Source organism: Polaromonas sp. AER18D-145 (assembly GCF_002379095.1).
Lineage (GTDB): Bacteria > Pseudomonadota > Gammaproteobacteria > Burkholderiales > Burkholderiaceae_C > Polaromonas.
Map to the genome: position 1 here is coordinate 1 of NZ_NBZV01000039.1, position 44973 is coordinate 44973.

Below are 44973 nucleotides of genomic sequence, written 5' to 3' on the forward strand. Positions count from 1 at the left end.
CTGCGCAAGTTCCGCCAGAAAAAATAAGCGGGGGCAATTCCGCTTATTTTTTCTGGCGGAACTTGCGCAGGGCCGCAATCTGCGCGGCCATCACGGCCAGCTCGGACTGGGCCATCGCGATATCAATATCGGTCTTGGCGTTTTTCAGCGCTTCCTCTGCAGAGGCCTTGGCGGCGGAGGCCTTGGCTTCGTCGAGGTCCTTGCCGCGGATGGCGGTGTCGGACAGCACCGTGACACAGTGGGGCTGCACTTCGAGCAGGCCGCCGGCCACGAAAACAAACTCTTCCGAACCATCGGCCTTTTCAATACGCACAGCACCGGGCTTGATCCGGGTGATCAGCGGCGTGTGGCGTGGGTAGATACCCAGCTCGCCCGCCTCGCCCGGCAAAGCCACGAATTTGGCCTCGCCGGAAAAGATGGACTCTTCCGCGCTGACAACATCGACATGGATGGTGTGTGAGGTGTCCATCGCTTAGACCTTCTTGGCCTTCTCGAACGCCTCGTCAATCGTGCCGACCATGTAGAAAGCCTGTTCCGGCAGGTGATCACACTCGCCGGCCACGATCATCTTGAAGCCGCGAATGGTTTCAGCCAGGGACACGTACTTGCCGGGCGAACCGGTGAACACTTCAGCCACGTGGAAAGGCTGCGACAGGAAACGCTGGATCTTGCGAGCACGGGCCACGGCCAGCTTGTCTTCCGGGGCCAGTTCGTCCATGCCCAGAATCGCGATGATGTCGCGCAATTCCTTGTAGCGCTGCAGCGTGCCCTGCACGGCACGGGCCGTGGCGTAGTGGTCTTCACCAACGACGTTGGGGTCGAGCTGGCGGCTGGTCGAATCGAGTGGGTCCACCGCAGGGTAGATACCCAGCGAAGCGATGTCACGCGAAAGCACCACGGTGGAGTCCAGGTGGGCAAAGGTGGTCGCTGGCGACGGATCGGTCAAGTCATCGGCTGGCACGTAAACGGCCTGGATGGAAGTGATGGAGCCGACCTTGGTGGAGGTAATACGCTCCTGCAGGCGGCCCATTTCCTCAGCCAGCGTCGGCTGGTAACCCACGGCGGAAGGCATGCGGCCCAGCAGCGCGGACACTTCGGTACCGGCCAGCGTGTAGCGGTAGATGTTGTCCACGAAGAACAGCACGTCGCGGCCTTCGTCACGGAAGGACTCGGCAATCGTCAGGCCGGTCAGCGCCACGCGCAGACGGTTGCCTGGGGGCTCGTTCATCTGGCCGTACACCATCGCGACCTTGGACTCGCCGAGGTTCTCGAGATTCACGACGCCGGAGTCGGCCATCTCGTGGTAGAAGTCATTGCCTTCGCGGGTACGTTCACCCACACCGGCAAACACGGACAGACCCGAGTGCGCCTTGGCGATGTTGTTGATCAGTTCCATCATGTTCACGGTCTTGCCGACGCCGGCGCCGCCGAACAGGCCGACCTTGCCGCCCTTGGCAAACGGACACACCAGGTCGATCACCTTGATGCCGGTTTCCAGCAGTTCCTGCGAAGGGCTCAGCTCGTCGTAGGCCGGGGCCTTGCGGTGAATCGGGGCAGTGAGTTCCTGGCTGACGGGGCCACGCTCGTCAATTGGCGCACCGAGCACGTCCATGATGCGGCCCAGTGTGGCCTTGCCCACGGGAACGGTGATCTGGGCGCCGGTGTTGTACACCACGTTGCCGCGGCGCAGGCCGTCCGAGGTACCCAGCGCAATGGTGCGCACGATGCCATCACCGAGCTGCTGCTGGACTTCCAGCGTCAGCGCGGAGCCTTCCATCTTGAGCGCGTCATAGATCTTGGGCATCTGGTCGCGCGCAAATTCCACGTCCACCACAGCGCCAATACACTGAACAATCTTGCCTTGAGCCTGAGCCATGATTGAGTCCTTTTCCGTTCTTTAAATCTTGAATCGCGGTTTAAACCGCTGCGGCACCGGCGACGATTTCCGAAAGTTCTTTCGTGATCGCCGCTTGACGCGTTTTGTTGTAAACCAATTTGAGTTCGCCAATCACGCTGCCGGCGTTGTCCGTGGCGGCCTTCATGGCCACCATGCGGGCCGACTGCTCGGATGCCATGTTTTCGGCGACCGCCTGGTAAACCAGCGCCTCGACGTAACGGACCAGCAGGTCGTCAATGACCGTCTGTGCATCAGGCTCATAGATGTAGTCCCAGCCGTGCTGATCCTTGTCAGCCTGCAGCCGGTCTGCCGTCAGCGGCAGCAACTGCTCGACCACGGGCTCCTGGCGCATGGTGTTGATGAAGCGTGTGTAGCAAAGGTAAACCGCATTGATCTTGCCCTCGCTGTACGCGTCCAGCAGCACCTTGACCGGCCCGATCAGCTTGTCCAGATGGGGTTTGTCGCCCAGCTGCGTCGCATGCGACACCACCTGCGCGCCGATCCGGTTCAGAAAGCCCAGGCCCTTGTTGCCGATGGCCACCGACTGGATGCCCTGACCCGCGGCCTGCATTTCCTTGAGCTTGACCGTGACCTGCCGCAGCAGGTTGGTGTTCAAGCCGCCGCACAGGCCCTTGTCGGTCGTGACCACGATGAAGCCGCCGGCCTTGGCATCGTTGGCCTGCATGAAGGCGTGGGTGTACTCGGGATTGGCCTGGGCCAGATTGGCCGTGATGTTGCGAATCTTGTCACTGTAAGGTCGGGCAGAGCGCATCCGTTCCTGCGCCTTGCGCATTTTGGAGGCCGCCACCATTTCCATGGCTTTGGTGATCTTGCGGGTGTTTTCCACCGACTTGATCTTGCCGCGTATCTCTTTTCCTGCCGCCATATTGTTTCCTAAATGGTTTCTAAGCTCTGGGCTTGGATGTCTTCAGGTCCGAATCAGGCAAACGACTTCTTGAACGCAGCCACGGCCGTGGTCATCTCCGCCTCGGCGTCCTTGTCCATCGCCTTGGCCGCTTCGAGCTTGGCCATCAGTGCAGCGTGCTTGTCCTTGAGGTAGCTGTGCAGGCCGGCTTCAAACGCCAGAACCTTCTTGACCTCGACATCGTCCATGAAGCCCTTGTTCACTGCGAACAGTGTCGAGGCCATGTTGGAGATGGTCAAAGGCGAGTACTGCGCCTGCTTGAGCAGTTCCGTCACGCGGGCACCGCGGTCCAGCTGCTTGCGGGTGGCTTCGTCCAGGTCGGAAGCGAACTGCGCAAACGCAGCCAGCTCACGGTACTGGGCCAGATCGGTACGGATACCGCCGGACAGGTTCTTGATCAGCTTGGTCTGGGCAGCACCACCGACGCGCGACACCGAGATACCGGCGTTGATGGCGGGGCGGATACCGGCGTTGAACAGGCTGGTTTCCAGGAAGATCTGGCCGTCGGTGATCGAGATCACGTTGGTCGGCACGAAGGCAGACACGTCGCCGGCTTGCGTCTCGATGATCGGCAGGGCCGTCAGCGAACCGGTCTTGCCCTTGACTTCACCCTTGGTGAAGTCTTCGACGTATTTTTCGTTCACGCGGGCAGCGCGCTCGAGCAGACGGCTGTGGAGATAGAACACGTCGCCGGGATAGGCTTCGCGGCCTGGCGGACGGCGCAGCAGCAGCGAGACCTGGCGGTAAGCCACGGCCTGCTTGGACAGGTCGTCATACACAATCAGCGCGTCCTGGCCGCGGTCGCGGAAGTACTCGCCCATGGTGCAGCCGGAGTAGGCGCTGACGTACTGCATGGCCGCCGATTCGGAAGCGGAGGCCGCCACGACGATGGTGTAGTCCATCGCGCCGGCTTGCTCCAGCGAACGCACCACGTTCTTGATCGACGAGGCTTTCTGGCCAATCGCAACATAAACGCAGGAGACGCCCTGGCCCTTCTGGTTGATGATGGCGTCAATCGCCACAGCCGTTTTACCGGTCTGGCGGTCGCCGATGATCAGTTCGCGCTGGCCGCGGCCGACGGGCACCATGGAGTCAATGGACTTCAGGCCGGTCTGCAGGGGCTGGTCCACCGATTTGCGGGCAATCACGCCCGGTGCGACCTTTTCGATCACGTCGGTCATCTTGGCGTTGATCGGACCCTTGCCGTCGATGGGCTGGCCGAGGGCGTTGACCACGCGGCCAAGCAGCTCGGGACCGACCGGCACTTCCAGAATGCGACCCGTGCACTTGACGGTGTCGCCTTCGGCGATGTGTTCGTATTCACCCAGGATCACCGAGCCGACCGAGTCGCGCTCAAGGTTCAGCGCCAGGCCGTAGGTGGGCGTGCCGTCCGCCGTGGGAGGAAATTCCAGCATCTCGCCCTGCATCACATCGGACAGGCCATGGACGCGGACGATGCCGTCGGACACCGACACAACGGTACCCTGGTTACGGATGTCGGCACTGACAGTCAAGCCTTCGATACGGCTCTTGATCAGTTCAGAAATTTCTGCGGGATTGAGTTGCATGACTCTTTCCTTCTTTCTATGTTGTTGGCTAAAAACCTGGGTGCTGCGCCTTGGCGCCAGCTCAAGAAATCAGCGCCACTTTCATTTGCTCTAAACGGGCTTTCACCGAGGTGTCCAGCACCTCGTCACCCACCACGACACGCACGCCGCCGATCAGGGCCGGCTCCAGTTCAACCGTGAGGTTGAGCTTGCGGCCAAAGCGCTTCTCCAGCGTCGCAGCCAGATCGGCCAGTGCAGCACCCTCGAGCGCAAAGGCGCTGTACACGGTGGCATCGGACGAACCGCTCTTCGCATTTTTCAATGCACGGAACTGGCTGGCAATTTCCGGCAGAACGCTGATGCGGCCGTTGTCAATCACGGCACGCAGGAAGTTTTTCGCAGCTTCCGGCAGCGTCGCCTTGACAACACCGGCGATCACGTCGAACGTCTGCGATGCCGTCACGCTGGGGTTGCCGGCAAACTGCTGCAACTGGACATTGCTGGCTACGGCCGCCAGCTCATCGAGCCAGGTCGAGGTGCCGCCCAGGTCAGACCCGGAGGCCTTGAACAGGGCTTCAGCATAGGGACGGGCAATGGTGGCTAGTTCGGCCATGGTGACACCCCTCTCAAAGCTCGGTCTTCAAGCGGCCCAGCAAGTCAGCATGCACACCGGCATTGACTTCCTTGCGCAGAATCTGCTCGGCACCCTTGACAGCCAGTGCGGCGACCTGCTCACGCAGGGTCTCACGGGCCTTGACGGTTTGCTGCTCGGCCTCGACCTTGGCAGCGGCAATGATCTTGCTGCCTTCTTCCGCAGCCTTGGCCTTGGCCTCTTCGATCATGGACTGGGCGCGGCGCTCCGCTTCAGCCAGGCGCACGGCCGACTCATTGCGCGACTTGGCAAGCTCTTCTTCCACGCGCTTGTTGGCAACGGAGAGTTCGGACTTGGCCTTGTCGGCGGCAGCGAGGCCTTCAGCGATTTTTTGGGCACGCTCGTCCAGCGCTTTCGTAATGGGCGGCCACACAAACTTCATTGTGAACCACACCAGGATCGCGAAAACAATCGCCTGGACGAACAGGGTTGCATTAATACTCACGGCAACGCCTTTCTGTCGGGGTTGTGACGATTACTTCAGCACAAAGGGGTTGGCAAACGCGAACATCATCGCGATACCGACACCGATCAGGAAAGCGGCGTCGATCAGACCTGCGAGCAGGAACATCTTGGTTTGCAGTTCATTCATCAGCTCAGGCTGGCGAGCAGCAGCTTCGAGGTATTTGCTGCCCATGATGCCGATGCCGATACATGCGCCGACAGCGCCCAGGCCAATGATCAGGCCAGCGGCCAATGCGACGAGACCGAGAACGTTTTCCATTTAAAGCTCCTATGGATTTAAGTTAACTAACAAACAAAAGAAAGAAAAACCAGACTGACAAACTTAGTGATGATCGTGGGCCTGGCCCACATACACCAGGGTCAACATCATGAAGATGAAGGCCTGCAAGGTGATGATCAGGATGTGGAAGATGGCCCACACGGTGCCGGCCAGGACATGGCCGATCGGCAGCAGGATGCCCGGCAGCGACATGGCGGCAGCACCCCCCATCAGGGCGATCAGCATGAAGACCAGTTCGCCGGCATACATGTTGCCGAACAGTCGCATGCCGTGCGACACGGTCTTGGCAATGAACTCGATGATCTGGAACACGAAATTGAAAGGCCACAGGATGGGATGCCCGCCAAACGGCGCACTGACCATTTCATGGAGCCAGCCACCAAAACCCTTGATCTTGATGTTGTAGAAAATGCAGATCAGCAGCACGGAGACCGACAGGCCCAGGGTGACGGAGAGGTCGGCGGTCGGCACGACGCGCATGTAGGCATGGTGCGGATCATGGCCGGTCGCCGCAAACACCAGCTCCCAGATTTTGGGCAGCAGGTCAACGGGCAGCAAGTCCATGGCATTCATCAGGAAAATCCAGACAAACACGGTCAGCGCCATCGGCGCCACCAGCTTGCGGCTTTGCGCATTGTTGATGATGCCCTTGGCTTGGCTGTCGACCATCTCGACCAAGATCTCCACGGCAGCCTGGAAGCGGCCCGGCACGCCGGCGGTCGCGGCGCGCGCAGCCTTCCATAGGAAGAAGCTGCCAACCACGCCCAGCAGCAGCGCCCAAATGATGGAGTCGAGGTTGTACACCGAGAAGTCAATGACACCACTCATTGGCTTGTTTTGCCAATGGGTCAGGTGGTGACCAATGTATTCGCCGGCGGTAGGTCCGTTTGCAGAAGCCATCTAGCTACTCGTCTCGTTAAGTTGGGTGGATACCGGGGCGCTTGGGCTTGAACCAGAGCACACCCCAATACACTTTCATCGTCACTATCAGGCCCGCCAACATGGCAGGCCAGCTCAAATCTTCAATCAGCCGCGGCGCCGCGAACAACATCGCGATCGTCAGGCCTATCTTGACCATTTCCCATAAAAAGAACCCGAGCACCGCAGCGCCCGCATTCATGGAAGACACCTTGCTGGTCAGCCCGCGCACAAAAAGCGCCGCGGGGAGCACCACCGCCAGCGCGCCGTAGAACGCCGACCAGGCCACGTTTTGTCTTCCGGTCAAAGCCCAGGCAACACAGGCCACCAGGACTCCGGCCACCAGTTGCCCGGCCACCACCCACCAGGGCGACAGCGAAGGACTGGCTTCGCGCAGCTTCTGCGCTTCTTCGCGCGTCAGCGGCTTGAAATTTTCCTCACCCGCCTCAGTTACCTGAGTCGGAACCTTTGCCAACGGAAGAACCACCGAATCTGTCATTTTGACCATCACAAATTACGAGCAGGTTACAGGCCGGTTATTAGCAAAGCCCTTGATTATACGTAGAAACCCGCCCGCTCCGGAAAGTCCCTGCACCAAACTGTGGCGGGAGGCATGGCCGCGCGGTCCGCAGGGGGACGTTTTGCAGGCGACAATCCGTTTTCCGGCCGCTGCAGGTCCCTCCATAGACGGGACCTCTCCGCTCTTGCAGCACGCCTTTTTGAAAGCCCCTCGCATGCCTGCCTTGATGAAATTCCTCCATATCGCCGCCGCCATCGTGTGGCTCGGCGGCATCAGCTTCATGCTCTTTGCGCTGCGGCCTGCCGCCGCCGCGCAACTGGCGCCACCGCAGCGCCTGCCGTTGATCGCCCTGGTCTTGCAGAAGTTTTTTCTGCTGGTTTGGCCCGCCATTGCACTGCTGCTGCTCACCGGACTGGCCATGCTGCTGGCTGTCGGCATGAAAAACGCGCCGCTGGGTTGGCACCTGATGTTCGGCATCGGCCTGCTGATGTTCGCCCTGTTCGGCCATCTTTATTTTGGTCCCTACCGGCGTCTGAAACTGGCCGTGGCTGCCGCGGACTGGCCCGAAGGCGGGCGCCGTGTGGGCCAGATCGCCACCCTGGCCATGAGCAACCTGGTACTCGGCACCCTGGCCATTGCGGCCGTGATTTTCTGGGCCTGACGATGCGGGCAGCCAGCGTGATGCCGATGGACGAAACACACTGTCCTCGGGCCAGGGCGCGGCCATGAGCACACGAAAAAAAAGAAACCCGCCAACACCCTCGTGGACGGACCGCTTCACCAAAGGAATCAGCCGCGAGACGCTGGCGGCCCACTCTTGGCTCAAGCCGGTGGCGCATCACCTGAGCGAACCCGGGCTGTGGCATGTGCAGCACGAGGCCGTGGCCCGCGGCGTCGCCATCGGCATGTTCTGGGCATTTGCACTGCCTGTCGCCCAGATTCTGGTGGCCGCCGTCCACTGCATCTGGTGGCGCGGCAACATCCCGGTGGCCGCCGGCGTGACACTGATCACGAATCCATTCACCATCGGCTTCTGGCTCTGGCTGGCGTACAAGCTGGGCAGCCTGATCCTGGGGATCTCACCCGACGAGGTGGAAGCCGGCAGCGCGGCGCTGGAAGCAGCGTCAGCCAGTGCCGGCTTCAATGTCGTGGGCTGGCTGGAGCGCTTTGGCTGGCCGGCGGTGCTCGGCATGGCCATTTTTTCCGTCGCAGGCTCGGCCGGCGGTTATGTGCTGGTCAACCTCATCTGGCGCTTTCGCGTCTGGTTCAAGCGGCGTATCCAGCGCCATGGCCGTTAGTACTGCAACCCGAAAATATCGAAACATGAAAGCGCACCTTCGCACCCATGGCGGCGTTGCAATCCTTGCGAAGGCGCACAGCCTTCGCTGCGGCTTGCGCCTTGCCCTGGGCACGAAGTCATCACTTTCATTTTTGTTTCGCTACTTCCGTGCTGCAGTACCAGGGCGAAACACGGCCTGCGCGACAATCCTCTCCCCACCCCTTTTTTGAATGCCATGATGAGCACTTCCAGCCCCGCCTCGATCACGCCCCTGCCCGCCACGCCGTGCTACCTCAACGGCGAATTCACCGCCCTGCGGGACGCGAAGGTCAGCGTGATGGACCGCGGCTTCATCTTCGGTGACGGCGTCTACGAAGTGGTGCCGGTGTATGCCGGCCAGCCCTTCCGCTTTGCCCAGCACATGGCACGCCTTGACCGCAGCCTGGCGGAGGTGCGCATCACCAATCCGCTGTCCCACGCCCAATGGCGCGAGGTCACACGCAAGCTGGTCGCCGACTACGCGTTGCAGCTGCGCACCTCGCCGGAAAAAACCGACCAGCTGGTCTACATCCAGATCACCCGCGGCGTGGCGCTGCGCGACCATGTGATGCCGCCCGACCTGGCACCCACCGTGTTTGTCATGACCAACACCATGAAGCCGCCAACGCCCGAGCAGCGCGCGCACGGCGTGGCCTGCGTCACCGCCGACGACTTCCGCTGGAGCAAGGCCCACATCAAGAGCACCAGCTTGCTGGGCGCGGTGTTTGCCCGCCAAATCAGCGCCGACGAAGGGGCCGTGGAAACCGTGATGTTCCGGGACGGCTTCCTCAGCGAAGCGGCCGCCTGCAACGTCTGGGTCGTCCAGGGCGGCAAGGTACTGGGCCCGCCCAAGGACAACCTGGTGCTCGAAGGCATTCGTTACGGCCTGATCGAGGAGATCTGCCGCGATGCCGGCATCCCGTTTGAGCTGCGCCGGGTCAAGCGCGAGGAAGTTTTCGCCGCCGACGAGCTGCTGCTGTCGTCGGCGACCAAGGAGGTGCTGGCCGTCACTTCGCTCGACGGCAAAAGCATCGGCAGCGGCCAGCCCGGCCCGGTTTACGCGAAGCTGCACGCGGCCTACCAGCGCGCCAAACAGGCGCAGACGGAGCAACCATGAACACCCCGCCCCCCGAAACACCGCGCCAGGAATCACTGATCGAGTACCCCTCGCTGTTTCCCATCAAGGTCATGGGCGAAAAGGTCGACGGGCTGGTGCACGCCATCAGCGTGATTGCGCGCGAGTTCGACCCGGTGTTTGACGCGACCACCATCGAGCTGCGCGAAAGCAAGGGCGGCAAATACCTGGGCGTGACCATCACCATCATGGCCACCTCCAGGGAACAGCTCGACGAGCTGTACCGCACGCTGTCGACCCACCCCATGGTCAAGGTGGTGCTGTAAAGCACCACCTTGCAGAGGCCTGCCATGTCCTTTGATGTGCGCCCGCTCGGCCAGGTGGACTACCTGCCCACCTATGCGGCCATGCAGGCCTTCACCGCCAGCCGCCATGACACTTCAAGCCAAATCGGCCTCCAGCCCAATCAGGCCGTGCGCGACCAGCTATGGATTTGTGAGCATCCACCGGTGTACACGCAGGGGCTGGCCGGCAAGCCTGACCATGTGCTGGCCCCCGGCAACATTCCGGTGGTGCAAACCGACCGGGGTGGCCAGGTCACTTATCACGGCCCGGGCCAGGTGGTGGCCTACCCGCTGATTGACCTGAAACGCGCCGGCTATTTCGTCAAGGAGTATGTCTACCGCATCGAAGAGGCCGTCATCCGGACGCTGGGGCATTTCGGCGTGACCGGGCACCGCGTGACGGGCTCGCCCGGCATCTACGTCCGCCTGGACGACCCCTTCTCGCATGCGCGCCTGCAGCAGCCCTCACCCCGACCCTCTCCCGCTTGCGGGAGAGGGAGTGAACAGCCCCCTCTCCCGCAAGCGGGAGAGGGCGGGGGTGAGGGTGACCCTTTCCGCGGCCTGGGCAAGATCGCCGCGCTGGGCATCAAGGTTAGCCGGCACTGCACCTACCACGGCGTCGCGCTCAATGTGGCGATGGACCTCGAACCCTTCTCGCGCATCAACCCCTGTGGGTATGCGGGGTTGCAAACCACAGACCTTTCTACAATCGGGGTATCGGCCAGCTGGCAGGAGGCCGCGGACGTGCTGGGCCACAAGCTCGTCACCTACCTGACGCCCTGACCACATACCTCCAAAGAAGCACACCATGAGCACCCCAGAAGCTGTCAATCCTGTTGTTCGCGATATCCAGAGCCAGGAAGACTACAACCCGCTGGCCAAGCAGAAGGCGGCGGCCAAGCTGTCGCGCATTCCGGTCAAGGTGGTGCAGGGCGAGCTGCTCAAAAAACCCGAGTGGATTCGCGTCAAGGCGGGCAGCCCGAGCACGCGTTTTTACGAGATCAAGCAGATCCTGCGCGAGAACAAGCTCAACACGGTGTGCGAAGAGGCCAGCTGCCCCAACATCGGCGAATGTTTCGGCAAGGGCACGGCCACCTTCATGATCATGGGCGACAAGTGCACGCGCCGCTGCCCGTTCTGCGACGTCGGCCACGGCCGGCCCGACCCGCTGGACGTCAATGAGCCGGAGAACCTGGCCAAGACCATTGCCGCGCTCAAGCTCAAGTACGTGGTGATCACCAGCGTGGACCGCGACGACCTGCGCGACGGCGGCAGCCAGCATTTTGTGGACTGCATCACGCGCATCCGCGCGCTGTCGCCGCAGACCACCATCGAGATCCTGGTGCCCGATTTCCGCGGCCGCGACGACCGCGCACTGGAGATTTTGAAAGCCGCGCCGCCCGACGTGATGAACCACAACCTGGAAACCGCGCCGCGCCTGTACAAGGAAGCACGTCCCGGCTCGGACTACCAGTTCAGCCTGAACCTGCTGAAAAAGTTCAAGGCCCTGCACCCCGACGTGCCGACCAAAAGCGGCATCATGGTCGGCCTGGGCGAGACCGACGAAGAAATTTTGCAGGTCATGCGCGACATGCGCGCGCACAACATCGACATGCTGACCATCGGCCAGTACCTCGCGCCCTCGACCAGCCACCTGCCGGTGCGCCGTTATGTGCACCCCGACACCTTCAAGATGTTCGAGCAGGAAGCCTACAAGATGGGCTTCACCCACGCCGCCGTCGGCGCCATGGTGCGTTCGAGCTACCACGCCGACCAGCAGGCCGAACACGCACTGGCCATGGCATCCAAAAACTGAGGTCCGGCTTTTTCGGCTCTCTCGCTCTTTATTTGACAGCTATTGACGCCCAGTGAGCAGGGACCAGCGCCCTCTTTGATGCAGAACATCCCGATAAAAAAAGGCTTCTGGTTCGACCCGCACTCACTGGAGCGGCTGAGCGGCGCGGGCGCGTGGTCCCGCGGCCTGCTGCTCTACCGCAGCCAGCAAGTGCGGCAGCTGGCCATCGAGCCACGGAAGAATCACTGGCTGCTGCAGGGTGAAGTCCAGGGCAGCCAGCCCGCGCCCTATGAAGTCTCTGTCGACATGGCTCTGCGTCCTGATGGCCAGGTGGACGACTGGCGCAGCGACTGCAGCTGCCCGGTAGGCACCGACTGCAAACACGGCGTGGCTCTGACGATCAAGGCGGCCTACCAGGGCCTGCAACTGCTGGGTCCGGCGCTGGCCAGCGGCGCAGCGCCCGCTCCGTTCCGCCCCGAACAGGCAGAAGCCTTGCGCCAGGCGACCCTGGCCCGCGCCGAAGAAAAAGCCCGGCAGGAAGCCGAGGCCCAGCTGCTGCACTGGATGCAGGCGCTGGACCGCGCCAGCGGCCAGGCAACCAGGGCGGATGGACAGGCCCGACCCGAACAGTATCTGTACCTGCTGACGGTCGTCGGCGACGCCACGCCACGGTTGCAACTCGAAGCCGTGGTGTCCTATCCCAAAGTCAGCGGCGGCTGGGCCAAGCCCAAATCCATACGGACGCCGCCCCACCCGGGGCAGACTGTGTACGACTCGGCCAGCGAGGCGGACCGGCAGGTACTGCAGCTCATGCGCGCCATGCCGAACAGCGACAACTTTTACTCAGCCTACAGCGTCAGCCCGCGTGTAACCTTGGCCGGCCAGGCCGGCTTGATCGCGCTGCAGCAGGCGGCCAGCACCGGGCGGCTGTTCATGAACGACGGCCGCGGCGGCCCGGACGCCGCTATTCAATGGGGGCCAAGTCGCACGCTGGAATGGCACTGGCTGGAGCAACCCGGCCCGCAAGCCACCGGGTCCGGCTGGGCCTTGCGCGCCAGGCTGAGCCCTGTCGGTGCCACGCTGTGCCTGAACAGCCCGCCGCTTTACCTCGATGCCAGTCAAGGCCTGTGCGGCGCAGTCCATGCGCATGGCATTCCCGAGGCCCAGTTGGCGGTGCTGCTCAAAGCCCCGCCACTCAGGACCTCGGCCCTGCAGAAACACCAGGTCGATGTAGTGGGACACCTGGGCAGCTTGCCCACGTTGCCCCTGCCGCCCGTGCTGCAGGACTTCACGCCCCTTCGCGGCGTCACGCCCACAGCCCGCCTGCACCTGCGCCTCAACGCGGCGGAAGATGTCCGCTTCATGGGCCTGATCCAGGCCGAGCTGCGCTTTGACTACCAGGGCCATCGTGGCTGGTGGGCCGGCCAGGGCGCGGCCGTGCTGGTCGACGGACCCCAGGGGCGCGTGCTGCTGCAGCGCGACACCAAAGCCGAGCTGGACGCCATCACCCGCCTGTTTGACCTGGGGCTCCTTGCCACCGACGGCGGCATCTTCGGCATCCCCGGCGGCGGGCCCCAGCAGGACTGGCTGCACTGGGCAGACAACGGATTTGCGGTGCTGCGCGAGGCCGGCTTTGAAGTCACGCTGGACGACGCCCTGGCCCACTGGATCACCCATGCCGACAGCCTCAGCGTGCAGTTGCAGCCTCAGGGTGATGACGAACCCACATCGCCGTGGTTTGAACTATCGCTGGGCATGGAGATCGACGGCCATCGCCACAACATCCTGCCCTGGCTGCCCGATCTGATTGCCGCCGCAGCCGCCAGCCCGACCGACCCCGCCACCGGCCAGCCCGGCATGCCGCCCTTTGTGTACCTGCCGGCGCCCGGCGGCCAGGGCTTTGTCCGGCTGCCGACCGAAGCGCTCAAGCCCTGGATGGCCGCGCTGCTGGAGCTGGTGGGCGACCGCGAGCACAATTTTTCGGCCGACAGCCTCAAGCTCTCGCGCCTGGACGCGCTGCGCACCAGCGCTGCCTTGGGCGAAGGCGCGGTGTGGGAGGGTGCCGAAGCACTGCGCGCCACGGTGCGGCAGCTCAGCGGCCAAGTTCAGTTGCCCGAGGTGGCCGTGCCCGCCGGCCTGCAGGCCAGCCTGCGCCCGTACCAGCAGCAGGGCCTGAACTGGCTGCAGTTCCTGCGCCAGCATGGTCTGAGCGGCATCCTGGCCGACGACATGGGCCTGGGGAAAACACTGCAAACACTGGCCCATGTGCTGGTGGAAAAGGAAGCCGGCCGGCTCACCCGCCCCGCCCTGATCGTCGCGCCCGTGAGCCTGATGGGCAACTGGCGGCGCGAGGCCGGGCGCTTCACCCCCGGACTGCGCTGCTTGGTGCTGCACGGCAAGGAGCGCCACGACGCGGCCAGCGACATGGGCTCGCACGACCTGGTGATTGCGCCTTACTCCCTGCTGCAGCGCGACCGCGAACGCTGGCTGGAGCAGCCCTGGCATCTGGTGGTGCTGGATGAGGCGCAAAACATCAAGAATGCCAGCACCCATGCCGCGCAAGTGGTCAGCGCACTGCAGACCCGCCACCGCCTGTGCCTGTCGGGCACGCCCATGGAAAACCATCTGGGCGAGTTGTGGAGTCTGTTTCACTTCCTGATGCCCGGCTTTCTCGGTAGTCAGACGCGCTTCAAGGAACTGTTTCGCACACCCATCGAAAAGCAGGGTGACAGCGCGCGACTCGAGCAGTTGCGCCGCCGCATCACGCCCTTCATGCTGCGGCGCACGAAGCGCGAGGTGGCGACCGAGCTGCCCGACAAGATCGAGAGCGTCTCCAGCATCGAACTCTCGGGCAAGCAGGCCGACCTCTACGAAACCATACGCCTGAGCACCGAAAAAGCCGTGCGCGACGCGCTGGCCAGCAAGGGGCTGGCCAAGTCCCAGATCCAGATTCTGGACGCCCTGCTCAAGCTACGCCAGGTCTGCTGCGACCCGCGCCTGCTGTCGCTGGCTTCCGCCAAAAAGATCACTCAGTCGGCCAAGCTCGAACACCTGATGGAACTGCTGCCGGAGATGCTGGCCGAAGGCCGGCGCGTGCTGCTGTTTTCGAGCTTCACCAGCATGCTGACGCTGATCGAGGATGAGCTCAAGGCGCGCGGCATGGCGTGGGTGAAGCTCACCGGCCAGTCGCAAAAGCGCGAAGCGCTGATTGAACGCTTCACCTCCGGCGCAGTGCCGCTGTTTCTCATCAGCCTCAAGGCCGGTGGCGTCGGCCTGAACCTGCCGCAGGCCGACACCGTGATTCATTACGACCCGTGGTGGAACCCCGCGGTGGAAAACCAGGCCACCGACCGCGCCCACCGCATCGGGCAAAAGAGCCAGGTCTTTGTTTACAAGCTGGTGGCCCAGGGCACGATTGAAGAACGTATCCTGGCGCTGCAGGAGCGCAAGGCGACGCTGGCCGAAAGCATGTACAGCGGCTCGCAGGCGCGCAAGCAGCCGCTGTTTACCGAGAGCGATGTGGCGGAGCTGCTCAAGCCACTGGGCTGAACCCCATGCGCGCCCATCACCCACCATGAACCATCAACGCTGACGCCCATGCCCGCCAATCTGTATGCCCTGGGCGCCATCGCCCTGTGGGTCCTGCTCGCCTCGCTGGGCGTGTCGCTCCGGCACCTCCCGCCCTTCCTGCTGACCGGCCTTGCACTGCTGACGGGCAGCCTGCTGGCCCTGCCCTTTGTCTGGAAGGACAGGCGAGCCTGGGCCATTCCGCCGGCCACGCTGGCGCTGGGCGTGTACGGCCTGTTCGGCTACCACTTCCTGCTCTTCATCGCCCTGCGCCACGCGCCGCCGGTCGAAGCCAACCTGGTCAATTACCTGTGGCCGCTGTTCATGGTGGTGCTGGCGCCGCTGTTCCTGCGCGGCCTGAAGCTGCGCGCCGCACATGTGCTGGCCGCGCTGCTCGGTTTCGCCGGCGCCGCGGTCGCCATTCTGGGTGCCCGCACCGGCAGCGCTGGCGGCGGCTGGGCCTGGGGTTACCTGCCGGCGCTGGGCTCGGCCTTCATCTGGGCCAGTTATTCACTGCTGACCCAACGCGTGCCGGCGTTCCCGACTGCGGCCATCGGCCTGTTCGGCCTGGTCTCGGGACTTCTGTCGCTGCTGTGCCATTGGGCGCTGGAGCCGTCGGTGGCAGTGTCGGGCCGCGACGCAGCCTTGATCGCGGTGATGGGGCTGGGCCCGCTGGGCGCGGCGTTTTTTCTCTGGGACCGGGCACTCAAGCTCGGCGATGCGCGGCAAATCGGCATCCTGAGTTACCTCACGCCGCTGGGCTCCACCGCGCTGCTGATGCTGGTCAGCGGCCGCGCGCTGACCTGGAGCATTGGCCTGGCGGCGGCGATGATCATTGGCGCCGCCCTGCTCGGGACACGCACCAAATAGCAATACTGTTTGCTTAACCGTTCGGGCTGAGCCTGGCCTGTCCCGTCCTGAGCTGGTCGAAGGGTCGAAGCCTGTTTGCACCGTGACACCCCTTCGACAAGCTCAGGGCGAACGGGGTTGTAGCACTTCAATGAATCGAATTGAGAAAAATAGGGCTTGGACCCTTGTCCAACTTGCGTGAGCAGCTATTCTTTCAATAGCAACTGAACGCACAGACCAGGCGCGGCATTGTCCACCTGCAGCCGGCTGCCATGCGCCTGTGCCACCAGCTGGCACAAATACATGCCCAGCCCCACGCCGCCGGTGGCGCGCTGGCGCGCGCTGTCGGTGCGGTAGAAGGGTTCGGTCAAGCGCGCCAGCTGTTCGGCATCCACACCCGGGCCGAAGTCGCGCACCGCCAGCAGCAGGCCGGGGCGAGTTCCGGCCAGCAGGCGAACCTGACATGTTGAGGCAAAGGCGGCGTCCACGGGCGCAGCCTCTTTCTTCAAGAAAAAACAGGCCACAGCCCATACTCCACAAGCGCCAACAGCTATTATTTCAATAGCTAAATAGACTGCAACATGGACGCCGGGTCTTCACAGGCCAGCACCTGCGCAGCCCAGGGGGCGAGCTTGCTGGCGTCGGCACGCAGCACCTGCTGCTTGACCGCCAGGATCTGCGAGGGATGCATCGAAAAACTGCGCAGGCCCAGGCCCAGCAGCAGCCGTGTCATGCTGGTGTCGCCGGCCATCTCGCCGCAGACGCTGACGCCCTTGCCCTGCGCATTGCACTCGGCAATGGTGTCGGCAATCAGGCGCAGCACCGCCGGGTGGCAGGGGTCGTACAGGTGCGAGACGGCTTCGTCGGCGCGATCGATCGCCAGCGTGTACTGGATCAGGTCGTTGGTGCCTATCGAGAGGAAATCGAAGTACTTCAGGAACAGCTTGAGCGTCAGCGCGGCCGCCGGTATTTCAATCATGGCGCCCAGCTGCACCGGCCCATAGGCCACGCCCTTGTTGTCGAGTTCGGCGCGTGCATGGTCGATCAGCGACAGGGTCTGGCGGATTTCGCTGCCGTGGGCCAGCATCGGCACCAGCAGGTTGACCTGGCCGTGCACCGCCGCGCGCAGGATGGCGCGCAGCTGCGTCAAGAACATCGGCGGGTCGGCCAGGCTCCAGCGGATGGCGCGCAGGCCCAGCGCCGGGTTCAGCTGGCCGTCCTGCACCCGACCCGCGAGCTTGTCCAGCGGCTTGTCCGAGCCGATGTCCACCGTGCGAATCGTCACCGGCAGGCCCCGCATGCCTTCGATCGCCTTGCGGTAAGCCAGGTACTGCTCCTGCTCGCCGGGCAGGTTGCCGGGCCGGCCCATGAAGAGGAATTCGCTGCGGAACAGGCCCACGCCGACCGCGCCCACGGCCACCGCGCCGGCGGTGTCGTCGGGCATTTCGATGTTGGCGAGCAGCTCGACCTTCTGGCCGTCAATCGTCAGCGAGGGGGTGTGTTTGAGCCGGTTCAGGCGCTGGCGCTCGAGTTCGCCCTGGCGCTGCTTGAAGCCGTATTCGGCCAGGATGATGGGTGAGGGATCGACGATGAGCACGCCGGCGTCGCCGTCGATGATGACCCAGTCGTCCTGCTCGATCAGCTGGCTGGCACTGCGCGCGCCGACCACCGCCGGAATGTCCAGGCTGCGCGCCACAATCGCGGTGTGCGAGGTCTTGCCGCCCACGTCGGTCGCAAAACCGACAAACAGGCTTTGCTTGAACTGCAGCATGTCGGCCGGCGAGATGTCGTGCGCGATCAGCACCAGCGGCACGTCCATGGTGTCGTCCAGCAGCAGGTCCTGCTGGCGCGGCAGCCGCTTCGCAGCGGACTGCGCGGCCGGCAGCACCGGCGAGGCCACGCCCTTCATGAACCCGAGGATGCGTTCGACCACCTGCTCCAGGTCGGCCTTGCGCTCGCGCAGGTACTCGTCTTCCATCTCGTCGAACTGCCGCGCGATGATTTCGTACTGCGTGGTCAATGCCCATTCGGCGTTGTAGAGCCGGTCGACGATCCAGTGCTTGACGCCGCTGATCAGCTGTTCGTCCTGCAGCAGCATCAGGTGGACGTCGAGCAACGCGGAGAGTTCATGCGGCGCGTCCTTGGGCAGGTCGCGCTGCACCCGGGTGATTTCCTCGGACACCGCATCGCGCGCCACGCGCAGGCGCTGGATTTCTTCAACCGTCTTGGAAGCCTCGATGAAGTAGTGCGCCACGTCGGCCCGGCTCGACGCCACCAGCACGGCGCGGCCTATCGCCACCCCGCGCGAGACAGCCAGACCGTGAACGCTAAAGGTCATGGAACGCCCACTCCCCGCATGAAGGAATTTTCAAGCCAGTCCAAGCCGCGGAACCGGCTTTGCCGGACCGCAGGCGGGCGGCCCCCTCGGGGGGCAGGGAGCTACACGCAGTGAGCGACCGTGGGGGCATTTACTCCCCTTCGCCAAACTTGTCCGCGATGAGCGCCAGCAGCGCTGCCATGGCTTGCTGCTCCTCGGGTCCGTCGATTTCGATGTCGACGGTGCTGCCGATGCCGGCGGCCAGCATCATCACGCCCATGATGCTCTTGGCGTTGACGCGGCGCTCGCCCTTGGCGATCCAGATATCGCAGGGAAAGCTGCCGGCGAGCTTGGTCAGCTTGGCCGAAGCGCGGGCGTGCAGGCCCAGTTTATTGTTGATGGTCGTGCTGGTCTTGATCATGGTTTCTGCGTACCTGGTTCTGCGGTGCGGTGATGGCCACCTGCATCACGCCCTGCGTTCCGCCCATCACCGCCCGGGCCACCAGCGCGTCCAGCGGCTCGTGCCGGTAGGACACGGTGCGCAGCAGCATGGGCAGGTTGACGCCGGTGATCAGCTTGGAGTGCACCCCATCAACCAGCTTCTGCGCCACGTTGCAGGGCGTGGCGCCAAACACGTCGGCCAGCACCAGCGCGTGCGAGGTGCCCATCTGCTTGAACACAATGCGCGCCTGCGCCAGGGTCTCTTCGGGTGGCATGTTGGGTTGCACGTCCAGCGCGGCCACACTGGCCGGGTTGTCGGGAAAAACATGCAGAACACATTGCCGCAGGGCCGAAGCCAGCGGAGCGTGGGCGATGATGAGAATGCCGTTCATTGCGGTGAATTATCGGGGGTGGGGTCTGCTTTGGCGCCGTGGAAGAAGGCATACGATGCGAGACAACAACACAAAAACACGGCCAGCGCCGCCTGGAAGCTGGCCACGTCGGCCAGCCCCATGGCCTGGAAAACGTCAATCAGCAGGCCGATGCCCCACTGCATGACAAACACGCCGGCAAAAATCACCAGGTTGTAGGCGGTCAGCGCGCGCCCGGCCAGCACCTGCGGAAACGCCATGCCCACAGCCGGCTGGGCCAGCCCCAGCACGCTGGAGCTCATGCAAAACAGCGCCCAGCCGGCCCAGCCGGTGGCCGGGCCGGCCGCGATATTGACGACGAGCACCGTCAGGCTGACCGGCACGCCCCAGGTGATCAGGCGGTTAGCGCTCCAGCCATGCTGCGCGAGCCACGGGTTGACCAGCCCCCAGGCCCAGAAGGTGACCAGCATGCAGGCATTGATCCAGAACAGGCCGGTGGCCGCCTGCAGCGGCGTGTAGCCCGCCACCCGGACCATCCACGGCCCGGCCCACAGGGTCTGCATCGCGATCACGCCGCCATAGTGGAAAAAGGCCACCGGCGACATTTTCTGGAAATAACGGCTGCGCCAGACCTGGGCGTAACTGGCCTGCTGATGCGACACATGGGGAGACACCACCGCGGAAGCGACCTTCCATGACGGGACCACCCAGGCAATCGCCGCCATGGACAACACAATCAGCGCCGCCAGAATCCAGAACAGCGGGCGCCAGCCGGTCAGCGGCATCAGCCACTGCACCGGCAGGGTGGACGCCAGCATGCCGAGCGAGCCGGTCATCAACATCCAGGAGTTGGCGCGCAGCAGGGTGCCGGCGTCAAACCAGCGGCGGTAACCGGTCAGCGGCGCCATCAGGCAGGCGCTGACGCCCATCCCCAGCAGCACGCGGGCAATGAGCAAGGCAGTGAAACTGGTGGCCGCGGAAAACGCCAGGCAGGCCAGCACCGCCAGGCTCAGAAAGCCCAGGATCACGCGTTTGGGCCCATGCCGGTCCAGCCAGGTGCCCAGCGGCAGCTGGGTCACCGCAAAACCCAGAAAATAACCGCCGGCCAGCAGCCCCAGATCGCGCGCATGCAATGAAAACTCCTGCGTCAGCACCGGCGACAGCGTGGCCGTGATGGCCCGCACCAGCGTCGAACAGAAGTAGGCCGCGGCAAACGCCAGAAACACCACGATGGCGGCGCGCCGGCTCAGAAGGCCGGACGCGGCAGCGGCGGCCGGCAGGCGCCCGGCGTCCCGAACGGCGCCCATCAGCGGGGGGTTCCGGCGTCCAGCTTGAGGCTGGAAAAAAAGGTTTCGGCCGCCTCGGGGTCCATCTGGTCGGCGTAGATCACCGCCTGAAAAACCTGCCGCCCCTGTGAAAAATACGCCGCCTGGCTTTGCACCGCCCGGCCGTTGGCACGCTGGCCGCTGGCTCGCACCAGCACCGCCGGCGGCAGCGCGTCTGCGCCCGCCAGCGTCAGCGGGCTGGTTTGCCCGCCGCCGGCCGCCTTGAGGTTGACGAGCGTGGCGGTTTGCCAGCCGGCCAGCACGGCCGCCGCTTGCGCCGCGTCGTCCAGCGTGGCCACCGCGACGGCAAACGTGGCGTCGCCGGCATCGCAGCCCAGCATGGCCAGCTCGGTCGGCCGCCCGCCCAGCGGCACGCTGCGCTGGGCCTTGTCGGGTTTGCAGGGCAGCAGCAGGCTCAGCGCGGTGTTGTCCGGCCGCACTTCGCGCCAGTTGAACACCGGGTTGCACGCCGCGAGCAACAGCAGCAGACCGGCCGCCATCACACGGGTCATCAAAGGGGTCAACAAAGGAGTCAGGGAAGGGGAAACCGGCGCCATGGTCTTTTCTGGAAGGGAGCACTGACTTTACAGGGATTCGCAAAAACAACCTGTTTTGGGGCAATCCGGCGCCCCAGGCCGGCGACGCACCGATTTGGCGCCTCGGTGGCCCAGGCCCGCGATGCACCGCGCACCAAGCTGGGCACGATGTTTGCTCATCAACTGCCATGTTTGCAGAAACCGCCCCGCTGCCCGCACCCGTGCACCTGCCTGGCGCCGACCAACCGGTCTGGCGCGACAAGCTCTCGCAATTGCTGGAATCCACCGGCGAAGGCATTTTCGGCATCGACATGGACGGCTGTTGCACCTTCATCAACCGTGCCGGCGCCGAGCAGCTCGGTTTTGCCCCGGCCGAGGTGTTGGGCAAAAACATGCACGAGCTGGCGCACCACAGCCATGCCGACGGTGCGCACTACCCCGAGCACCTGTGCCCCATCTTCAACGCCTTTCGCATGGCGCTGCCCTGCCGCATCGACACCGAGCTGTTCTGGCGGCGCGACGGCAGCGCGTTTGCGGTTGAATACTCGTCCTACCCCATCGTCGATGGCGGCGTGGTGCAGGGCGCGGTGGTGACCTTTGTCGATATCTCGGCGCGCAAGCGGGCCGAGGAAGCCTTGCGCCACGCCAACGACGTGCTGGAGCAGCGCGTCAGTGAGCGCACACAGGCGCTGTCCGAGGCGCTGCAGCAATTGCGCGAACTCTCGGCCTACACCCACACCGTGCGCGAGGAGGAGCGCACCCGCATCGCGCGCGAGGTGCACGACGAGCTCGGCAGCCTGCTGGTGGCGCTGAAGATGGACGTGGGCTGGCTGGACAAGCGCCTCGATGACCTTGGATCGTCGACTTACGTCGCCGAGCAGCAGCAGCGCGAGCCGGTGGCGGCGCAGGCCATGCGCGACACCATGCGCCACAAGTGCCAGAACATGGGCCGGCTGATCGAGGCCGCGGTGGACAACGTGGGCCGCATCATCACCGACCTGCGCCCCAGCATCCTGGACCACCAGGGCCTGTGGGCCGCGCTGGACTGGCAGGCGCATGAGTTTGTGCAGTCGGCCGAGCTTTCGCTCGACTGGCAGATGGACGTGGAGCAAGCCGCGCCGCTGCCCGAACCCTCGGCCATGGCGATTTTTCGCATCTTCCAGGAGATGCTCAGCAACGTCGGCCGCCATGCGCAGGCCAGCCACCTCGCCATCACCATCCTGGCCACGGCCGGCGAGATCAGCATCCGCGTGCAGGACAACGGCAAGGGCGCAGCCGCAGCCGCCTTCGAGGCGGCCAATGCCTATGGCGTGATGGGCATGCGCGAACGCGCCAGGCACCTCGGCGGCAGCCTGGAAATTTCGAGCAAAATCGGGCTCGGGTCCTTGTTCCACCTGCGCATCAAGCTACTGAAACCATAGCAAATATGACCACCCTGAACATCCTGATCGGTGACGACCACCGCATCGTGCGCGAGGGCCTGAAACAGGTGCTGGCCGACGCACCCGAGATTGTCGTCGTCGCCGAAGCCGAGACCGGCCCCGACATCCTGTCCAAGGTCGAGGCGCTGGGCGGCCACGCCGGGCTGGCTGCGGTGCTGCTCGACATTGCGCTGCCGGGCCGCGACGGCATGGATGTGCTGCAGGCGCTCAAAAAAGCCTGGCCGCAGCTGCCGGTGCTGATGCTCAGCACCTACCCGGAAAAGCAGTACGCCGTACGCTGCATCAAGCTGGGCGCGGCCGGCTACCTGAACAAAAGCGCCAACCCCGACGACATGATTGCCGCGGTACGCAAGGTGGCGGCCGGCGGCCTGTATGTCTCGGCCGTCACCGCCGAGGCGCTGGCCAGCGCGGTCGGCGGCAGCGGCGGGCGCAGCGGCGCCGAAGCCCTGTCGCACCGCGAGCACCAGGTGTTCCGCCTGCTCACGGCCGGCAAGTCGGTCGGCGAGATCGGCACGCAGCTGGGCCTGGCCTCCAACACCGTCAGCACCTACCGCCTGCGCATCCTCGAAAAAACCGGCACCAAAAACGACGTGGAACTCGCGCTTTACGCCGAACGCCACGCCAAGGCACCGGCCAACTCCTGACAGCGCCTGACAGCTGAATTTCGCGCGGCCTTGTCCTACGGCCGCTTGGGTGGCCGCTGACGAACAAGCCGCCCCCAGCACTCCATGCTGGTTGCAGCCGGCGCCGCCGCCTGAATACCAGCACCCCAAGGAGAATTTCATGACCACAGTCACCGACGTGATGACCCGCAATGTGCGGACCCTCGCCCCCACCAGCACCGTCGCCGAGGCCGCCAAGGCCATGGACGAACTCGACGTGGGCGTGATTCCCGTGTGCGAGGGCGACAAGCTGCTCGGCATGGTGACCGACCGCGACATCGTGGTGCGCGCCGTGGCGCAAGGCCTGGACGGCAACACGCCGCTGGCCAAGGTGATGAGCACCGACGTACGCACCGCCCGCGAAACCGACGACCTGGACACGGTCCTCGCGGACATGGCCTCCAGCCAGATCCGCCGCCTGCCGGTGCTGGACGGGTCGGAGCGCCTGGTTGGCATCATTTCCATCGGCGATATCGCGGTCAAGGGCCAGGACGAGGAAGACGTCGGCCAGTCGCTGGCCGAGATCTCCTCACCGGCGTAAGCAACGGCAGCAGGGCGCCGGCCGGCGCCCTGCGCGAATTTGGTGCAGCGACGCAAACAGCGGTGCCAGCTCGACACTGCTGACGCTTTACAAAACCCCTCCAATGCCCTCGCGCTTGCCCGCAAAGGCTTCCTGACGACCCGGCCGTGCTGGTTTTGTAGTGCCAGCCCTACACACCGTCATTCCATCAACAGCGAAAAACGGCGCAGACCGCCCTTTCGGCCAAAGTGGCCCGCTGCTTGCAAGACAGCCGCATCTTCAACTGAAAGGTGCGCGCCATGTCCGACTACTTCTCGCCTTACGACGCCGACCAGCCCCTGATGCTCAAGTGCAGCTGCGGCAAGGACCACACGCTGGCCGACCACCACGCCGCCGTTGCCGCCGACAGCGCCGCCATCGAGCTGCGCCGCCGCAGCCAGACCAGCGAGTTCGAGGCCTACTCCAACGCCTTCATTGAAGCCACCCTGGTCAAGGCCCTGTTTCCGCAGGACGAGGTGCGCCGCCGCTTCCTGCGCGCCGTCGGCAAGGGCACGGCCATGGCAGCGATCGCCAGCGTGCTGCCGGTCGGCACCATGCAGGCCATGGCGCAGGACGCCGGCAAAAAACCCGGCACCCTGGAGAAAACCAACCTGAAGATCGGTTTCATCCCGATCACCTGCGCCACGCCGCTGATCATGGCGCACCCGCTGGGCTTTTACAAACAGCAGGGCCTCAATGTCGAAGTGACCAAGACCGCTGGTTGGGCGCTGATCCGCGACAAGATGATCAACAAGGAATACGACGCGACGCATTTCCTGTCGCCGATGCCGCTGGCGATCTCCATGGGCCTGGGCTCCAACGCCACGCCCATGAATGTGGCGACCATCCAGAACATCAACGGCCAGGCCATCACCATGGCGCTCAAACACAAGGACAACCGCGACCCGAAGAACTGGAAGGGCTTCAAGTTCGCGATTCCCTTCGAGTTCTCGATGCACAACTTCCTGCTGCGTTACTACCTGGCCGAAGCCGGCCTGAACCCCGACACCGACGTGCAGCTTCGTGTGGTGCCGCCGGCCGAGATGGTGGCCAATCTGCGCGCCGGCAACATCGACGGCTTCCTCGGCCCTGATCCGTTCAACCAGCGTGCTGTTTATGAAGAAGTCGGTTTCATCCACCTGCTGACCAAGGACATCTGGAACGGCCACCCCTGCTGCGCCTTCGGCACCAGCACCGAGTTCATCCAGAAGAACCCCAACACCTTTGCCGCGTTGTACCGCTCGGTGCTGACGGCCGCCGCCATGGCGCGCGACCCGAAAAACCGCGAACTGATCGCCAAGGTGATTGCCCCGGCACAGTACCTGAACCAGCCCGAAGCCGTGCTGAACCAGGTGCTGACCGGCAAGTTCGCCGACGGCCTGGGCAACATCAAGACCGTGCCGGACCGGGCCGATTTCGACCCGATGCCCTGGCAGTCGATGGCGGTGTGGATGCTCACGCAGATGAAACGCTGGGGTTACGTCAAGGGCGAGGTTAACTACAAGCAGATCGCCGAGAAAGTCTTTTTGATCACCGACGCCAAGAAGTACATGAAGGAACTCGGCCAGCCGACGCCCGAAGGCGCTTACCCCAAGTTCAAGATCATGGGCAAGGAGTTCGACGCGGCAAAAGCCGACGCCTACGCGAAGAGCTTCCCCATCAACAAGATGGCGTGAAGTGTCACGATGAACCTCTTCAAAACCCTGGGCTTCCGCGCAGGCATCGTCTCCGCCGTGCTCTTCGTGGTGTTCATCGCGATTTGGTACGCGGCAACGGCCTCGCCAGCCAGCATCGGCGGCAACGTCACCGGCATGACGGCCGAGCAGATCGAGTACCAGAAGATGATGGGCAAGGACCCCGGCGCGGCCAAGGCCTCGGGCTTCCCGACGCCTGGTCAAATGGGCAAGACCTTTGTGGACCAGCTCAGCGATCCGTTTTACGACCGCGGCCCCAACGACAAGGGTATTGCGATCCAGCTCGGGCATTCGCTGGGCCGCGTCGCGCTGGGCTTTCTGCTGGCCTGCGTGGTGGCGATTCCGCTCGGGTTTGTCATCGGCATGTCGCCGCTGTTGCGCCGCGCGCTGGACCCCTTCATCCAGGTGCTCAAACCGATCTCGCCGCTGGCCTGGATGCCGCTGGCGCTCTACACCATCAAGGACTCGTCGACCTCGGGCATCTTCGTCATCTTCATCTGCTCGGTCTGGCCCATGCTGATCAACACCGCCTTTGGTGTGTCGGCGGTCAAGCGTGAATGGCTCAACGTCGCCAAGACGCTGGAAGTCAAGCCGCTGCGCAAGGCCTTTCTGGTGATCTTGCCGGCCGCCGCGCCGACCATCCTGACCGGCATGCGCATCTCCATGGGCATCGCCTGGCTGGTGATCGTCGCCGCCGAGATGCTGGTGGGCGGCACCGGCATTGGCTACTTTGTCTGGAACGAATGGAACAACCTCTCGCTGACCAATGTGATTTTTGCCATCGTCGTGATCGGCGTGATGGGCATGCTGCTGGACCTGATGTTTGCACGCATGCAGAAGTGGGTGACCTATGCTGAATAACCCCGCACCCGGCGCCGCGTCGGGCCGCCCCTTCCTGCAGGTTGAGGGACTGGCCAAGGCCTACCCCGGCACCACCGAGCCGGTGTTTGACGAGGTCCACTTCAGCATCAACCGCGGCGAGTTTGTCTGCATCATCGGCCACTCGGGCTGCGGCAAGACCACCATTCTCAACGTGCTCGCAGGGCTGGAGACAGCCAGCGCCGGCCATGTCTTCATGGACGGCCGCGAGGTCGCCGGCCCCAGCCTGGAGCGCGGCGTGGTGTTCCAAGGCCATGCGCTGATGCCTTGGCTCACCGTGCGCAAGAACATCGCTTTCGCCGTGCGCTCCAAATGGCCGGACTGGACCTCGGCCCAGGTCGATGCCCATGTGCAGAAATACGTGGCGCTGGTCGGCCTGTCGGCCGCCATCGACAAGAAACCTTCGGCGCTGTCCGGCGGCATGAAGCAACGCGTGGGCATCGCGCGCGCCTTTGCGATCGAACCCAAGATGTTGCTGCTCGACGAGCCTTTCGGCGCACTGGACGCGCTGACACGCGGCACCATCCAGGACGAGCTGCTGGCCATCGTGCGTGAAACGCAGCAAACGGTGTTCATGATCACGCACGACGTGGACGAAGCCGTGCTGCTGGCCGACAAGATCCTCTTGATGAGCAACGGCCCGCAGGCACGTGTGGCCGAGATCGTGCGCAACACCATGCCGCGCGACCGCCAGCGCGCCACGGTGCACCACGACCCGCAGTACTACCCGCTGCGCAACCACCTGGTGGATTTTCTGGTGGCCCGCTCCAAAGACCTGTCGCACGGCCGAGCGCCGGCGCACCCGCCCACGGTGGAGCCCGGACGCGGCGCGCTGGCCGACGCGCCGGCCTCCGTCACTCTGAAAGCCGTCGCATGAGCACGGCCGACCAAGCCCGCCCGCCGCTGCCGCCCTTCACGCTGGAAACCGCGAAGGAAAAGGTGCAGAAGGCCGAAGACGCCTGGAACAGCTGCGACCCGGACCGCGTGGCGCTGGCCTACACCGAAGACTCGGTCTGGCGCAACCGCGCCGACTTCTTCTCGGGTCGACCCATGATCCGCGAGTTCCTCAAGCGCAAATGGGCGAAAGAGCTGGACTACCGGCTCAAAAAGGAACTTTGGGCCTTCACAGATAACCGCATCTCGGTGCGCTTCGAATACGAGTGGCACGACGACACCGGCTTCTGGTTCCGCTCCCACGGCAACGAACAATGGGAGTTCGACGAGCTGGGCCTGATGCGCCGCCGCGAAGCCAGCATCAACGACGTGCCGATCAAGGCAGCCGATCGCAAATTCCATTGGCCGCGTCCCGTCGCACCCTGAACTTCACCAATTCAACTTTTCCCTTTTTTTAATTTCTCAAACACAGGAGCAAGCAGCATGAACCGCATGGAAGTCACCGAAAAAATCATCACCGCCAAAGTGTCCAAGGGCATCACCTGGGAATCGGTCGCAAAAAAGGTCGGCCTCAGCAAGGAGTGGGTCACCGCCGGCTGCCTGGGCCAGATGACGTTCGACGAGAAGCAGGCAAAAGCCGTTGGCAAGATTTTCGGGCTGACGGCGGAAGAACAGAAGTGGCTGCAGGTCGTGCCCTACAAAGGCTCACTGCCTACGCCCGTGCCGACCGATCCGCTGATCTACCGCTGGTACGAAATCGTCAGCGTCTATGGCACCACCATCAAGGAACTGATCCACGAAGAGTTCGGCGACGGCATCATGAGCGCGATTGATTTCTCAATGGACATCGTGCGCACGCCGGACCCCAAGGGCGACCGCGTGAATGTGGTGTTGTCAGGCAAGTTTTTGCCGTACAAGACTTATTGAGTCGGATGACGCGGGGTGCCGCCTGGCACCCTGGCCTCTCGCGCCGGAGGGGATCCTAAAGACCGCGAATCCGGCAGGCAAGCAGCAACAGCGCGAAGCCCACGATCCAGGACCATGTCGCAATCGGCTCACCCACCCGGACCACACCAAAGTGTGCGAGCAGCGCGACGACAAACAGAACCAGGGAAATCACCCACACCACAAAGGTCGGAGCTTTGCCGGAAAAATTGCGCATGGTGTGTTTCCTGTTGGTTGTGAGATGAAGCAACTTGATTCTAGGGGTCGCAACCTTCCGGTCATCGACAAAGCGTTCGGGTCTGACGCCATTGCGGGAGGCCCTGGGACCTCGCTATGCGACAAAGCGCCTTGCCTTGAAGTTGGTTCTGTGCATGGGTCGGGTGGTCCCCGCCAGGAACCGGTCTTTCCTCGGAAGCCCAGGCATCGGGCGCTCTTCAGCCTTGGTTCTCGGTAACGCGAGCTGCAAGAGTGGAGCCACGGACGCCGGCTTGCCGGTTACTGTCGGCCTGACGGAAGGGCTGGGCATCGACGGGGTTCACACAGTTGCGCGAACTGCCCATGCCCTCGCCACCAAGGAAATGGAGCCATCGGCCTGGACCGGAAGCGTCTGTCGTATTCTGTCTCTCAGCTTGCTTCTGGCGGGCTCGTCTAAAGACATCGCATAGGAGGGCGCCGGCCCTTGACCGCCAAGGAATGGCTCCCAGTAGTCCTGGAAGCTGGGGAAGAACGTCGGGACATCGATGGACGTCACTTCGGGCTCGCGGAATCCGGCATTGCCAACCTCGGCAATGAGTACGTCGGGACGACATATCGGAAAACGTAGCCCCTCGTCGAGCCTCGCAGCGCCGGGATCGAGAGCGACAGCCGCATCCCAGAAGTAGCGCATGAGCTCCATCTTCCCCGCGTAGTCCCATACATAGGCCCCAAACATCGCACCCCTGGTTGCCACTCTGGCGATTTCCTTGAAGGCGGCGCCCGGATTGGGAACGAAATTCAGAACGAGCCCCGAAACCACAACGTCGACCGCAGCGTCCTCCAAAGGGATATCGGCCGCATTGCCAGGACAGAACCTCACGCGACCCGCGAGCGTCTCGCGCGCAATCCTGAGGAAGCCTTCGGAAGGTTCGACGCCCGTGATTGATGTGGGTGCGCAGTGCTCAGCGATGGCTGCGCAAAGCGCGCCGGTCCCGCACCCCACATCCAACCAACGCTTGCCGGCCGGGGCATCGAGCCACGACAGGAAAGCCGGCGCCACGCGGCGACTCCAGCGGCCGACATAGCGCTCATAAGGATTCCCGAGTTGCCAGTTGTCGGACGGTTGCACTGTATCCATGGTGAAGCTCCTCGGTGAGTTGAGCGATGCCTAACGTAAAGCGGACTGCAAAACTTGCGACTGAATCTGAAATCACGCCACCACATCCGGCAGTGTATGCCGCCGAATTCTAGACTTCCATCGAGTTCGGCCCAACCCTCAATCGGAAGAGTCTGTCGTTCTTTTATGGGCGCCACCAAGCAACTCGCTTACCCTACCCTCAGTCGATGTTCATGGCAGTTGCGAGGCAGCCAATCATCGTGCGCCAGCCTTGTTCAAGGCAAAATGCCCCCATGAACTCCCTCGACGGCATCCGCATCCTCGACCTCTCCCGCGTACTCGCGGGCCCCTGGTGTACCCAGACGCTGGCTGACCTCGGCGCCGACGTCATCAAGATCGAACGCCCCGGCACCGGCGACGACACACGGACCTGGGGCCCGCCCTTCCTGCAAGACGCGCTGGGCCATGAAACGCAGGAAGCCGCCTATTACCTGGGCACCAACCGCAACAAGCGCTCGCTGACCTGCGACATTGCCCAGCCCGAAGGCCAGGCGCTGATTCGCGAGCTGGTGACGCACTGCGATGTGTTTGTCGAAAACTTCAAGGTTGGCGACATGGCGCGTTACGGGCTGGACTATGTCTCGCTGAAAGCCATCAACCCGCGGCTGGTGTACTGCTCGGTCACCGGTTTTGGCCAGACCGGGCCGTATGCCGAACGCGCGGGCTACGACTACGCGATCCAGGGCATGGGCGGGCTCATGAGTGTGACGGGTGAGCGCGACGACCTGGGCGGCGGGCCGCAGAAGGTGGGCGTGGCGGTGTCGGACCTGATGACCGGCATGTATGCCACCGTCGCCATCCTCGCGGCGCTGCGCCATGCCGAGAAAACCGGCGAAGGCCAACAGGTGGACATGGCGCTGCTGGACACGCAGGTGGCCATGCTGGCCAACCTGGGCGCCAACTACCTGGTCAGCGGCAAAGTGCCGGGGCGCGCGGGCAATGCGCACCAGAACATCGTGCCCTACCAGGTGTTCGAGGTCGCGCCGGCCGCCGATGGGCACAAAGACCACATCATTCTGGCCGTCGGCAACGACAGCCAGTACGCCAAGTTCTGCGCGGTGGCGGGCCGGCCCGAGCTGGCGAGCGACCCGCAGTATGCGAAGAACCGTGACCGCGTGCGTAACCGCGCGGTGCTGGTGCCGCTGCTGGAAGCCATCCTGCTGACGCGCAGCAAGGCCGACTGGCTGGCGGCGCTGGAAGCAGCCAAGGTGCCTTGCGGCGCTATCAACAATTTGGCCGAAGTGTTTGACGATCCGCAAATAGAAGCGCGGCACATGGTCACACACTGGCAGCACCCGGTGAAAAATGACTTGCGGCTGGTGTCCAGCCCCATCAAACTGAGTGCCACGCCGGTACGCACCGACCTGCCGCCGCCCATGCTGGGCCAGCACACCGAGGAAGTCCTGCGCAGCGTGTTGAACTACTCCGACGCGCAACTGTCTGACCTGAAACTCAAAGAGGTGATCTGATGGCCAATTTTGTTCTTGTTCATGGCGCCTGGCACGGCGGCTGGTGCTGGCAGCGGGTCACGTCGGCGCTGCAGCAGCAGCAGGGCCACCGCGTCCACGCGGTCACGCTGACCGGCCTGGGCGAACGCGCGCACCTGCTGGCACCCAGCATCACGCTGGACACGCACATCGACGACGTGATCAGCGCCATCGAGGTGGAGGAGCTGCACGACGTCATTCTGGCCGTGCATTCCTACGCCGGCATGATAGGCACCGCGGTCGCAGACAGGCTGGGCAAACACCTGAAGCACCTGGTGTACGTCGATGCTGTCGTGCCCAAGCCCGGCGAAAGCTGGAGCAGCACGCAGTCGGCGGCCACGCAGCAACAGCGCCTGTCGGCGGCCCAGGCCTCGACACGTTTCAGCTTTCCGCCGCCCGACCCTGAAGTCTTCGGCCTGCATGACGCCGACCACGCCTGGGTCAAGCGCCGCCAGACGCCGCACCCCGGCAACACCTACCAGGCGCCGCTGGACTTTGACGTGCAACGCGTTGCCGCGATTCCGCGCACCTTTGTCAACTGCACGCAGCCGGCGCTGGCCACCATCGAACCCAGCCGCCTGCGCGTGAAAGACCCCAAGTTCTGGGACGGCGCGTGGTTGCCCAACTCGAAGATCGTGGAACTCAAGACCGGCCACGACCCGATGATCAGCGACCCCGCCGGCTTGACCCGCATTCTTCTGGACTGCGCGGCGTGACGCCTTTGCGCAGGCGCCACTTCTCGGCCGCCCTGGCAGGCGGGCTGGTGCTGCCTGCGCTGGGCTGGCCAGCGGCGGTGCTCGCCAAAGACACGGCCTTGCCCGCGCCTGCCTCGCTGCCCGCGGCCGCACAGGCGGCTGCCGCCCAGGGTGAACCGCTGGTGCTGCTAGTCACCCTGACCGGCTGCCCGTATTGTGAACTGGTCAGGCGCAACTACCTGCTGCCGGCACGCCGCGAGTCGGGCCTGCATGCGTGGCAGCTCAATGTTGCCGACCGCACCACGCCGCTGGCGGGCTTTGACGGCAAAACCGCCAGCGCTGCCGCACAGGTCAAGTCATGGAAAGCCGACTTCACGCCCACGGTGCTGTTTCTCGGCAGGCAGGGGCAGGAACTGGCCGAGCGCCTGGTCGGCGTGGCCGTGCCGGACTTTTATGGCGCCTACCTGGACGAGCGGCTGGCAACCGCACGCCAGGTGCTGGCAGCGCACAAACGGGCGTGAACGGCGAGGCACCCCATGAACAACGCCGACGCCCTGCACGCGGCCATCCACGAAGAAGTGGCTTTGCAGGCTTATGACAAGCGCTGGCCGAACAGGTTTGTGGCCGAGCGGGACCGGCTGCTGGCGCTGTTTCCGCTCATTTTTGTCGACATCGAACACATCGGAAGCACAGCCGTCCCCGGGCTGGTGGCCAAACCCATTGTGGACCTGCTGGCGGGTGTCGAAACGATGGCCATGGCCAGATCGCTGACCGAACCGCTGCGTGAAGCCGGCTACACCACATCGGCGGAATTCAACGCCACGCTGACAGACCGCCAGTGGTTCATGCGCTGGGCCGACGGACGCCGCACGCACCACCTGCACATTGCTGTTCAAGGCGGTCCCGTATGGACCCGGCACTTGCACTTTCGCGATGCACTGCGCGCCAGCCCCGTGCTTGCGGCACGCTATGCCGCCCTCAAGGCCGAGCTGGCGGTCCGGCACCCGACCGACCGGGAGGCCTACACCAACGCAAAGACCGCCTTTGTGAACTCGCTGCCGAACCACAACTGAGCGCCCCGTCGAAGCGGGCGACCACACGCTCCCTGCCAACCTTACGAGCTTCTTTGCCGATGATCTGCTGGTCATCCATGCTGGCTGCACTTGACAACGTCATGCACCTCGGAAGCACCAGAAATCCCGCCGATAACTCGCGATGACCGGCAAGCCCCACTTGGCCTGCACAGCTCTTGGGCGGGCCCGCATTACCTCCTCGCCTGAAAGACTCGGCAGTTAAGCGACCAGGCAATAAGTCACAAATCACAACTTTTTTATTATTGTTTCTCAATGTTTCCGGGTGATATCCCACATCAAAGTCCGTGTTAAGTTCAGCCACCGTCATGGTCTTCATGATGAATCAGCAATGTCGAAAGACAAAGGAGTTACCAGCTATGGGAATGAAACGCCCGATGCTTGCACTTGTCACAGCAAGCATCCTCCTGGCATTTGCCGGTACGCCCGTTTTCGCACAGGTGGCGACCACCACCAGTTCGAAGCCAGCAACTGACCTTGCAACAACCTACAGCACTTTCGCCGGCTCTGACGCGAATGCAACGGCATTGGTAAGCGGCCTGCGTACCGGCAAAAGCATCACCCTGACATCGACCAGTGATGCAACAGGCACGCCCGCCAGTTCGACGACGTTTACACCGGCAACGTCCCAGCTGGGCTACGGCAATGTCAACATCGCGTTGGCCCTCGCAAAAGCCGAACTGACGAAGTTGGGCATTACCGATCCCACGCCGGCCCAGCTTGAGGCAGCGTTGAACGGCGGCAGCGTCACCACATCAACAGGCACCACCGCCTTGCCTGGCGTTTTGCAGATGCGAAGCGAAGGCCAGGGCTGGGGGGTCATCGCAAAAACACTCGGATTCAACCTGGGTGCAGTGATCAGCGCGTCAAAAACGGACAAGAGCGCCGCGGCTGCCGAGCGGCGGGCCGATGCGGGCAAAGGCCAACGGGATGTCAGAGTCGAAAAAGTGAATTCGAACTCCGGGCGGCCGGAAAAAGTTGAGCGTCTGGCAAAAGTCGAGCGCCCTGAAAAAATCGAACGCCCGGAACGTGTGGAGCGTCCCGAGCGCGTCGAGCGTCCGGAGCGTGTCGAGCGCCCGGAGCGCATAGAGCGTCCCAAGCGATAAGAATTGGCGTAATCCGGTCCGGATGAGTGCGCACACAACCGCGGCTCATCCGGTTTTTTTATGTAGAGGAATAAATTGATGCAAACGAAAAAGTACACCCGGCTCATGCTGGCAAGCACCCTGGTATTGGCAGCTCATGCGGGCTGGGCCAGTGACGAGGGCACCTTGACCATGGGAACCAGCGTTAACTACAGTTCCGGAAAATACGGCACGCAGACGTCGACCGACATCACTTCGATTCCCTTGAATGTCGCTTACGACAAGGGCCCATGGACATTCAAGGTGAGCGTTCCCTATATTCGCATCACCGGCCCCAGTGATGTGGTGGTGGGTGTTGGCAAAACGTCGGCAACCACTTCCACCGTTCGCACGGCATCAGGCCTGGGTGATGTCGTCACAGCCGCGACCTATAACTTTTACAACAATGCGGAGGCACAGTTCGGTGCCGACGTCACAGGCAAGATCAAATTTGGCACAGCTGACAGCGCCAAGGGCCTGGGCACCGGGGAAAACGACTACTCCGTCATTCTGGACGTCTACAAAAAAGTCAATCAGCTCACTTTTTTTGGTGGCATCGGGTATACCGCCCTCGGAAGCTCGGCTGCGATCCCGCTGCGAAACGTCTTCAGTCTGACCGCTGGATCCGTGTTCAAGATGGATGAAAAAAACAACGCCGGATTTGCCTACGATTACCGCCAGAAGTCATCCGCTACGAGCGCGGCACAAAGCGAGTTGACCGCGTTTTACGTGCACAAGTTTGACAAGTCATGGAAGACACAGACGTATCTGCTGAAGGGCTTCTCTGACGGGAGCCCGGACTGGGGCGCAGGCGTATCGGTAGGTTACGCTTTCTAGGGTAGCCATGTGAGTTCCTGACCAGTGGCCTGCTGCACTGGCTCGAACTCAGCCCGGACGCTGGCCTTGTTGCAGCCTTCTGCGCTGGCTGCGCTTGCGCCACCACCCAGCGGCCAGCGTGTCGGCGCCAGCTCGCCCTGCCCCGGCTTGCCCACGAGCCGCTCTCTTTTTAATAGCTGCTTTCGACCGTGTTTATTGGGTGGAGGGCCAATTTGACCAACACCCCGGTCAAGGTCGATTTATTTCATCGCCCCAAACACCTTCTTCAAAATCGCGCTGCCGGTACCCACCGGGTCCTGGCGGATCTTCTTTTCTTCTTCGCCGATGATCAGGTAGAGCCCGTCCAGCGTCTTGCCGGTGACGTATTGCTGGATGTTGGCGTCTTCCTTTTTGACCAGGCCAAAGCCGGCGGCCTTGCCGGCGAACTCGTTGTATTTGTTGGCCAGCCCCACTTTGGCCGTGGCCTGCGTGACCACCGGCAGGAACTTCACCGCCAGCGGGGCGCGGGTTTTCTCGGCAAAGAAGTTCGTGACCGAGGTCTCGCCGCCGGCCAGGATGTTTTTGGCGTCCGTGACATTCATGGAGCGCACCGCACTGACCAGCAGGTCCTTGCCCATGGGCACCGCGGCTTCGGCGGCGCGGTTGATGGTGGTCACCAGCTCGTCGATGCGTTTGCCCTGCCCGAAACTCCGGAGCAGTTTCGACGCATCTTCGAGGTAACCCGGCAATGGAATGCGAACTTTCGGGTTGCCGAGGAATCCATCTGTCTTGCCAAGCAGGGCCACGGCCGCCAATGCGCCTTTTTCGAGGGCGGTTTTCAGGCCAGTGGAAGCTTCAGCATTGCTCAGGTCGCCCAGCGACAGGGCCTGCGCCTGCTGGTAGGTGGCCAGGATCAGAAAGCCCAGTGCGCTGAGACCGGCCTGGTTAAAATTGCGACGTTGCATGATGAGATCCTTCCCTATGAGTTCAGTTTCAAGCGCAGTATGCCGCATCGCCCTCGCCTCGGCGCTGGCGCTGGCTACCCTTGGCGGCCTGGCCGGTTGTGGCGGCGCGCAGGTGGCCCCCGAGTCGACCTTTGTGCTGCTCGACGGCAGCAAGAAGACGACGGCGGATCTCAAGGGCAAGGTCACCCTGGTCAACTTCTGGGCCACCAGCTGCGTGACCTGCGTGGCCGAAATGCCCAAGATCATTTCCACCTACAACAAGTACCAGAGCCAGGGTTATGACACGCTGGCGGTGGCCATGAGTTACGACCCGCCGAGCTACGTCGTCAATTACGCCGAGACGCGCAAGCTGCCGTTCAAGGTGGCCATCGACAACACCGGCGCGGTGGCCAAGGCCTGGGGCGATGTGCAGCTTACGCCGACCACCTACGTGGTCAACAAGCGCGGCGAAATCGTCAAGCAGTATGTGGGCGAGCCGGACTTTGCGGCCCTGCACCAGCTGATCGAAAAACTACTTGCAGAGACATAACTCGCCCCAGCTTCAAAGCCCATTAAAAAGGCCGGCTCCCGCAAGGGACCGGCCTTTTTTCATCACCCCCGGCGCAGGGGGCTTGTCTCTTTCAAGCCGGGGCCGCGGGAATGGCTTCGCCAGACCGCAGGCGCAGCGGCCCCCTAGGGGGCAGGGAGCTACACGCAGTGAGCGACCGTGGGGGCTCTACTTGTTCCGGAACGCGTCGTGGCAGGCCTTGCAGGTATCGGCGGTTGCGGCAAACGCCGTTTTCAGGCTGTCGAGGCTGCCGGTCTTGCTGGCGGCAGCAAGCTTGGTGGTTTCCGCCTGCAGCTTGTCGCTGTGTTCCTTGAACTTGGCCTGCTCGGTCCAGATTTCGGGCTTGGCCTTGGTGTTGCCACCCTTGTCCGTGCCCGCGCCAAAACCTGCCCAAGGGAGTTTGGCCATGGCGGCCACGATCTCGCCATTGTCCGCGGCGACTTTGGCGTCGAAAGAAACACGGCCATTGGCCATGGCGCCCAAGCGGCCGAAATGCGTGCCCATCACGGACAGTGCGCTCTGGCGGTACTTGATGGCGTCTTCAGGCTTGGCGAACTGGGCAGAGGCCGGCGCGGCCAGGGCGAGCAGCGTGGCAGCGGCTGCAATACAGGCGAAAGTTTTCATTTATTTTTCCTCGTGGTTTTTGACATGTTCTGGCGATGGGGCAGTACGTCCCGATAGACTGCCAGTCGAAGGAGCCGTTTCCCGGATGCAAAGTTCCGGCGGAACCAAAGGACTAGGGAAAGCACCAAGGAAAAGCGGCCGGGCGCTGAACCCGACGCATAAAACATACCATGGCTGCATGACGGCCCAACCAGCAGACACAACAAAAGGGGTCACGCATGAGCCAGCACATCCACAAAATACGCGTCTGGGACCTGCCCACACGGCTTTTTCACTGGGCACTGGTCGCCGCGGTGATCGGGCTGGCGATCACCGGCACCCTGGGCGGCAACGCCATGGTCTGGCACTTCCGCTTCGGTTATTCGGTGCTGACGCTGCTCTTGTTTCGCATCGTCTGGGGTTGGGTGGGCGGACGCTGGTCGCGGTTTGGGGCCTTCATTTATCCGCCGGCCAGCGTGATCAACTACCTCAAGGGAAAAGGCAAGCCTGAAGACGGCATCGGGCACAGCCCCATCGGCGCCGGGTCGGTTTTTGCCATGTTGGGGTTCCTGCTGGCGCAGGTTGGCACCGGCTTGCTCAGCGATGACGAAATCGCCTTCTCGGGTCCGCTGACGCGGTTTGTCGCCAACGCCACCGTCGGCCTGGCGACCGACTATCACAAGAACATCGGCAAGTGGGTTCTGCTGGCACTGGTGGCGCTGCACATCATGGCCATCGTGTTCTACCTGTGGCGCAAACACAATCTGGTGGGCGCCATGCTGCATGGCGACAAGGAACTGGTGACAGCCACGCCCGCCTCGCGCGACGACATGGCCTCCCGGCTGCTGGCACTGGGGGTGCTGCTGGTTTGCGCGGCCGGGGTCTACTGGATCAGCAGCCTGGGCGCACCCGCGTTCTGACACCGCCTGTAACGCAGACTCGGGCAAGTCCCGGCCGGGGCGCCGGCAAATCCCGATACACTGGGTTCGACTTCACCGCGCCATGTCTGCTTCTTCTCCCACCCTCGAGTTCATCACGCCGGCCACGCCGGAACAGCTGGCGGCCACACGCCTGATCTTCCAGGAGTACGCCGACCAGCTGGGCGTCGACCTCTGCTTCCAGAACTTCGAGGCCGAACTGGCCGGCCTGCCGGGCGACTATGCGCCGACCCGGGGCTGCCTGCTGCTGGCCCTGCTGGACGGCGAGATTGCCGGTTGCTGCGCGATGCGGGCGCTGGAGACGGTGGACTACCCCAACGCCTGCGAGATGAAACGCCTGTATGTGCGCCCGGGCTTTCGCGGCTTCGGGCTGGGACGGCAACTCGCCGAAGCGGTGCTGGATGCCGCGCGCATCGCGGGTTACCACAGCGTGCTGCTCGACACCCTCAACGACATGGAGGCGGCGCGGGCACTGTACGAAGATCTGGGCTTCAAGGACATCCCGCCCTACTACCACAACCCGATAGCGGGCGCTCACTACCTGAAGGTGGATTTACAGTAAAATCAGGCTGCAGCCCTTATTCAATGGGCGCATGCAGCTACTTTTTTCATAGCAGCTGAGCGAAGGCTCCATGCGCCGGCAGCCCACAAAAAAAGCCGCAGGTCCTGCGATCTGCGGCTTGTCTGCGGATGCAGTCCGGCGAACCCGGACAGGGAACTCAGCCCCTGGCTTGTGCCAGCAGTGTGGCAGCGTCGCTGACTTCAAACTTGCCGGGGCCTTCCACGTTCAGCGCGGCAACCTTGCCGTCCTTGACCAGCATCGAATAACGGTTGCTGCGCAAGCCCATGCCGCGTGCGGTCAGGTCCAGTGTCAGACCCGTGGCCTTGGCGAAGTCAGCGCTGCCGTCGGCCAGCATGCGGACCTTGGTACCGGTCTTCTGGTCGCGCGCCCAGGCGCCCATCACGAAAGCATCGTTAACACTCACGCACCAGATCTCGTCCACACCGGCGGCCTTGAGCTCGTCGAATTTCTCGACATAACCCGGCACGTGTTTGGCGGAGCAGGTCGGCGTGTACGCGCCCGGCAGGCCAAACAGCGCAATGGTTTTGCCGGCCGCCGCCTTGGTCACGTCGACGGGATTGGGACCCATGCTGCAGCCATTGCCTTCGACTTCCGAAAATTCCATCAGCGTGGCTGCGGGAAGGGTATCGCCTACTTTGATCATGGTGTCTCCTGAATGAGGGGGGTTGAAAACGAACAGCCGCCATTTTCAACGATTTGGGCGAGGTCGTTTACCGGCCGATGAAAGCCCCGCAGCATGCTACGGGTGGCCCCTGATGACGGATGAAAGCAGAAACAAAAACGGCCCACTGCGTGGGCCGTTTTTGATGACTTGCGGTCAAACCCGGAAGGTTCAGACCACAGCAGCTTTTTCCAGCAACTTGGTCACAACCCAGTTCTTGGTCTTGGAGATCGGGCGGCTTTCGGTGATCTCGATCAGGTCACCCGTCTTGTACTCGCCCTTTTCGTCATGGGCGTGGTACTTGCTCGACAGGGACACGATCTTGCCGTACAGCTCGTGCTTGACACGACGCTCAACCAGCACCGTCACCGTTTTCGCGCGCTTGTCGCTGACCACACGGCCAACCAGGGTGCGCTTGAGGGATTTTTTAGCTTCCGTCATTATTTCGCTCCTTGCTTGACGATGGTCTCGGCCAGAATGGTTTTGGCGCGAGCGATGTCACGGCGCGCAGAACGCAGCGTGGCGGTGTTGGTGAGTTGCTGCGTGGCTTTTTGCATGCGCAGGCCAAAGTGGGCTTTTTGCAGCTCTTTGACTTCGGTTTGCAGGCCGGCAACGTCTTTTTTGCGCAGTTCAGTAGATTTGGTCATGGTCATTTCCCCTTACTGGCCAATCATGCGGCTGACGAAGGTGGTGCGCAGCGGCAGCTTGGCAGATGCCAAACGGAACGCTTCGCGGGCCAGCTCTTCAGGCACACCGACGATTTCAAAAACGATCTTGCCGGGCTGGATTTCAGCCACGTAGTACTCTGGATTGCCTTTACCGTTTCCCATACGCACTTCAGCAGGCTTTTGGGAAATCGGCTTGTCCGGGAAGACACGGATCCAGATACGGCCGCCACGTTTGACGTGACGGGAAATCGCACGACGTGCGGCTTCGATTTGACGAGCAGTGAGGCGACCGCGGTCGGTACACTTCAGACCGAAATCACCGAATGCCACCGAGTTGCCTCGTGTGGCGATGCCGGTGTTGCGGCCTTTTTGCTCTTTGCGATATTTTCTGCGAGCGGGTTGCAGCATTTGTATTCTCCGTAGTTAGACCGATTACTCGGTCTTGGCACCGTCAGCTGCTGCAGCTGGCGCGGCTTTGCGGACGCGCTTAACGGTGGTTTTCGGGGCGTCGCTACCAGGGGTAGCTTCAGCCGGTTTGTCGCTGCCGTCCGCAGGGGCCGTGTTCACACCACCGACAGGACCGCGCGCTGGGCGTGCGGCTCCACGGGGTGCGGACGGACGGTCCGTGCGTTCGCCAGGACGTGCATCGCGACGCGGGCCGCGAGGCTTGCGTTCTTCATCGGAAGGTGCGGCATCCAGACGGGCGCCCGGCGAGTCGCCGCGGCCCAGGGTGTCGCCCTTGTAGACCCAGACCTTGACGCCGATCACACCATAGGTGGTCTTGGCTTCAGAGGTGCCGTAGTCGATGTCGGCGCGCAGGGTGTGAAGAGGCACGCGACCTTCGCGGTACCACTCGCAACGAGCGATTTCAATGCCGTTCAAACGGCCCGACGACATGATCTTGATGCCCAGGGCACCCAGACGCATGGCGTTTTGCATGGCGCGCTTCATCGCACGGCGGAACATGATGCGTTTTTCAAGCTGCTGGGTGATGCTGTCTGCGATCAGCTTGGCATCAATTTCAGGCTTGCGAACTTCTTCGATGTTCACGGCGACCGGCACGCCCAGCTGGCGGCTCAGTTCTTTCTTGAGGTTCTCGATGTCCTCGCCTTTTTTGCCGATCACAACACCCGGACGTGCCGAGTAAATCGTGATGCGGGCGTTCTTGGCGGGGCGCTCGATGAGAACGCGCGACACCGCGGCGTTCTTCAGCTTGGCTTTGAGGTACTCGCGAACCTTGATGTCTTCGGCCAGCATGCCGGCGAAGTCTTTGTTGCTCGCGTACCAGCGGCTGGACCAGTTACGGCTGATGGCAAGGCGGAACCCGGTTGGGTTGATTTTTTGTCCCATATCCTGTCTGCCTTCTTAATTGCCAACCACAACGTACACATGGCACGTGGGCTTGCTGATACGGTTGCCGCGGCCCTTGGCGCGCGCCGAGAAACGCTTGAGCGTGGTGCCTTGCTCGACGTAGATGGTTTTCACCTTCAGTTCGTCGATGTCAGCGCCATCGTTGTGTTCAGCGTTGGCGATAGCCGACTCGACCACCTTCTTGATGATTCCGGCAGCTTTTTTCTGCGTGAAGGTCAAGATGTTGAGCGCCTGATCCACTTTTTTGCCGCGGATCAGGTCAGCGACCAGACGGCCCTTGTCGACCGACAGACGAACGCCCCGGAGGGTTGCACGTGTTTCCATGGTCTTTCCTTACTTTCTCACAACTTTTTTGTCAGCCGGATGACCTTTGAAAGTCCGGGTGAGTGCGAACTCGCCCAGCTTGTGGCCAACCATTTGATCGGTGATGTAGACAGGGACGTGCTGCTTGCCGTTGTGCACGGCGATGGTCAGACCGATGAACTCGGGCAGGATCATGGAGCGGCGCGACCAGGTCTTGATCGGCTTTTTGTCTTTGTTGGTAACGGCTTTATCAGCCTTGGCTACCAGGTGCTGGTCGACAAAGGGACCTTTTTTGAGTGAACGTGTCATTTCCTGGCCTTACTTCTTGCGACGCGAAACAATCATCACTTGCGTGCGCTTGTTGTTGCGGGTGCGGTAGCCTTTGGTCAGGTTACCCCATGGATCGACAGGATGGCGACCTTCGCCGGTCTTGCCTTCGCCACCACCGTGTGGGTGGTCGACCGGGTTCATCACCACACCGCGAACGGTCGGGCGGATACCCATCCAGCGCTTGACACCAGCCTTGCCCAGACGGCGCAGGCTGTGCTCTTCGTTGGCGACCTCGCCAATCGTGGCGCGGCATTCAACGTGGATCTTGCGCACTTCGCCGGAGCGCATGCGCACCTGGGCGTAGATGCCTTCGCGAGCCAGCAGCGTCGCCGATGTACCGGCCGAACGAGCAATCTGCGCGCCCTTGCCGATTTGCATCTCGATGCAGTGAATCGTCGAGCCCACCGGAATGTTGCGGATCGGCAGGGTATTGCCGACACGGATCGGGGCCTCGGCACCGCTGACCAGCGTGGCGCCAACTTCAAGGCCGCGGGGGGCAATGATGTAGGCACGCTCGCCGTCGGCGTAGCAGATCAGCGCAATGTGGGCCGTGCGGTTGGGGTCGTACTCGATACGTTCGACCTTGGCCGGAATGGCGTCCTTGTTGCGCTTGAAGTCCACCACACGGTAGTGGTGCTTGTGACCGCCGCCTTTGTGGCGCGTCGTGATGTGCCCGTTGTTGTTACGGCCGGCTTTCTGGAATTGCGGCTCCAGCAGCGGTGCGTAAGGCTCACCCTTGTGCAGGTGATCCCGGGAAATCTTCACCATCCCGCGCATGCCGGGAGAGGTGGGTTTCATTTTGATGACAGCCATGATTACGCAGCCTCCCCACCGATGTTCAGCTCTTGACCGGGCTTCAGCGTCACATAGGCTTTACGGATGTTGTCCCGACGGCCAGTGGATTTGCCAAAACGCTTGGTCTTGCCTTTTTGGTTGAGTACAGAAACGGCCTTGACGTCCACCTTGAACATCAATTCCACAGCGGCCTTGATTTCGGGTTTCGTGGCGTCCTGCAGGACCTTGAACAGCACGGCGTTGGATTTGTCCGCGACCATGGTTGCCTTTTCAGACACGATGGGGGCGACCAGCACCTGCATCAGGCGGCCTTCGTCAAATTTTGGTTTGGTGTTCACGGCGCTCATGCAAACATCTCCTTGAGTTTGTCCATGGCGGCCTTGGTGACCAGAACCTTTTTGTAGTGAACCAGCGACAGCGGATCCGCGTAACGGGGTTCGACCACAAGAATGTTCACCAGATTGCGTGAAGCCAGGTACAGGTTTTCGTCAACCTCGTCAGCGATGACCAGCACCGATTTGAGGTTCATGGCCTTGAATTTGTCGGCCAGGACTTTCGTCTTGGGCGAATCCACGGTCAACGAGTCCACCACAGCCAGACGGCCTTCACGTGCCAACTGGGAGAAGATCGAAGCCATGCCGGCGCGATACATCTTCTTGTTGATTTTCTGCGTGAAGTTTTCGTCAGGCATGTTCGGGAAAATGCGACCGCCTCCGCGCCACAGCGGGGAAGAAGTCATACCGGCGCGAGCGCGGCCAGTACCCTTTTGCTTGAACGGCTTTTTCGTCGAGTGCTTGACCTGCTCACGGTCTTTCTGGGCACGCGTTCCCTGGCGGGCGTTGGCCTGGAAGGCCACGACCACCTGGTGAATCAGGCTTTCGTTGTATTCGCGACCAAAAACGGTATCAGGCACGTCCACTTTGGACGAAGCCAGACCCTGGTCATTCAGGAGTTCGACCTGCATCAGTTCGCTCCTTTGGCAGCGGTTGGTTTGGCCTTGATGGCGGCGCGAACCGTCACAAAACCACCTTTGGAACCAGGCACAGCGCCACGGATCATCAGCAGCTGACGGGCTTCGTCAATGCGCACGATGTCGAGGTTTTGCGTGGTCTTGGTGACGTCACCGAGGTGGCCCGTCATGCGTTTACCGGGAAACACGCGACCGGGATCCTGCGCCATACCGATGGAGCCGGGAACGTTGTGCGAACGGCTGTTACCGTGCGACGCGCGCTGCGAACTCATCTTGTGACGCTTGATGGTGCCGGCGAAGCCTTTACCAATGGAAGTACCCTGCACGTCCACCTTTTGGCCGACTGCAAACACGTCAGCAGCGGGCACAACAGTACCAGCGGCATATTTGCCTGCGACGTCAGCCGTCACGCGGAATTCTTTCAGGATTTCACCGGCTTCAACGCCTGCTTTCGCAAGGTGGCCAGCGGCCGGCTTGGTGATACGCGACGCTTTGCGCGCACCAAATGCCACTTGCAGGGCATCGTAGCCGTCGTTTGCTTGGGTTTTCACCTGGGTCACACGGTTGTTAGACACATCCACCACTGTGACAGGAACGGTATCCCCATCATCAGTGAACAGACGCATCATGCCCACCTTGCGGCCCAGCAACCCGAGGGAGTTGCTCAGACTCATGCTTTTTTCTCCGTAACTTCCACCGCTGCGACTTCAATTGGCCGCAGACGTTTTGATGTGAAAGACTGTTAATAAAACCGCCCTTCCCATGCACAGCATGTTCAGGACAGCCCAAGAGTATAGCGCGGACTTGCCGTATTGGCAAATCCGCGCTGAAACCTGTTTTTTTGGGGCTCCGGCTTTCGCCCGACCCCCGCTTCTTGCTTACTGCAGCTTGATTTCGACGTCCACACCGGCGGGCAGATCGAGCTTCATCAACGCGTCAACGGTTTTGTCCGTCGGGTCAACGATGTCCATCAGGCGCTGGTGCGTGCGGATTTCCAGCTGGTCGCGACTCGTCTTGTTGACGTGGGGCGAACGCAGGATGTCAAAACGCTTCATGCGGGTCGGCAGGGGCACGGGGCCCTTGACGATCGCGCCGGTGCGCTTGGCAGTATCCACAATCTCGGCGGCCGACTGGTCGATCAGTTTGTAGTCAAACGCTTTCAGGCGGATGCGGATTTTTTGCTTGGTAGCCATGGTAATTCCTTAAGTATGGAGCGAATTACGCAATGATCTTGGCCACGACACCGGCGCCGACGGTTTTGCCGCCCTCGCGGATGGCGAAACGCAGGCCTTCTTCCATGGCGATCGGGTTGATCAGCTTGACGGTGATCGACACGTTGTCGCCTGGCATGACCATTTCCTTGCCTTCTGGCAACTCGATCGCACCGGTCACGTCCGTCGTGCGGAAGTAGAACTGGGGACGGTAGTTGTTGAAGAA

56 protein-coding genes and 1 pseudogene are annotated in these 44973 nt (G+C 62.7%); 25 read left to right on the forward strand and 32 right to left on the reverse strand.

The window, feature by feature from the left end; genetic code table 11:
- Window positions 1-43: 43 nt before the first annotated feature.
- The 9 genes from B7G52_RS17270 to B7G52_RS17310 all read right to left on the reverse strand — a co-directional run bounded on the left by B7G52_RS17270 (window position 44) and on the right by B7G52_RS17310 (window position 7183).
- Window positions 44-469: a F0F1 ATP synthase subunit epsilon gene (locus B7G52_RS17270; protein WP_096698783.1), complete on the reverse strand. Its 426-nt coding sequence runs from the start codon at window positions 467-469 to the stop codon at window positions 44-46.
- Between the two features lie 3 nt (window positions 470-472).
- A complete protein-coding gene (atpD, locus tag B7G52_RS17275; RefSeq protein ID WP_096698784.1) occupies window positions 473-1876 on the reverse strand; it encodes a F0F1 ATP synthase subunit beta in 1404 nt (467 codons plus the stop codon).
- A 40-nt stretch (window positions 1877-1916) separates the two neighbouring features.
- Window positions 1917-2783, reverse strand: coding sequence for a F0F1 ATP synthase subunit gamma (gene atpG, locus B7G52_RS17280; protein WP_096698785.1), 867 nt, complete (start codon window positions 2781-2783; stop codon window positions 1917-1919).
- Window positions 2784-2836: 53 nt separating this feature from the next.
- Complete coding sequence (gene atpA, locus B7G52_RS17285) at window positions 2837-4390, reverse strand: F0F1 ATP synthase subunit alpha (RefSeq protein ID WP_096698786.1); 1554 nt, start codon at window positions 4388-4390, stop codon at window positions 2837-2839.
- Between the two features lie 61 nt (window positions 4391-4451).
- Entirely contained in the window at window positions 4452-4982 is a 531-nt protein-coding gene (locus tag B7G52_RS17290) for a F0F1 ATP synthase subunit delta (RefSeq protein ID WP_096698787.1), read from the reverse strand.
- 13 nt (window positions 4983-4995) lie between these two features.
- The gene (locus tag B7G52_RS17295; RefSeq protein ID WP_096698788.1) at window positions 4996-5466 is read right to left on the reverse strand and encodes a F0F1 ATP synthase subunit B; all 471 of its coding nucleotides are present in this window, start codon (window positions 5464-5466) and stop codon (window positions 4996-4998) included.
- 30 nt (window positions 5467-5496) lie between these two features.
- Window positions 5497-5745 carry a F0F1 ATP synthase subunit C gene (atpE, locus tag B7G52_RS17300; RefSeq protein ID WP_096668784.1) on the reverse strand — a complete coding sequence of 83 codons (249 nt, stop codon included), beginning with the start codon at window positions 5743-5745 and terminating at the stop codon, window positions 5497-5499.
- A 63-nt stretch (window positions 5746-5808) separates the two neighbouring features.
- Window positions 5809-6666, reverse strand: coding sequence for a F0F1 ATP synthase subunit A (gene atpB / locus B7G52_RS17305; protein ID WP_096698789.1), 858 nt, complete (start codon window positions 6664-6666; stop codon window positions 5809-5811).
- A 16-nt stretch (window positions 6667-6682) separates the two neighbouring features.
- Window positions 6683-7183: an ATP synthase subunit I gene (locus tag B7G52_RS17310; protein ID WP_096698822.1), complete on the reverse strand. Its 501-nt coding sequence runs from the start codon at window positions 7181-7183 to the stop codon at window positions 6683-6685.
- A gap of 247 nt (window positions 7184-7430) precedes the next feature.
- On the opposite strand from B7G52_RS17310, the gene B7G52_RS17315 reads away from it, so the two are divergent.
- The 8 genes from B7G52_RS17315 (at window position 7431) to B7G52_RS17350 (ending at window position 16173) form a co-directional block, all read left to right on the forward strand.
- Complete coding sequence (locus B7G52_RS17315; RefSeq protein ID WP_371329034.1) at window positions 7431-7865, forward strand: CopD family protein; 435 nt, start codon at window positions 7431-7433, stop codon at window positions 7863-7865.
- 64 nt (window positions 7866-7929) lie between these two features.
- A complete protein-coding gene (locus B7G52_RS17320) occupies window positions 7930-8502 on the forward strand; it encodes a DUF2062 domain-containing protein (RefSeq protein ID WP_096698791.1) in 573 nt (190 codons plus the stop codon).
- Window positions 8503-8721: 219 nt separating this feature from the next.
- On the forward strand, window positions 8722-9639 hold the full coding sequence (locus B7G52_RS17325) for a D-amino acid aminotransferase (RefSeq protein ID WP_096698823.1): 918 nt from the start codon (window positions 8722-8724) through the stop codon (window positions 9637-9639).
- Window positions 9636-9923 (forward strand): YbeD family protein, encoded by a 288-nt coding sequence (locus B7G52_RS17330; RefSeq protein WP_096698792.1) that lies wholly within the window; start codon window positions 9636-9638, stop codon window positions 9921-9923. Before B7G52_RS17325 ends, B7G52_RS17330 begins: the two co-directional genes overlap by 4 nt.
- 24 nt (window positions 9924-9947) lie before the next feature.
- Window positions 9948-10724, forward strand: a complete 777-nt coding sequence (lipB, locus tag B7G52_RS17335) for a lipoyl(octanoyl) transferase LipB (RefSeq protein ID WP_096698793.1) — start codon at window positions 9948-9950, stop codon at window positions 10722-10724.
- 25 nt (window positions 10725-10749) lie between these two features.
- Window positions 10750-11757 carry a lipoyl synthase gene (gene lipA, locus B7G52_RS17340; RefSeq protein WP_096698794.1) on the forward strand — a complete coding sequence of 336 codons (1008 nt, stop codon included), beginning with the start codon at window positions 10750-10752 and terminating at the stop codon, window positions 11755-11757.
- Window positions 11758-11835: 78 nt separating this feature from the next.
- Window positions 11836-15285 (forward strand): DEAD/DEAH box helicase, encoded by a 3450-nt coding sequence (locus B7G52_RS17345; RefSeq protein WP_096698795.1) that lies wholly within the window; start codon window positions 11836-11838, stop codon window positions 15283-15285.
- A gap of 48 nt (window positions 15286-15333) precedes the next feature.
- Window positions 15334-16173 carry a DMT family transporter gene (locus B7G52_RS17350; protein WP_096698796.1) on the forward strand — a complete coding sequence of 280 codons (840 nt, stop codon included), beginning with the start codon at window positions 15334-15336 and terminating at the stop codon, window positions 16171-16173.
- Between the two features lie 185 nt (window positions 16174-16358).
- Here the strand turns inward: B7G52_RS17350 and B7G52_RS24165 are convergent, their stop codons facing one another.
- The 6 genes from B7G52_RS24165 to B7G52_RS17380 all read right to left on the reverse strand — a co-directional run bounded on the left by B7G52_RS24165 (window position 16359) and on the right by B7G52_RS17380 (window position 21118).
- Window positions 16359-16676 (reverse strand): ATP-binding protein, encoded by a 318-nt coding sequence (locus tag B7G52_RS24165; RefSeq protein ID WP_256387734.1) that lies wholly within the window; start codon window positions 16674-16676, stop codon window positions 16359-16361.
- 41 nt (window positions 16677-16717) lie between these two features.
- Window positions 16718-18490: a phosphoenolpyruvate--protein phosphotransferase gene (gene ptsP, locus B7G52_RS17360; RefSeq protein ID WP_096698798.1), complete on the reverse strand. Its 1773-nt coding sequence runs from the start codon at window positions 18488-18490 to the stop codon at window positions 16718-16720.
- 130 nt (window positions 18491-18620) lie between these two features.
- Window positions 18621-18890, reverse strand: a complete 270-nt coding sequence (locus B7G52_RS17365; protein WP_096671165.1) for an HPr family phosphocarrier protein — start codon at window positions 18888-18890, stop codon at window positions 18621-18623.
- Window positions 18859-19302, reverse strand: coding sequence for a PTS sugar transporter subunit IIA (locus B7G52_RS17370; protein WP_096671163.1), 444 nt, complete (start codon window positions 19300-19302; stop codon window positions 18859-18861). Before B7G52_RS17370 ends, B7G52_RS17365 begins: the two co-directional genes overlap by 32 nt.
- Window positions 19299-20588: an MFS transporter gene (locus B7G52_RS17375; protein ID WP_096698799.1), complete on the reverse strand. Its 1290-nt coding sequence runs from the start codon at window positions 20586-20588 to the stop codon at window positions 19299-19301. Before B7G52_RS17375 ends, B7G52_RS17370 begins: the two co-directional genes overlap by 4 nt.
- The gene (locus tag B7G52_RS17380; RefSeq protein WP_096698800.1) at window positions 20588-21118 is read right to left on the reverse strand and encodes a hypothetical protein; all 531 of its coding nucleotides are present in this window, start codon (window positions 21116-21118) and stop codon (window positions 20588-20590) included. Before B7G52_RS17380 ends, B7G52_RS17375 begins: the two co-directional genes overlap by 1 nt.
- Before the next feature lie 212 nt (window positions 21119-21330).
- Here B7G52_RS17380 and B7G52_RS17385 point away from each other — a divergent pair, with 212 nt between their 5' ends.
- The 8 genes from B7G52_RS17385 to cynS all read left to right on the forward strand — a co-directional run bounded on the left by B7G52_RS17385 (window position 21331) and on the right by cynS (window position 28199).
- Window positions 21331-22563, forward strand: a complete 1233-nt coding sequence (locus B7G52_RS17385) for a PAS domain-containing sensor histidine kinase (protein ID WP_096698801.1) — start codon at window positions 21331-21333, stop codon at window positions 22561-22563.
- A 5-nt stretch (window positions 22564-22568) separates the two neighbouring features.
- Entirely contained in the window at window positions 22569-23228 is a 660-nt protein-coding gene (locus tag B7G52_RS17390; RefSeq protein WP_096698802.1) for a response regulator transcription factor, read from the forward strand.
- A gap of 139 nt (window positions 23229-23367) precedes the next feature.
- Complete coding sequence (locus B7G52_RS17395) at window positions 23368-23787, forward strand: CBS domain-containing protein (protein WP_096698824.1); 420 nt, start codon at window positions 23368-23370, stop codon at window positions 23785-23787.
- A gap of 278 nt (window positions 23788-24065) precedes the next feature.
- Window positions 24066-25481 carry a CmpA/NrtA family ABC transporter substrate-binding protein gene (locus B7G52_RS17400; RefSeq protein WP_096698803.1) on the forward strand — a complete coding sequence of 472 codons (1416 nt, stop codon included), beginning with the start codon at window positions 24066-24068 and terminating at the stop codon, window positions 25479-25481.
- A gap of 9 nt (window positions 25482-25490) precedes the next feature.
- Window positions 25491-26360: a nitrate ABC transporter permease gene (gene ntrB, locus B7G52_RS17405; protein WP_096698804.1), complete on the forward strand. Its 870-nt coding sequence runs from the start codon at window positions 25491-25493 to the stop codon at window positions 26358-26360.
- Window positions 26350-27255 (forward strand): ABC transporter ATP-binding protein, encoded by a 906-nt coding sequence (locus B7G52_RS17410; protein WP_096698825.1) that lies wholly within the window; start codon window positions 26350-26352, stop codon window positions 27253-27255. The genes ntrB and B7G52_RS17410 overlap by 11 nt, the downstream gene beginning before the upstream one ends.
- A complete protein-coding gene (locus B7G52_RS17415) occupies window positions 27252-27698 on the forward strand; it encodes a nuclear transport factor 2 family protein (RefSeq protein ID WP_096698805.1) in 447 nt (148 codons plus the stop codon). The genes B7G52_RS17410 and B7G52_RS17415 overlap by 4 nt, the downstream gene beginning before the upstream one ends.
- Before the next feature lie 57 nt (window positions 27699-27755).
- The gene (cynS, locus tag B7G52_RS17420) at window positions 27756-28199 is read left to right on the forward strand and encodes a cyanase (RefSeq protein WP_096698806.1); all 444 of its coding nucleotides are present in this window, start codon (window positions 27756-27758) and stop codon (window positions 28197-28199) included.
- Between the two features lie 55 nt (window positions 28200-28254).
- On the opposite strand, the gene B7G52_RS17425 is transcribed toward cynS, so the two are convergent.
- Together B7G52_RS17425 and B7G52_RS17430 are read right to left on the reverse strand one after the other, a co-directional pair.
- The gene (locus tag B7G52_RS17425) at window positions 28255-28434 is read right to left on the reverse strand and encodes a hypothetical protein (RefSeq protein WP_096698807.1); all 180 of its coding nucleotides are present in this window, start codon (window positions 28432-28434) and stop codon (window positions 28255-28257) included.
- Window positions 28435-28752: 318 nt separating this feature from the next.
- Window positions 28753-29550 carry a class I SAM-dependent methyltransferase gene (locus tag B7G52_RS17430; protein ID WP_096698808.1) on the reverse strand — a complete coding sequence of 266 codons (798 nt, stop codon included), beginning with the start codon at window positions 29548-29550 and terminating at the stop codon, window positions 28753-28755.
- A 272-nt stretch (window positions 29551-29822) separates the two neighbouring features.
- On the opposite strand from B7G52_RS17430, the gene B7G52_RS17435 reads away from it, so the two are divergent.
- From B7G52_RS17435 to B7G52_RS17460, 6 genes are all read left to right on the forward strand, one after another.
- Entirely contained in the window at window positions 29823-31058 is a 1236-nt protein-coding gene (locus B7G52_RS17435; RefSeq protein WP_096698809.1) for a CaiB/BaiF CoA-transferase family protein, read from the forward strand.
- Window positions 31058-31792, forward strand: a complete 735-nt coding sequence (locus B7G52_RS17440; protein ID WP_096698810.1) for an alpha/beta fold hydrolase — start codon at window positions 31058-31060, stop codon at window positions 31790-31792. The genes B7G52_RS17435 and B7G52_RS17440 overlap by 1 nt, the downstream gene beginning before the upstream one ends.
- Window positions 31789-32292, forward strand: coding sequence for a hypothetical protein (locus B7G52_RS17445; protein ID WP_096698811.1), 504 nt, complete (start codon window positions 31789-31791; stop codon window positions 32290-32292). The genes B7G52_RS17440 and B7G52_RS17445 overlap by 4 nt, the downstream gene beginning before the upstream one ends.
- 15 nt (window positions 32293-32307) lie before the next feature.
- Window positions 32308-32844 (forward strand): GrpB family protein, encoded by a 537-nt coding sequence (locus tag B7G52_RS17450; RefSeq protein WP_096698812.1) that lies wholly within the window; start codon window positions 32308-32310, stop codon window positions 32842-32844.
- Between the two features lie 326 nt (window positions 32845-33170).
- Entirely contained in the window at window positions 33171-33968 is a 798-nt protein-coding gene (locus B7G52_RS17455; protein ID WP_205853079.1) for a hypothetical protein, read from the forward strand.
- A 78-nt stretch (window positions 33969-34046) separates the two neighbouring features.
- Window positions 34047-34823 carry a transporter gene (locus tag B7G52_RS17460; RefSeq protein ID WP_141397487.1) on the forward strand — a complete coding sequence of 259 codons (777 nt, stop codon included), beginning with the start codon at window positions 34047-34049 and terminating at the stop codon, window positions 34821-34823.
- A gap of 239 nt (window positions 34824-35062) precedes the next feature.
- On the opposite strand, the gene B7G52_RS17465 is transcribed toward B7G52_RS17460, so the two are convergent.
- A complete protein-coding gene (locus B7G52_RS17465; protein WP_096698815.1) occupies window positions 35063-35767 on the reverse strand; it encodes a DUF4197 domain-containing protein in 705 nt (234 codons plus the stop codon).
- Window positions 35768-35783: 16 nt separating this feature from the next.
- On the opposite strand from B7G52_RS17465, the gene B7G52_RS17470 reads away from it, so the two are divergent.
- On the forward strand, window positions 35784-36296 hold the full coding sequence (locus tag B7G52_RS17470; RefSeq protein WP_096698816.1) for a TlpA disulfide reductase family protein: 513 nt from the start codon (window positions 35784-35786) through the stop codon (window positions 36294-36296).
- Window positions 36297-36482: 186 nt separating this feature from the next.
- On the opposite strand, the gene B7G52_RS17475 is transcribed toward B7G52_RS17470, so the two are convergent.
- Window positions 36483-36938 (reverse strand): cytochrome c, encoded by a 456-nt coding sequence (locus B7G52_RS17475; protein ID WP_096698817.1) that lies wholly within the window; start codon window positions 36936-36938, stop codon window positions 36483-36485.
- 218 nt (window positions 36939-37156) lie between these two features.
- Here B7G52_RS17475 and B7G52_RS17480 point away from each other — a divergent pair, with 218 nt between their 5' ends.
- Both B7G52_RS17480 and B7G52_RS17485 read left to right on the forward strand, forming a co-directional pair.
- A complete protein-coding gene (locus tag B7G52_RS17480) occupies window positions 37157-37837 on the forward strand; it encodes a cytochrome b/b6 domain-containing protein (protein ID WP_096698818.1) in 681 nt (226 codons plus the stop codon).
- A gap of 82 nt (window positions 37838-37919) precedes the next feature.
- Window positions 37920-38417 carry a GNAT family N-acetyltransferase gene (locus tag B7G52_RS17485; protein WP_096698819.1) on the forward strand — a complete coding sequence of 166 codons (498 nt, stop codon included), beginning with the start codon at window positions 37920-37922 and terminating at the stop codon, window positions 38415-38417.
- 157 nt (window positions 38418-38574) lie between these two features.
- Here the strand turns inward: B7G52_RS17485 and B7G52_RS17490 are convergent, their stop codons facing one another.
- The 13 genes and pseudogenes from B7G52_RS17490 to tuf all read right to left on the reverse strand — a co-directional run.
- Window positions 38575-39081 (reverse strand): peroxiredoxin, encoded by a 507-nt coding sequence (locus B7G52_RS17490; RefSeq protein ID WP_096698820.1) that lies wholly within the window; start codon window positions 39079-39081, stop codon window positions 38575-38577.
- Window positions 39082-39270: 189 nt separating this feature from the next.
- A complete protein-coding gene (rpsQ, locus tag B7G52_RS17495) occupies window positions 39271-39540 on the reverse strand; it encodes a 30S ribosomal protein S17 (protein WP_096671113.1) in 270 nt (89 codons plus the stop codon).
- The gene (gene rpmC, locus B7G52_RS17500; RefSeq protein ID WP_096671169.1) at window positions 39540-39746 is read right to left on the reverse strand and encodes a 50S ribosomal protein L29; all 207 of its coding nucleotides are present in this window, start codon (window positions 39744-39746) and stop codon (window positions 39540-39542) included. Before rpmC ends, rpsQ begins: the two co-directional genes overlap by 1 nt.
- Window positions 39747-39758: 12 nt before the next feature.
- Window positions 39759-40175, reverse strand: coding sequence for a 50S ribosomal protein L16 (gene rplP, locus B7G52_RS17505; protein ID WP_077593716.1), 417 nt, complete (start codon window positions 40173-40175; stop codon window positions 39759-39761).
- A 24-nt stretch (window positions 40176-40199) separates the two neighbouring features.
- Window positions 40200-41117 carry a 30S ribosomal protein S3 gene (rpsC, locus tag B7G52_RS17510; RefSeq protein WP_096698821.1) on the reverse strand — a complete coding sequence of 306 codons (918 nt, stop codon included), beginning with the start codon at window positions 41115-41117 and terminating at the stop codon, window positions 40200-40202.
- Between the two features lie 15 nt (window positions 41118-41132).
- Window positions 41133-41462, reverse strand: coding sequence for a 50S ribosomal protein L22 (gene rplV, locus B7G52_RS17515; protein ID WP_096671109.1), 330 nt, complete (start codon window positions 41460-41462; stop codon window positions 41133-41135).
- A gap of 9 nt (window positions 41463-41471) precedes the next feature.
- The gene (gene rpsS, locus B7G52_RS17520; protein WP_077593713.1) at window positions 41472-41750 is read right to left on the reverse strand and encodes a 30S ribosomal protein S19; all 279 of its coding nucleotides are present in this window, start codon (window positions 41748-41750) and stop codon (window positions 41472-41474) included.
- 9 nt (window positions 41751-41759) lie between these two features.
- Entirely contained in the window at window positions 41760-42584 is an 825-nt protein-coding gene (gene rplB / locus B7G52_RS17525; RefSeq protein ID WP_077593712.1) for a 50S ribosomal protein L2, read from the reverse strand.
- 2 nt (window positions 42585-42586) lie between these two features.
- Window positions 42587-42913: a 50S ribosomal protein L23 gene (gene rplW, locus B7G52_RS17530; protein ID WP_077593711.1), complete on the reverse strand. Its 327-nt coding sequence runs from the start codon at window positions 42911-42913 to the stop codon at window positions 42587-42589.
- Window positions 42910-43530 (reverse strand): 50S ribosomal protein L4, encoded by a 621-nt coding sequence (rplD, locus tag B7G52_RS17535; protein ID WP_077593710.1) that lies wholly within the window; start codon window positions 43528-43530, stop codon window positions 42910-42912. The genes rplW and rplD overlap by 4 nt, the downstream gene beginning before the upstream one ends.
- A complete protein-coding gene (gene rplC, locus B7G52_RS17540) occupies window positions 43530-44210 on the reverse strand; it encodes a 50S ribosomal protein L3 (protein WP_096671107.1) in 681 nt (226 codons plus the stop codon). The genes rplD and rplC overlap by 1 nt, the downstream gene beginning before the upstream one ends.
- A gap of 204 nt (window positions 44211-44414) precedes the next feature.
- Window positions 44415-44729: a 30S ribosomal protein S10 gene (rpsJ, locus tag B7G52_RS17545; RefSeq protein WP_007838118.1), complete on the reverse strand. Its 315-nt coding sequence runs from the start codon at window positions 44727-44729 to the stop codon at window positions 44415-44417.
- A gap of 25 nt (window positions 44730-44754) precedes the next feature.
- A pseudogene (gene tuf, locus B7G52_RS17550) lies at window positions 44755-44973 on the reverse strand (elongation factor Tu); the annotation flags it as partial.

Coding starts and splice junctions, on each gene's coding strand:
- B7G52_RS17490 (WP_096698820.1), bottom strand. CDS start 39,081: ATGATCAAAGTAGGCGATACCCTTCCCGCAGCCACGCTGATGGAATTT.
- rpsS (WP_077593713.1), bottom strand. CDS start 41,750: ATGACACGTTCACTCAAAAAAGGTCCCTTTGTCGACCAGCACCTGGTA.
- B7G52_RS17465 (WP_096698815.1), bottom strand. CDS start 35,767: ATGCAACGTCGCAATTTTAACCAGGCCGGTCTCAGCGCACTGGGCTTT.
- B7G52_RS17350 (WP_096698796.1), top strand. CDS start 15,334: ATGCCCGCCAATCTGTATGCCCTGGGCGCCATCGCCCTGTGGGTCCTG.
- B7G52_RS17320 (WP_096698791.1), top strand. CDS start 7,930: ATGAGCACACGAAAAAAAAGAAACCCGCCAACACCCTCGTGGACGGAC.
- lipA (WP_096698794.1), top strand. CDS start 10,750: ATGAGCACCCCAGAAGCTGTCAATCCTGTTGTTCGCGATATCCAGAGC.
- B7G52_RS17390 (WP_096698802.1), top strand. CDS start 22,569: ATGACCACCCTGAACATCCTGATCGGTGACGACCACCGCATCGTGCGC.
- B7G52_RS17415 (WP_096698805.1), top strand. CDS start 27,252: ATGAGCACGGCCGACCAAGCCCGCCCGCCGCTGCCGCCCTTCACGCTG.
- rplC (WP_096671107.1), bottom strand. CDS start 44,210: ATGAGTCTGAGCAACTCCCTCGGGTTGCTGGGCCGCAAGGTGGGCATG.
- B7G52_RS17365 (WP_096671165.1), bottom strand. CDS start 18,890: ATGATCAAGACCAGCACGACCATCAACAATAAACTGGGCCTGCACGCC.
- B7G52_RS17325 (WP_096698823.1), top strand. CDS start 8,722: ATGAGCACTTCCAGCCCCGCCTCGATCACGCCCCTGCCCGCCACGCCG.
- atpA (WP_096698786.1), bottom strand. CDS start 4,390: ATGCAACTCAATCCCGCAGAAATTTCTGAACTGATCAAGAGCCGTATC.
- rpsQ (WP_096671113.1), bottom strand. CDS start 39,540: ATGACGGAAGCTAAAAAATCCCTCAAGCGCACCCTGGTTGGCCGTGTG.
- B7G52_RS17470 (WP_096698816.1), top strand. CDS start 35,784: ATGAGTTCAGTTTCAAGCGCAGTATGCCGCATCGCCCTCGCCTCGGCG.
- ptsP (WP_096698798.1), bottom strand. CDS start 18,490: ATGACCTTTAGCGTTCACGGTCTGGCTGTCTCGCGCGGGGTGGCGATA.
- B7G52_RS17395 (WP_096698824.1), top strand. CDS start 23,368: ATGACCACAGTCACCGACGTGATGACCCGCAATGTGCGGACCCTCGCC.
- B7G52_RS17315 (WP_371329034.1), top strand. CDS start 7,431: ATGAAATTCCTCCATATCGCCGCCGCCATCGTGTGGCTCGGCGGCATC.
- B7G52_RS17410 (WP_096698825.1), top strand. CDS start 26,350: ATGCTGAATAACCCCGCACCCGGCGCCGCGTCGGGCCGCCCCTTCCTG.
- rpsC (WP_096698821.1), bottom strand. CDS start 41,117: ATGGGACAAAAAATCAACCCAACCGGGTTCCGCCTTGCCATCAGCCGT.
- B7G52_RS17330 (WP_096698792.1), top strand. CDS start 9,636: ATGAACACCCCGCCCCCCGAAACACCGCGCCAGGAATCACTGATCGAG.
- B7G52_RS17400 (WP_096698803.1), top strand. CDS start 24,066: ATGTCCGACTACTTCTCGCCTTACGACGCCGACCAGCCCCTGATGCTC.
- cynS (WP_096698806.1), top strand. CDS start 27,756: ATGAACCGCATGGAAGTCACCGAAAAAATCATCACCGCCAAAGTGTCC.
- B7G52_RS17290 (WP_096698787.1), bottom strand. CDS start 4,982: ATGGCCGAACTAGCCACCATTGCCCGTCCCTATGCTGAAGCCCTGTTC.
- B7G52_RS17345 (WP_096698795.1), top strand. CDS start 11,836: ATGCAGAACATCCCGATAAAAAAAGGCTTCTGGTTCGACCCGCACTCA.
- B7G52_RS17480 (WP_096698818.1), top strand. CDS start 37,157: ATGAGCCAGCACATCCACAAAATACGCGTCTGGGACCTGCCCACACGG.
- ntrB (WP_096698804.1), top strand. CDS start 25,491: ATGAACCTCTTCAAAACCCTGGGCTTCCGCGCAGGCATCGTCTCCGCC.
- atpB (WP_096698789.1), bottom strand. CDS start 6,666: ATGGCTTCTGCAAACGGACCTACCGCCGGCGAATACATTGGTCACCAC.
- atpD (WP_096698784.1), bottom strand. CDS start 1,876: ATGGCTCAGGCTCAAGGCAAGATTGTTCAGTGTATTGGCGCTGTGGTG.
- B7G52_RS17450 (WP_096698812.1), top strand. CDS start 32,308: ATGAACAACGCCGACGCCCTGCACGCGGCCATCCACGAAGAAGTGGCT.
- B7G52_RS17385 (WP_096698801.1), top strand. CDS start 21,331: ATGTTTGCAGAAACCGCCCCGCTGCCCGCACCCGTGCACCTGCCTGGC.
- B7G52_RS17435 (WP_096698809.1), top strand. CDS start 29,823: ATGAACTCCCTCGACGGCATCCGCATCCTCGACCTCTCCCGCGTACTC.
- atpE (WP_096668784.1), bottom strand. CDS start 5,745: ATGGAAAACGTTCTCGGTCTCGTCGCATTGGCCGCTGGCCTGATCATT.
- atpG (WP_096698785.1), bottom strand. CDS start 2,783: ATGGCGGCAGGAAAAGAGATACGCGGCAAGATCAAGTCGGTGGAAAAC.
- rplP (WP_077593716.1), bottom strand. CDS start 40,175: ATGCTGCAACCCGCTCGCAGAAAATATCGCAAAGAGCAAAAAGGCCGC.
- B7G52_RS17460 (WP_141397487.1), top strand. CDS start 34,047: ATGCAAACGAAAAAGTACACCCGGCTCATGCTGGCAAGCACCCTGGTA.
- B7G52_RS17370 (WP_096671163.1), bottom strand. CDS start 19,302: ATGAACGGCATTCTCATCATCGCCCACGCTCCGCTGGCTTCGGCCCTG.
- rplB (WP_077593712.1), bottom strand. CDS start 42,584: ATGGCTGTCATCAAAATGAAACCCACCTCTCCCGGCATGCGCGGGATG.
- rplW (WP_077593711.1), bottom strand. CDS start 42,913: ATGAGCGCCGTGAACACCAAACCAAAATTTGACGAAGGCCGCCTGATG.
- B7G52_RS17475 (WP_096698817.1), bottom strand. CDS start 36,938: ATGAAAACTTTCGCCTGTATTGCAGCCGCTGCCACGCTGCTCGCCCTG.
- rplD (WP_077593710.1), bottom strand. CDS start 43,530: ATGCAGGTCGAACTCCTGAATGACCAGGGTCTGGCTTCGTCCAAAGTG.
- B7G52_RS17430 (WP_096698808.1), bottom strand. CDS start 29,550: ATGGATACAGTGCAACCGTCCGACAACTGGCAACTCGGGAATCCTTAT.
- B7G52_RS17310 (WP_096698822.1), bottom strand. CDS start 7,183: ATGACAGATTCGGTGGTTCTTCCGTTGGCAAAGGTTCCGACTCAGGTA.
- lipB (WP_096698793.1), top strand. CDS start 9,948: ATGTCCTTTGATGTGCGCCCGCTCGGCCAGGTGGACTACCTGCCCACC.
- rpsJ (WP_007838118.1), bottom strand. CDS start 44,729: ATGGCTACCAAGCAAAAAATCCGCATCCGCCTGAAAGCGTTTGACTAC.
- B7G52_RS17270 (WP_096698783.1), bottom strand. CDS start 469: ATGGACACCTCACACACCATCCATGTCGATGTTGTCAGCGCGGAAGAG.
- rpmC (WP_096671169.1), bottom strand. CDS start 39,746: ATGACCAAATCTACTGAACTGCGCAAAAAAGACGTTGCCGGCCTGCAA.
- B7G52_RS17425 (WP_096698807.1), bottom strand. CDS start 28,434: ATGCGCAATTTTTCCGGCAAAGCTCCGACCTTTGTGGTGTGGGTGATT.
- B7G52_RS17380 (WP_096698800.1), bottom strand. CDS start 21,118: ATGACCCGTGTGATGGCGGCCGGTCTGCTGCTGTTGCTCGCGGCGTGC.
- B7G52_RS17485 (WP_096698819.1), top strand. CDS start 37,920: ATGTCTGCTTCTTCTCCCACCCTCGAGTTCATCACGCCGGCCACGCCG.
- B7G52_RS17375 (WP_096698799.1), bottom strand. CDS start 20,588: ATGGGCGCCGTTCGGGACGCCGGGCGCCTGCCGGCCGCCGCTGCCGCG.
- rplV (WP_096671109.1), bottom strand. CDS start 41,462: ATGGAAACACGTGCAACCCTCCGGGGCGTTCGTCTGTCGGTCGACAAG.
- B7G52_RS17440 (WP_096698810.1), top strand. CDS start 31,058: ATGGCCAATTTTGTTCTTGTTCATGGCGCCTGGCACGGCGGCTGGTGC.
- B7G52_RS17455 (WP_205853079.1), top strand. CDS start 33,171: ATGGTCTTCATGATGAATCAGCAATGTCGAAAGACAAAGGAGTTACCA.